Origin of the sequence: Bariatricus sp. HCP28S3_D3 (assembly GCF_052065755.1) — a bacterium.
Classification (GTDB): Bacteria; Bacillota; Clostridia; order Lachnospirales; family Lachnospiraceae; genus Allocoprococcus.
Genome location: NZ_JBQHTK010000004.1, coordinates 1 through 57,671 on the forward strand (window position 1 = coordinate 1; position 57,671 = coordinate 57,671).

The 57,671-nt window shown below is 44.8% G+C and carries 56 protein-coding genes, 1 tRNA gene, 1 other RNA gene, 1 pseudogene, 1 riboswitch and 1 other annotated feature; of the genes and pseudogenes, 54 read left to right on the top strand and 5 right to left on the bottom strand.

Going from position 1 to position 57,671, the window contains the following annotated elements; translation table 11 throughout:
- Positions 1-121 precede the first annotated feature (121 nt).
- Positions 122-3,220: a glycoside hydrolase family 2 TIM barrel-domain containing protein gene (locus tag ACTNB3_RS04585; protein WP_441024628.1), complete on the bottom strand. Its 3,099-nt coding sequence runs from the start codon at positions 3,218-3,220 to the stop codon at positions 122-124.
- A 201-nt stretch (positions 3,221-3,421) separates the two neighbouring features.
- Between ACTNB3_RS04585 and ACTNB3_RS04590 the strand changes: the two genes are divergently transcribed.
- From ACTNB3_RS04590 to ACTNB3_RS04715, 26 genes and pseudogenes are all read left to right on the top strand, one after another.
- The gene (locus ACTNB3_RS04590; protein WP_441024629.1) at positions 3,422-4,249 is read left to right on the top strand and encodes an AraC family transcriptional regulator; all 828 of its coding nucleotides are present in this window, start codon (positions 3,422-3,424) and stop codon (positions 4,247-4,249) included.
- A 23-nt stretch (positions 4,250-4,272) separates the two neighbouring features.
- On the top strand, positions 4,273-5,205 hold the full coding sequence (locus tag ACTNB3_RS04595) for an AraC family transcriptional regulator (RefSeq protein WP_441024630.1): 933 nt from the start codon (positions 4,273-4,275) through the stop codon (positions 5,203-5,205).
- Positions 5,206-5,209: 4 nt separating this feature from the next.
- Complete coding sequence (locus ACTNB3_RS04600; RefSeq protein ID WP_441024632.1) at positions 5,210-5,719, top strand: hypothetical protein; 510 nt, start codon at positions 5,210-5,212, stop codon at positions 5,717-5,719.
- A gap of 217 nt (positions 5,720-5,936) precedes the next feature.
- Positions 5,937-7,244 (top strand): ABC transporter substrate-binding protein, encoded by a 1,308-nt coding sequence (locus ACTNB3_RS04605; protein ID WP_441024634.1) that lies wholly within the window; start codon positions 5,937-5,939, stop codon positions 7,242-7,244.
- A gap of 85 nt (positions 7,245-7,329) precedes the next feature.
- Positions 7,330-8,229 (top strand): carbohydrate ABC transporter permease, encoded by a 900-nt coding sequence (locus ACTNB3_RS04610; protein ID WP_427808600.1) that lies wholly within the window; start codon positions 7,330-7,332, stop codon positions 8,227-8,229.
- Positions 8,230-8,245: 16 nt separating this feature from the next.
- Complete coding sequence (locus tag ACTNB3_RS04615; RefSeq protein WP_427808612.1) at positions 8,246-9,052, top strand: carbohydrate ABC transporter permease; 807 nt, start codon at positions 8,246-8,248, stop codon at positions 9,050-9,052.
- 58 nt (positions 9,053-9,110) lie between these two features.
- Positions 9,111-10,943, top strand: a complete 1,833-nt coding sequence (locus tag ACTNB3_RS04620; protein WP_441024636.1) for a hypothetical protein — start codon at positions 9,111-9,113, stop codon at positions 10,941-10,943.
- A complete protein-coding gene (locus ACTNB3_RS04625; protein WP_441016838.1) occupies positions 10,916-11,134 on the top strand; it encodes a hypothetical protein in 219 nt (72 codons plus the stop codon). The genes ACTNB3_RS04620 and ACTNB3_RS04625 overlap by 28 nt, the downstream gene beginning before the upstream one ends.
- A gap of 32 nt (positions 11,135-11,166) precedes the next feature.
- Positions 11,167-12,177, top strand: coding sequence for a glycosyl hydrolase 53 family protein (locus ACTNB3_RS04630; protein WP_441024637.1), 1,011 nt, complete (start codon positions 11,167-11,169; stop codon positions 12,175-12,177).
- Between the two features lie 214 nt (positions 12,178-12,391).
- Positions 12,392-12,586, top strand: coding sequence for a hypothetical protein (locus tag ACTNB3_RS04635; protein WP_441016833.1), 195 nt, complete (start codon positions 12,392-12,394; stop codon positions 12,584-12,586).
- A gap of 88 nt (positions 12,587-12,674) precedes the next feature.
- Positions 12,675-13,124: a hypothetical protein gene (locus tag ACTNB3_RS04640; protein ID WP_441016830.1), complete on the top strand. Its 450-nt coding sequence runs from the start codon at positions 12,675-12,677 to the stop codon at positions 13,122-13,124.
- A gap of 1 nt (position 13,125) precedes the next feature.
- Positions 13,126-13,434 carry a hypothetical protein gene (locus tag ACTNB3_RS04645; protein WP_441016827.1) on the top strand — a complete coding sequence of 103 codons (309 nt, stop codon included), beginning with the start codon at positions 13,126-13,128 and terminating at the stop codon, positions 13,432-13,434.
- A pseudogene (locus tag ACTNB3_RS04650) lies at positions 13,413-13,958 on the top strand (group II intron maturase-specific domain-containing protein); the annotation flags it as partial. The gene ACTNB3_RS04645 and the pseudogene ACTNB3_RS04650, both read left to right, overlap by 22 nt.
- A gap of 343 nt (positions 13,959-14,301) precedes the next feature.
- Positions 14,302-14,697, top strand: coding sequence for a helix-turn-helix domain-containing protein (locus ACTNB3_RS04655; protein WP_291818013.1), 396 nt, complete (start codon positions 14,302-14,304; stop codon positions 14,695-14,697).
- A gap of 143 nt (positions 14,698-14,840) precedes the next feature.
- Entirely contained in the window at positions 14,841-16,214 is a 1,374-nt protein-coding gene (locus ACTNB3_RS04660) for an AfsR/SARP family transcriptional regulator (protein ID WP_291818011.1), read from the top strand.
- A gap of 156 nt (positions 16,215-16,370) precedes the next feature.
- Positions 16,371-16,607, top strand: coding sequence for a hypothetical protein (locus tag ACTNB3_RS04665; RefSeq protein ID WP_291818010.1), 237 nt, complete (start codon positions 16,371-16,373; stop codon positions 16,605-16,607).
- Positions 16,608-17,237: 630 nt separating this feature from the next.
- A complete protein-coding gene (locus tag ACTNB3_RS04670; protein WP_291818008.1) occupies positions 17,238-17,519 on the top strand; it encodes a hypothetical protein in 282 nt (93 codons plus the stop codon).
- 72 nt (positions 17,520-17,591) lie between these two features.
- Positions 17,592-18,020 carry a hypothetical protein gene (locus ACTNB3_RS04675; protein ID WP_441024639.1) on the top strand — a complete coding sequence of 143 codons (429 nt, stop codon included), beginning with the start codon at positions 17,592-17,594 and terminating at the stop codon, positions 18,018-18,020.
- Positions 18,021-18,345: 325 nt separating this feature from the next.
- Complete coding sequence (locus tag ACTNB3_RS04680; RefSeq protein ID WP_441024641.1) at positions 18,346-19,182, top strand: tocopherol cyclase family protein; 837 nt, start codon at positions 18,346-18,348, stop codon at positions 19,180-19,182.
- Between the two features lie 38 nt (positions 19,183-19,220).
- On the top strand, positions 19,221-19,388 hold the full coding sequence (locus tag ACTNB3_RS04685) for a hypothetical protein (protein WP_427808586.1): 168 nt from the start codon (positions 19,221-19,223) through the stop codon (positions 19,386-19,388).
- 160 nt (positions 19,389-19,548) lie between these two features.
- Positions 19,549-19,619 (top strand) — tRNA-Gly (locus ACTNB3_RS04690).
- 250 nt (positions 19,620-19,869) lie between these two features.
- Entirely contained in the window at positions 19,870-20,634 is a 765-nt protein-coding gene (locus ACTNB3_RS04695) for a hypothetical protein (RefSeq protein ID WP_427820200.1), read from the top strand.
- 4 nt (positions 20,635-20,638) lie between these two features.
- Positions 20,639-21,310 (top strand): response regulator transcription factor, encoded by a 672-nt coding sequence (locus tag ACTNB3_RS04700; RefSeq protein ID WP_427808582.1) that lies wholly within the window; start codon positions 20,639-20,641, stop codon positions 21,308-21,310.
- Between the two features lie 31 nt (positions 21,311-21,341).
- A complete protein-coding gene (locus ACTNB3_RS04705) occupies positions 21,342-22,355 on the top strand; it encodes an ATP-binding protein (protein ID WP_427808580.1) in 1,014 nt (337 codons plus the stop codon).
- 101 nt (positions 22,356-22,456) lie between these two features.
- Positions 22,457-23,224 (top strand): ABC transporter ATP-binding protein, encoded by a 768-nt coding sequence (locus ACTNB3_RS04710; protein WP_427808578.1) that lies wholly within the window; start codon positions 22,457-22,459, stop codon positions 23,222-23,224.
- Positions 23,214-25,286, top strand: coding sequence for an ABC transporter permease (locus ACTNB3_RS04715; RefSeq protein ID WP_441024642.1), 2,073 nt, complete (start codon positions 23,214-23,216; stop codon positions 25,284-25,286). The genes ACTNB3_RS04710 and ACTNB3_RS04715 overlap by 11 nt, the downstream gene beginning before the upstream one ends.
- A gap of 33 nt (positions 25,287-25,319) precedes the next feature.
- Here ACTNB3_RS04715 and ACTNB3_RS04720 read toward each other — a convergent pair whose 3' ends face one another.
- Together ACTNB3_RS04720 and ACTNB3_RS04725 are read right to left on the bottom strand one after the other, a co-directional pair.
- Positions 25,320-25,673 (bottom strand): sporulation initiation factor Spo0A C-terminal domain-containing protein, encoded by a 354-nt coding sequence (locus ACTNB3_RS04720; RefSeq protein WP_427808574.1) that lies wholly within the window; start codon positions 25,671-25,673, stop codon positions 25,320-25,322.
- A 114-nt stretch (positions 25,674-25,787) separates the two neighbouring features.
- The gene (locus ACTNB3_RS04725; RefSeq protein WP_441024643.1) at positions 25,788-26,300 is read right to left on the bottom strand and encodes a DUF6512 family protein; all 513 of its coding nucleotides are present in this window, start codon (positions 26,298-26,300) and stop codon (positions 25,788-25,790) included.
- Between the two features lie 215 nt (positions 26,301-26,515).
- Here ACTNB3_RS04725 and thrC point away from each other — a divergent pair, with 215 nt between their 5' ends.
- The 9 genes from thrC to ACTNB3_RS04770 all read left to right on the top strand — a co-directional run bounded on the left by thrC (position 26,516) and on the right by ACTNB3_RS04770 (position 36,885).
- A complete protein-coding gene (thrC, locus tag ACTNB3_RS04730; RefSeq protein WP_441024645.1) occupies positions 26,516-28,006 on the top strand; it encodes a threonine synthase in 1,491 nt (496 codons plus the stop codon).
- A gap of 22 nt (positions 28,007-28,028) precedes the next feature.
- Positions 28,029-28,382 carry a hypothetical protein gene (locus tag ACTNB3_RS04735; protein WP_427808568.1) on the top strand — a complete coding sequence of 118 codons (354 nt, stop codon included), beginning with the start codon at positions 28,029-28,031 and terminating at the stop codon, positions 28,380-28,382.
- Between the two features lie 13 nt (positions 28,383-28,395).
- Positions 28,396-28,908 carry a cyclic pyranopterin monophosphate synthase MoaC gene (gene moaC / locus ACTNB3_RS04740; RefSeq protein WP_427808566.1) on the top strand — a complete coding sequence of 171 codons (513 nt, stop codon included), beginning with the start codon at positions 28,396-28,398 and terminating at the stop codon, positions 28,906-28,908.
- Positions 28,909-28,980: 72 nt separating this feature from the next.
- A non-coding RNA gene (ssrS, locus tag ACTNB3_RS04745) (6S RNA) lies at positions 28,981-29,160 on the top strand.
- A gap of 67 nt (positions 29,161-29,227) precedes the next feature.
- A complete protein-coding gene (locus ACTNB3_RS04750) occupies positions 29,228-30,061 on the top strand; it encodes a YihY/virulence factor BrkB family protein (RefSeq protein ID WP_427820197.1) in 834 nt (277 codons plus the stop codon).
- 39 nt (positions 30,062-30,100) lie between these two features.
- Positions 30,101-30,319 (top strand) — a binding site (T-box leader).
- 78 nt (positions 30,320-30,397) lie between these two features.
- Positions 30,398-31,417 (top strand): phenylalanine--tRNA ligase subunit alpha, encoded by a 1,020-nt coding sequence (pheS, locus tag ACTNB3_RS04755; RefSeq protein WP_427808562.1) that lies wholly within the window; start codon positions 30,398-30,400, stop codon positions 31,415-31,417.
- A 558-nt stretch (positions 31,418-31,975) separates the two neighbouring features.
- Positions 31,976-34,396: a phenylalanine--tRNA ligase subunit beta gene (gene pheT, locus ACTNB3_RS04760; protein ID WP_441016800.1), complete on the top strand. Its 2,421-nt coding sequence runs from the start codon at positions 31,976-31,978 to the stop codon at positions 34,394-34,396.
- An 82-nt stretch (positions 34,397-34,478) separates the two neighbouring features.
- The gene (queA, locus tag ACTNB3_RS04765) at positions 34,479-35,504 is read left to right on the top strand and encodes a tRNA preQ1(34) S-adenosylmethionine ribosyltransferase-isomerase QueA (protein WP_427807192.1); all 1,026 of its coding nucleotides are present in this window, start codon (positions 34,479-34,481) and stop codon (positions 35,502-35,504) included.
- Between the two features lie 25 nt (positions 35,505-35,529).
- Positions 35,530-36,885, top strand: coding sequence for an MATE family efflux transporter (locus tag ACTNB3_RS04770; RefSeq protein ID WP_427820830.1), 1,356 nt, complete (start codon positions 35,530-35,532; stop codon positions 36,883-36,885).
- Here the strand turns inward: ACTNB3_RS04770 and ACTNB3_RS04775 are convergent.
- Positions 36,882-37,502, bottom strand: a complete 621-nt coding sequence (locus ACTNB3_RS04775) for an HAD family hydrolase (protein ID WP_427820831.1) — start codon at positions 37,500-37,502, stop codon at positions 36,882-36,884. The genes ACTNB3_RS04770 and ACTNB3_RS04775 overlap by 4 nt on opposite strands.
- Positions 37,503-37,767: 265 nt before the next feature.
- On the opposite strand from ACTNB3_RS04775, the gene ACTNB3_RS04780 reads away from it, so the two are divergent.
- The 14 genes from ACTNB3_RS04780 (at position 37,768) to cobK (ending at position 50,661) form a co-directional block, all read left to right on the top strand.
- Positions 37,768-38,946: an ABC transporter substrate-binding protein gene (locus tag ACTNB3_RS04780; protein ID WP_427807195.1), complete on the top strand. Its 1,179-nt coding sequence runs from the start codon at positions 37,768-37,770 to the stop codon at positions 38,944-38,946.
- A gap of 91 nt (positions 38,947-39,037) precedes the next feature.
- Positions 39,038-39,922, top strand: a complete 885-nt coding sequence (locus ACTNB3_RS04785) for a branched-chain amino acid ABC transporter permease (protein ID WP_427807196.1) — start codon at positions 39,038-39,040, stop codon at positions 39,920-39,922.
- A 9-nt stretch (positions 39,923-39,931) separates the two neighbouring features.
- Positions 39,932-41,011, top strand: a complete 1,080-nt coding sequence (locus tag ACTNB3_RS04790) for a branched-chain amino acid ABC transporter permease (protein ID WP_427807267.1) — start codon at positions 39,932-39,934, stop codon at positions 41,009-41,011.
- 2 nt (positions 41,012-41,013) lie between these two features.
- Positions 41,014-41,772: an ABC transporter ATP-binding protein gene (locus tag ACTNB3_RS04795; protein ID WP_427820833.1), complete on the top strand. Its 759-nt coding sequence runs from the start codon at positions 41,014-41,016 to the stop codon at positions 41,770-41,772.
- Positions 41,773-41,786: 14 nt separating this feature from the next.
- Positions 41,787-42,497 (top strand): ABC transporter ATP-binding protein, encoded by a 711-nt coding sequence (locus ACTNB3_RS04800; RefSeq protein ID WP_427807198.1) that lies wholly within the window; start codon positions 41,787-41,789, stop codon positions 42,495-42,497.
- Positions 42,498-42,508: 11 nt separating this feature from the next.
- Positions 42,509-43,129, top strand: a complete 621-nt coding sequence (locus tag ACTNB3_RS04805; RefSeq protein WP_427807199.1) for an AAA family ATPase — start codon at positions 42,509-42,511, stop codon at positions 43,127-43,129.
- Positions 43,130-43,276: 147 nt separating this feature from the next.
- Positions 43,277-43,582, top strand: coding sequence for a metal-sensing transcriptional repressor (locus ACTNB3_RS04810; RefSeq protein WP_427820834.1), 306 nt, complete (start codon positions 43,277-43,279; stop codon positions 43,580-43,582).
- A 76-nt stretch (positions 43,583-43,658) separates the two neighbouring features.
- Positions 43,659-46,184 (top strand): heavy metal translocating P-type ATPase, encoded by a 2,526-nt coding sequence (locus ACTNB3_RS04815; protein ID WP_441024647.1) that lies wholly within the window; start codon positions 43,659-43,661, stop codon positions 46,182-46,184.
- 221 nt (positions 46,185-46,405) lie between these two features.
- Entirely contained in the window at positions 46,406-46,852 is a 447-nt protein-coding gene (locus ACTNB3_RS04820) for a metalloregulator ArsR/SmtB family transcription factor (RefSeq protein ID WP_441024648.1), read from the top strand.
- Positions 46,853-46,869: 17 nt separating this feature from the next.
- Positions 46,870-47,208 carry a hypothetical protein gene (locus tag ACTNB3_RS04825; RefSeq protein WP_441024649.1) on the top strand — a complete coding sequence of 113 codons (339 nt, stop codon included), beginning with the start codon at positions 46,870-46,872 and terminating at the stop codon, positions 47,206-47,208.
- 563 nt (positions 47,209-47,771) lie between these two features.
- Positions 47,772-48,110 carry a cyclic-di-AMP receptor gene (locus ACTNB3_RS04830; RefSeq protein ID WP_427807205.1) on the top strand — a complete coding sequence of 113 codons (339 nt, stop codon included), beginning with the start codon at positions 47,772-47,774 and terminating at the stop codon, positions 48,108-48,110.
- Positions 48,110-49,189, top strand: a complete 1,080-nt coding sequence (locus ACTNB3_RS04835; protein ID WP_441024651.1) for a cobalt-precorrin 5A hydrolase — start codon at positions 48,110-48,112, stop codon at positions 49,187-49,189. Before ACTNB3_RS04830 ends, ACTNB3_RS04835 begins: the two co-directional genes overlap by 1 nt.
- A gap of 216 nt (positions 49,190-49,405) precedes the next feature.
- Positions 49,406-49,843 carry a zinc ribbon domain-containing protein gene (locus ACTNB3_RS04840; RefSeq protein WP_427820594.1) on the top strand — a complete coding sequence of 146 codons (438 nt, stop codon included), beginning with the start codon at positions 49,406-49,408 and terminating at the stop codon, positions 49,841-49,843.
- A gap of 35 nt (positions 49,844-49,878) precedes the next feature.
- The gene (cobK, locus tag ACTNB3_RS04845) at positions 49,879-50,661 is read left to right on the top strand and encodes a precorrin-6A reductase (RefSeq protein ID WP_427807209.1); all 783 of its coding nucleotides are present in this window, start codon (positions 49,879-49,881) and stop codon (positions 50,659-50,661) included.
- Positions 50,662-50,713: 52 nt separating this feature from the next.
- Here cobK and ACTNB3_RS04850 read toward each other — a convergent pair whose 3' ends face one another.
- Complete coding sequence (locus ACTNB3_RS04850; protein WP_441024653.1) at positions 50,714-52,270, bottom strand: ABC-F family ATP-binding cassette domain-containing protein; 1,557 nt, start codon at positions 52,268-52,270, stop codon at positions 50,714-50,716.
- 147 nt (positions 52,271-52,417) lie between these two features.
- A riboswitch (cobalamin riboswitch) is annotated at positions 52,418-52,616 on the top strand.
- 128 nt (positions 52,617-52,744) lie between these two features.
- Here ACTNB3_RS04850 and ACTNB3_RS04855 point away from each other — a divergent pair.
- From ACTNB3_RS04855 to yfcE, 5 genes are read left to right on the top strand one after another with little or no spacing between them, the layout of a single operon-like run.
- Complete coding sequence (locus tag ACTNB3_RS04855) at positions 52,745-53,953, top strand: ABC transporter substrate-binding protein (protein ID WP_441024655.1); 1,209 nt, start codon at positions 52,745-52,747, stop codon at positions 53,951-53,953.
- Between the two features lie 30 nt (positions 53,954-53,983).
- Positions 53,984-55,036 (top strand): FecCD family ABC transporter permease, encoded by a 1,053-nt coding sequence (locus tag ACTNB3_RS04860; protein ID WP_441024656.1) that lies wholly within the window; start codon positions 53,984-53,986, stop codon positions 55,034-55,036.
- A complete protein-coding gene (locus ACTNB3_RS04865) occupies positions 55,036-56,166 on the top strand; it encodes an ABC transporter ATP-binding protein (protein WP_427820618.1) in 1,131 nt (376 codons plus the stop codon). Before ACTNB3_RS04860 ends, ACTNB3_RS04865 begins: the two co-directional genes overlap by 1 nt.
- Positions 56,151-56,678: a cob(I)yrinic acid a,c-diamide adenosyltransferase gene (locus ACTNB3_RS04870; protein WP_427820598.1), complete on the top strand. Its 528-nt coding sequence runs from the start codon at positions 56,151-56,153 to the stop codon at positions 56,676-56,678. Before ACTNB3_RS04865 ends, ACTNB3_RS04870 begins: the two co-directional genes overlap by 16 nt.
- Before the next feature lie 59 nt (positions 56,679-56,737).
- Positions 56,738-57,292, top strand: coding sequence for a phosphodiesterase (gene yfcE / locus ACTNB3_RS04875; RefSeq protein ID WP_441024657.1), 555 nt, complete (start codon positions 56,738-56,740; stop codon positions 57,290-57,292).
- Positions 57,293-57,671: the final 379 nt, after the last annotated feature.

Consider the following 57,671-nt stretch of genomic DNA (forward strand, 5'->3'; position numbering starts at 1 on the left):
GGTGGGTGCGCGGATTCCGCACGATTAAAAAATATTATAAAAAAACCCCTCTTCACTGGGGTTGTTTTAAGTGCAACTAGTTGTTGTACTGTTCCCGGGCCCCCATGTCTCTCTCTCTTAATTAAATTCCTCTAAACCGGAAGGTAAATTCCATATGTCCGTCTGCCGGAAGCAGGTATTCCGGGTGTGTTTTCGCACCCCAGCTGTCGTCTCCGGCAATTCCCATCTGTGCCAGGGAAGTACGGATCACCGTGTAATGTACAGCCGGCAGTTCGTATGGATGGCGGGCATTTTCCATCTCATGCGGTGTCCATGGAAGGGCGGAGAAATTCATACCGTCACCGGTGAATAACAGTCCGCGGCCGCGTTTGTCGGTTACTTTTGCCCAGCGGACACCGGTCTTATTTCCGGTCTCCTGCGGAACGATATAGTGTGCGACGTTATCGGCAACCTGATTTTTGTAGATGCCGAGTTTGCCGCCTTTACACCGGTCTGCGTAAGTTTCTTCCGGTCCCATTCCGTACCATTCCAGCTGATTGTAATCGGCATTGATCTTCATGATCATTCCGAATTCCGGCATGGAGCCCAGACCTTCCGGGATATCGCAGGATAAGGTTGTCTCGATGGTTCCGTCTCCATATACGGTGTAGGCTACCTTGCAGTCTGCGACCGGTTTCGTCGGCAGTACATAGGTAAATGTGATGGTTGCACTGTTCTCGTTTTCCTGAAGCACCGGGTCATAGGATTTCACAGGTCCGGAAGCAGAAGAAAGGAAATCTTTGTGCGACAGATAAAGGCTTGCGAGCTTCCACTGGCCGTAGAACATCGGCATTCCGTTTCCTTCGTCGTTATCTACCGGGGCGCGCCAGAAGTTCGGTTTTGGAATGCTCTCGATCATTTCCACACCTGCATACCGGTAGGATACCAGTCCACCGGTCAGATAGGAGAAGAGTGCATCAAAGTTTTCGCCTTTTACGCCGATGTTGACTTTTCCTCTGATGATTTTGACCGGTTTTTCACAGGAATAAGAAAGCGCACGGTCAAATTCTGAAACGGTGTATACATATTGTCCGAATGCAACTTCATGACCGGCCGGAGCCCATAGGGTATCCTCTATTAAATGGAAGGATACGGTTACGGTATACTCACCGGCTTTTGTTTGTTCAGGGATCGGCAGATCGTATTCCCGGCTGGATAACGGTGCAACGTCTGTTGCAAGTGTGGCTTTGCGGATCTGCTTTCCGTCTTTGGCCAGTGTGACGATGCAGCGGAAGGTGTCGGTGTTGGTGAACAGGTTTTTGTTGATGACAAGAACCTTATCACGGCTTACTTCTGCGGTAATGTTCTGATAATTGAATTTGACTTCCTGCATCTTCGGAGACGGAGTACGGTCGCCGCCGTATACGATTCCGTTGGCGCTGAAGTTGTAGTCGGTCGGACGTTCGCCGAAGTCACCGCCGTATGCCTGGAATTCTTGTCCGTAACGGTCTTTTTTGGTAATCGTCTGGTCTACATAATCCCAGATGAATCCTCCCTGATAGAGTGGTTCTGTGTCCGTCAGATCTGTGTATTTATGCATGGCTCCGCAGGAATTTCCCATGGCGTGCGTGTATTCACAGCAGATGAACGGTTTGTCCCTGTGCTCGTTTAAGAAGGCCTGAATTCTGGCAGCCGAAGGATACATCTGGCTTTCCATATCGCTTGTATCGTTGTAGCGGCGATCCTGGAAGACTCCTTCGTAGTGCACAAGGCGGGTCGAATCCAGTTCTCGGAATTTATCGGACATTTTTTTGATCACGCTTCCTCCGTAGGACTCATTTCCGCAGGACCAGATCAGAACAGACGGATGGTTCTTGTCTCTTTGGTAAATGGAATTGACACGGTCAAGAAGTGGTGCTTCCCAGTGCGGTTTATCCCCCGGAATCGCATATTCATAATCGCCTCCGCGGATCACAACATCCCAGGAACCGTGGGTTTCCATATTGTTTTCGTCGATCAGGTAGAGACCGTATACGTCACACAACTTATAAAGTCTGGAATCGTTCGGATAGTGGCAGGTACGGATCGCGTTGATGTTGTGGCATTTCATGGTAACCACATCCTGAACAAGCTCTTCCGGCTGCGGAACGCGGCCTGCAAATGTGCTGAATTCATGGCGGTTGGCGCCTTTGAATACGATTCTCTTTCCATTCAGGAGCATGAGGCTGTCCTTCAGTTCAAAACGGCGGAAACCGACGCCTTCTGCGATCACTTCTGTAATCTTTCCTGCTTCATCCTCAACGGTCAGAAGAAGTTCATACAGGTTCGGCACTTCGGCGCTCCAGAGCCGGAAGCCTTGGAGAGAAAGGCTGAGATGGCCTTCACCGTCAGAGAGGGTAAATTCGGCTTCGGCAAATTTGTCCGCCGCTTCATCGCCCGGATCGTCAGCTGTGCTGCCCGGAAAATGGTATAAAGGCAGTCTGGTCAGTCTGGCTTTCACGGTTCCATTTCCAAGAGACCGGACATCGATCAAAAGTTCGCCTGTGGAACAGGTGTCATCCAGCAGGGTACGGATTTTCAGATCATCAATATGTACAGCCGGTTTGGTGTAGAGAAAAACATCCCGGAAAATGCCGGAGAAACGGTAGAAGTCCTGATCCTCCGCCCAGCTTCCGCTGGTCCATTTGTATACCTGGACGGCTAATTTATTTTCGCCTTCCGTCAGATAAGGCGTCAGCTCGAAATCAGAAGGAGTGAAGCTGTCTTCACTGTATCCGACATAGTGTCCGTTCAGCCAGAGCGCCATTCCACTTTCCACACCCTGGAAGGAAATGAATAACGGCTGGCCCTTCATGTGCTCCGGTACACGGAAGTATTTCACATAGCTTGCAGTCGGATTAAATTCGGTCGGGATCTCCCCGTCCCAGATGTCTTCACGACCGTCCCATGGATACTGGGTGTTAACGTATGCAGGAATATCGTAGCCTTCCATCTGAATATGGGCAGGTACACGGATATCACTCCAGTTTCTGCAGTCATGTTCTAAAGATTCAAAATCTTTGACTGTATCAGAAAGATTCCGGCCGTAGGAAAATTTCCAGATACCATTCAGTGAAAAGCGAAATGGATTTTCTTTGTTTCTTAAATGTTCTTCATCCGGAAAATATTCATGGTCGGAGTGAGCCGGGAGAACATTTTCTTTGAAAAAGGTGCTGTCTTTTAATTTGTTGTAATCAAACATGGTAAACCTCCTGTAGAATCTCGCATCGGATTGATTCTTGTTCGTTGATATTACTTTCATTATGAGCAACAGAGTCGAATTGTGCAATATAAATTCGGTTCCAGTATATGGAAAAATGTTGTATTTCGACTTTATATACATTATACTGAAGAAAAGAAACAATCGTATCGTCAGATGGCTGCGAAAACAGAGGAGGGGAATATGGCAGATACATACAAATATGAATATTACGCTACCGACAAACTACTGAATTCGTTGTCTGTATACAATACCGGTTATGAAAAATGCCATCCGGGTTATCAGTGGGGCCCCGGAATCCGGGATCACTATCTGATCCATCATGTTATTCGCGGAAAGGGGAGTTATGTGCTTGAGGGAAGAATGTATCATCTGAATGCCGGTGATACGTTCCTTTTGTTTCCAAATGTAGAAGCCAGTTATCGCGCGGATGAGGAGGAACCGTGGGAGTATGCGTGGGTAGGATTTGCGGGCACGGATGCCTATTCTATGATTGCAAATACCGATTTTTCAAAGAAGAATCCGGTTCTGGATCAGAGACTGATCAGCGACGAGCTGTTCCGGAAGATCCAGGCAGTGTACAATGCGAATGGAAATACATTTCGTGACGCGGTTGCCATGACGGGGGCACTCTACTCGCTGATGGGATTTCTGATGCAGCATTCGAAGGGAGAAGAAAAAGCAGACAATCTTCAGCAGCATTATGTGGAGCGGGCCAGACAGTATATCGCGGAACAGTATTCATATCCGATCACGGTGGAAGATGTCGCAGTTTATACGGGAATCAGCAGAAGTTATCTTTTTCGTCTGTTTCGCACGATGATGAAGCAGTCTCCGAAAGAATATCTTCTGGAGTACCGGATCAGGCAGGCGTGCCAGCTACTGAATCAAACAGAACTTCCGGTGGGAAGCATTGCACATTCAGTGGGGTTTGAGGATAATCTGTATTTTTCGAAGGTGTTTAAGAAATATAAGAACTGTACACCGTCGGAATACAGATGCATGAAATGAGTTCGTGACAGGGAGAAATGGTGATGAAAAAGAAAGATAAAATGCAGTTCCGGTTTTATGAGATGGGACCAAATACACAGGTTCTCGCACTGCTTGGGGAAGACTGGATCCGTCCTTACGGGCAGGATATCGTGGATCTTCATTTCCATAATTATATGGAGATCGGAGTATGCTACAACGGACATGGGGAATGTACGCTGCGTGACAAGAACTGTACATTTCAGAAGGACAGTATTCTGATCATTCCCCCGAATTATCCACACAATAATACAAGTGATAAAGGAACCGTTGCCTACTGGGAGTGGATGTATTTTGACATGGACAATGTGATAAAGGATATGAATGAAATGTCGCACAATAAGCTTGATACGGAAAAGCTGTTGAATATGATTTATTCGGAACCACTGTTCTACCAGAAAGAAGAATATCAGACATTATCCAATATTATTATGGAGATCCGCGAGGAGAATTACCGAAAAGAATATATGTATCATGAGAAGGTTCGTGGACTTCTTCAGTCTTTTACAGTAGAATTGATCCGGATCCATAATGTAAACAGTAAGATGTCCAGAAAGAATCCGCGGAATATTCAGATCGTGCCGGCACTGAATTATGTGAAAGCTCATTATAATGATGAAAACATCCGTATACAGGACCTTGCGGATGTGTGCAATATCAGTGAAAGTCATTTCCGAAGGATTTTTCAGGAGTGCATGAATATGACGCCCAATGATTATGTCAATGTCATACGGATTCACGAGGCATGCAATCTTCTTCTTAAGAAACATGCAACGATGGACGAAATTGCTTACCGGGTCGGTTATGGCAATGTGTCTACTTTTAACCGTAATTTTAAGCGAATCATAGGCATGTCACCGTATCAGTGGAAAAAATCGCCGGAAAATTATGCCGGACAGATGATGGATTTTAATATCAGTGCATTGAAAGGATGGTAGCAACATGGATTACAGAATGGTGAAACAGGTGCATAAGAGGATCAAGACTTCCACAAAAGTATTGAAGAATGTGATGATCGTCCTCTGTGTGCTTTTTGTGCTTATAGGCATCATATTTGACAGAGGGATGCTGTTTCTGGCACTTTTGACAGCGGGGATGTATTTTTTATATGATACATATGCCGTGAAAGATTATGAATATGTGATGGAAGGCAATCAATTTACAATTTCTGTTATACAGGCAAAACGGCATCGGAGGGAAGTACATGTGCTGAATCTGAAAGATATGGAAGTGCTCGCGCCGAACTGGCATGATGCGGTGGCAAAATACCGGAAAAACGGGGGGACAGAAATACTTCCGAAATTCGACTATACTTCCTATGAGCCGGAAATACCTTATTATACTATGATTATTATGGAAAACAGAAAGAAAATCAAATTACTCCTGGACCTGGAAGATGATATGATTGCTGCTATAAAACGTATGTATCCACAAAAAGTTTTCCTTTCATGACGGTAAAATGACCAGTTATCCTTTGGGATGCTGGTCTTTTTTGTGTAAAACGTCGAATGAAAGGCGAAAAAATGATTGAAAATGCCTCTTTTTTAATTGAATATATCCGCAATTAAATGATATGGGCAAGTATAATTATGCCTAGAGAAACACAAAAAGAAATGCGGAAATTAAGCGATGTGCACAAATGCATTTCAAAGAAAAAGGAGGATTCAGTATGAAAAAAAAGAAATTGATGGCATTGTTTCTCGCCGGTACCATGGTGCTTTCTCTGGCAGCATGCGGAGGCGGCAAAAGCTCTGAAGAGTCTTCAGAGGCAACAAGCAGTGATGAAAACACTTTGACGGTTGCAGCATGGGATCCGTCATTCAACATCCCTGCTCTTCAGGCTGCAGCCGAGGATTACAAGGCGAATGTGAATCCGGATTTCGTTCTTGAAATCAAAGAACAGTCCGGCTCAGCTGACATTGAGACGGCGATCACAACCGCTGCATCAGCAGGCAATTATGAGACATTGCCGGACATTGTTCTGTTCCAGGATCACTGGTTTGCAAACTACTATGCAAACTACCCGGATGCATGGCAGGACATCAACGATGCAGATGTAAAATGGGATGATTTCTCACAGGAAAAGCTGGGGTATTCTACAATTGATGGCAAGCATTTCGGTATGCCGGTAGACAACGGTGCAGTTATCACTGCTTATCGTGTTGACCTTCTGGAAGAATGTGGATATACCATCGATGACATGACCGGAATTACATGGGATGAATTCATTGAGATCGGTAAAGTAGTAAAAGAAAAGACAGGAAAATATCTGATGTGTATGGACGGTGACGGCAATGACCTTGTATATCTGATGCTTCAGGCAGAGGGTGTATCTCAGTTCAAAGACGGAAAACCGTACATTGTTGGAAATGATACTCTGAAGGAAGTTGTTCAGACAATCGTGAAAATGGCTCAGGAAGGCGTGCTCCTTCTTTCCAACAGCTGGTCAGATTACACAGACCAGGCAATCCAGGGCGATCAGGTTGCAGGCGTTATGAACGGTAACTGGATCATTCCGACCATGGAAAAGGTTGAAGCTAACAGCGGTAAATGGGAGATCACAACGATGCCGACTCTGACAGGTGCAGAGGGATATGCTTCTAACGGTGGCGCTTCTCTTTACATTACAGCAAACTGCAAGAAGACAGACCTTGCAAAAGACTTCCTTGCATACACATTTGGTGGAAGCACAGCTACATATGACAAGGCTCTTACAGACGGCGGCGTAATTTCTTGTTATGCTCCGGCAGGTGAGTCTGATGTATACAATCAGGGTGTTGTGTTCTTCAACGACCAGCCAATCTATACAAAGATCGTAGAAATGGGAACTCATGTTCAGACCATTGAACAGAGTGATTATCACTATACCTGCCGTACACAGATTGCAGCTGCAATCATCAACATTATCAACGGCGGAAATATTGATGATGAACTTCAGCTTGCTGAGGATCAGTTGAATCACGAAATGGGCAACTAATTCAAAGATATTAGGATTGAGCTAAGGCAAACGGGGAAAACGATTTCCGTTTTCCCCTCTTTTCTTACCGATAGGGGGACATAAAGTGGAAAAGAAGAGAGGATTAACTTTACTTCAGAAACAGTCCAGAGCAGGATGGATTTTCCTTACTCCTGCAACTGTATTGATTGCAGTGATGAGTTTCTGGCCAATGATCAGTGCATTTCTGATGTCACTGAAGACCGGTTCCAGTGCGAACATGCAGTGGAATCAGCCGATATTTAACAACTATGTGAGAATGTTTTCGGATAAACTGTTTCTTCGTTCTGTAGGAAACACATTTTTATATCTGATCATCCAGGTTCCGATCATGCTGGTACTTGCGATTCTTCTGGCACAGCTTTTGAACAACAGAGATCTGAAATTCAAAGGATTCTTCCGTACATGCGTTTTCCTGCCATGTGCAACAGCGCTGGTATCTTACTCTTTGATTTTTAAATCTTTATTTGCTACAGAAGGTCTTATCAATACGATTCTCGTGAATCTGGGAATCCTGTCACAGAACTACAATTTCCTGGGAAATCCGACCAGCGCCAAGGCGGTTATCATTATCGCGTTGATCTGGAGATGGACCGGTTACAATATGGTGTTCTATCTGGCAGGCCTGCAGAACATTGAATATTCGGTATATGAAGCGGCAAAGATCGACGGCGCAAACGGCTGGAAGACATTCTGGGGAATTACGGTTCCGCTTCTGAAACCGACAATCATCATGACATTCATTATGTCAATCAACGGTACACTGCAGCTCTTCGATGAGTCTGTAAACCTTACAAACGGTGGCCCTGCAAATTCGACCATCACAATGTCACATTATATTTACAATAATACGTTCGGTACCGGTGTTGCCAACTTCGGTTATGCAACAGCTATGGCATTCTTCGTATTTATTATGGTAGGTATTCTGGCATTAATTAACATGAAAGTAGGTGATACACGTGACTGAGAAAAAGAACAGAAGTATGATCCAGCGCCGGTTGATTCCGACCTATGTTTTCCTCATAATTGTATCATTTATTTCGGTGTTCCCGTTCTACTGGATGATTTCCGCAGCAACAAATACATCCTTCGATGTAGCGCAGGGACGCCTGCTTCCGGGAACCTATCTTGCAACAAACTTTGCAAATCTTACAGCCGGGCGTGACCTTTGGGGAACGATGTGGAACTCCTTTATTTATGCATTCGTGCAGACGATTCTGGCGCTTCTCATCTGCTCACTGGCAGGATTTGGTTTTGAATTATATCATGACAAGAAGAAAGATATTGTATTTACGATCCTTCTGCTTGCCATGATGATTCCGGGTGTGGCAACGATGATTCCATTATTCCGGATGGTTTCAAAAATGGGACTGTTGAACTCTGTATGGGGCTTCATCCTTCCGGCCATATCGACTCCGTTTTTGATCATGATGTTCCGAAATAACTCGCGTAACTTCCCGGTCGATGTTATGGAGGCGGCCAGAATCGACGGCCTTAGAGAAATTCAGATTTTCTTCCGCATGTATATGCCGATGATGAAGTCAACCTACGCTGCAGCAGCAGTAGTAACATTCATGAATGCATGGAACTCCTACCTGTGGCCGAAGGTAATCATGACAGACACAAATGCGCAGACGATGCCGATGCTGATTGCAAACCTGGCATCCGGATACACGACCGATTACGGCGTATTGATGCTCGGCGTATTGTTCTGTTCAGTTCCTACGATGGTAATCTTCTTCATTCTGCAGAAACAGTTCGCTGAAGGTTTGACCGGAGCGGTAAAATAAACCATGAAAAAATTCTTATTTCAACATTTCGATATAACTAGATTAGGAGGGAATAAAAATGGGTGAATTCATTCTGAATGTAATCCACAGGCCTGAGATGGTTCCGGAGTATTCCGCTACGGTGACCGGTCATGGAAAAGAAGAAGATATTGGGGATAAAAAGCTTCTGACAGAATCTCTGGACATCTTCAAGACACAGCAAAGACTGGCACATGAAAATGGCCTGAAGGTCACGATCCACATGACCTATGCATCGCTTTTCAATGATGAAGCAGTTCAGATTGCAAAAGACGATCATGAGAAATATGGAGACGAGATCGCACTCTCGCTGCTCGGACTTCCGTGTGAACAGTTCCGAGAAAAATATAAAACAAAAGATTTCTGTATCTGGATGTTTTCAATGGAAGACAAGAAGAAGATCGTGGATGATGTCTTTGAAAAATTCCACGAAAGATTCGGCTTCTATCCGGAATCAACAGGATCTTATTATATGGATGCGGATCTTACAAACTACATTAAGGAAGCATATCCTTCTGTAAAATGTGCGATCGCTACCTGCTGGGAAGAAGGTCCGAAAGCATACCATACCTGTAACAATTCCTGGTACACACTGTTTGACGGTGGTCCGTGGGCGCCATGGATTCCTTCCAAACAGAACACACATGCACCGGCGGCCAATGAGGCGGAGGACAGTGGAATCGTTGCGATCCCGCATCTTTCCAGAGACCTTCTGGCATGCTACGACGGTAACGGATCCAACTTCGGTACACATCCGCAGAACGTGCTGCGCGGTATGATCTATGATTCCAAGACATGGGAATATCCATATCTGTATAATCTGATCGATCAGTATCGTGCACAGGAAAAGTATAACAACGGTTATGCGTATAACATGATGTTCGTCGGACCGGGCTGGATGAATAAGATGGGAAGATGGGAAGCACCGTATAAACTGCTTCTGAAATCTTATTCCGACGGCTGCAAATATTACGGCGAGCTGAAAAAACAGGGCAAACTGATCGATATGACCATGTCCGAATTTGCCGACTATTACCGCGAGAAGAAGACCTACACCGAACCGGAATGTGCTCTTTGGAGAGATATCCTTTATGGTTCTGACAAGCAGCTGTTCTGGTATACGGATCCATATATGCGCGTTGGTGTCAATATGGACCAGGGCGGAGCGATCGTGGACCTCAGACCATATGCGGCGAAACTGAAATGGGAAGTCGGCATCGGAACCAGACATGTGCAGGATGCTTCTTATCCATTCTTGATTCAGGAAAAGTACCGTGCAGGTTACTTTACACACTATGCGGGAGAAGGAACGATCCGAAGCGCAAAGATCTGCTATCAGGGTGAAGAAGTAGACTTGTGTCTGTGCCGTACGAAAGCACATTTCTCACAGGAAGGAAATACCAGAATCCTGACACTGGATCCGGTCGATATCGAATTCTACGATCTGACACTGAAGCTTCAGAGCAGACTGTATTTCGAAGAAGGAACCGGAACGGTACGGATCGAACGGGAGATTCTTGAAATGAGTCATCCGGAAGCACAGGTAGAAATCAACGAATATATGGTAGCATGCTATGGAACGACCGAGTATCCGGAGGATATGAATGGAATCGTACTTCGCTGTGAAGGAGAAGAACCAAAAGAAATCATCTATGCATATAAATGCAGAGAAGAAAGCCTTGCGGATGCAGATGCGGTATCCGCAGTGATTCCTGCAATCGAGACGAAAGTATCTATGGAGGCATCAAAAGGCGGAGAAGGTTATGTTCGTGAAGGATATGCTTTTTCTCCAATGTTTACTCTTGGTTATAAGAAGAAAGTTGCAGATAAGGAGGTCTTTACAACATGGCTCAAGCTGGAAAAGGCAAATTAAATTACAGATGTCCGTCTTGTTTCATGAGAGATCTGGATATTGATATGTTCTACGATAAAGAGAAGGACGAATATTACTGTCTGCGGTGCCAGTTTACCGGAACAGAAGAAGAGGTTCTCGCAGGAAATGAGATGGTCAGAACCAAATATAAAGCAATGCATAAAAGATTTACGAAATATGATTTCGATTAGTCATCTGCTGACATAAGGAGGAAAGCTTTATTATGAAGAAAATGGTCTATGGAGTGGATCTCGGCTGGGCATCACAGTTGGAATCCATGGGATACCGATGGCTGAATGAAAACGGAGAAGAAACCGATATTCTTGCAGCCTCAAAAGAACTGGGAGTCAATGCCGTGCGCTTACGCGTATTTGTGAACCCGCCGGAATCGGCATACTGGCAGAAAAGAGAAAATGAAACCTGTATGCTGGGATTCTGTGATGCAAAAAACACGCTTGATATGGCAAAGCGCGTAAAAGCTCAGGGCATGAAGCTCATGATCGATTTCCACTACAGCGACCATTTCGCAGATCCGGAAATTCAGGATCCGCCGAAGGCGTGGGAACACGATACAGACGAACAGCTCATCGAACGCGTTGCAGCACATACGAGAGAAGTACTTTCCTTATTTAAAGAGAGTGGCGTGTATCCGGAATGGGTCGAAGTCGGCAATGAGATCAACAATGGAATCATGTGGCCCCACGGAAACCTGAAAAAGGCCCCGGAACAACTGGTACGTTTCCTGAACGCAGGATATGATGCTGTAAAAGAAGTATGTCCGGACAGCCAGGTTGTCACACATCTTGCCGCTGTCGTCGAAGAAGAACAATGCGTTCCCTTCCTGGATAATTTCTTCGCTCAAAACGGGAAGACCGATATCCTGGGATTTTCCTACTATCCTTACTGGCAAAAAATAGAAAGCAGCAAGGAAAAACTCGCAGGATGGCTGAAAATGTATTCTGAGAAATACCACAAACCGGTTCTGATCGCCGAAGTCGGCGGTCCGGATCAGGATGAAGAAGAAAGTTACAAAATTGTGAAAGATGCCATCGAAGCGATGAAGGAGATGGAAGACCAGGAGGAGTTATGCATCTTCTACTGGGAACCGGAAGCGACATCTGCGATCCTGCCGGATCACTATCCTCTGAGCGCAGCAAAGCTTGTCGGGGATAAGAAGCTGAAATATAATAAAGCATTGACGGCCTGTCGGGATGATAAGCAGGCGGCTGAATGAGAGACAGGGGGACAGGTTCCGTGACTCACTTGTGAGCCACGGAACCTGTCCCTCTGTCTCTCCCTCTTCCCCCAGTCATTTCCAATGAATAAAGGATAGAAACGCTTCATATACTTAGATTATAGGGTTTCCTAACTTGATGAAGCAGGGAGATTGTGATATGACTTAAGGAGTTAAGATGAGGTGCAGTAGCAAATTGCTGGAGGTTGTTCTTATGGCAAAAGCGAAAAGATTGGAAGATATTATAAATGTATTTAATCCTCTTCCTTTAGGAAAGAATACGTTTGATGAATTGTATGTGGATACCTATGAGGCGAGAGGAACAAATGCAATTGAGAAAATCAAATTAAATCTGTGCTATAGCAATAACCCATATATGAAGATTCTATGTTTGTTCGTTAAAGGTTAACATGATATTAACCTTCCCGATTTTTTTGCTTTATGACAGACAATTTAGTTTGATAAAATACGATTTTGACAATTATCAGCTATTGAGTATGATTAAAATCATGGGACCGGATAAACAAATCTATCAAGAAGGAATCAATACGATTGTAGAGATCGTGAAAAAAAGAATGGAATTAGATCTAATTGAAGAAGATGCACTGACATTTATGATCGAGAAATCCGGAGGAGCACTGAGAGATCTGTTTCAGATGATTCGTGAGTCTGCATTTGAGGCATTGGTGCAAAGAAAAAACAGAATTACGGTTGAACATGCCCAGAAGGCCTATATTATGCTGAACAGTGAATATGAAAGGGCTATACGAATAGAAAGTGATTTGAAAAAGATCAAACAAATATATGAGGATCCTAAACCGACAGAAACAGATGAAGTATTGATGGGACTTCTGCTGCGAGGTGTTGTGATTGAGTATAATGGGACGAGATGGTGTGGAATTCATCCGGCGGTAATGGATTTTCTGCGCGAAAAAGGGGAGATTTGATGTGGGTGAAGAGTGGGAGAAGAATCTGGAGAAGCTACATATATATGTAAAAAATATCGATAAGGGATTCATACTTTACACAGTGAATAACCACAGTGTTTTACAAGAAGTTATTCGGAATATGCGCATTGACAAGCGGGTGCATGTTAATTCAATACGATCCGTGGAGGAAGTGGACCGCGTGTTTCAGATTCTTCGCGGCAAAGAGGGTGAATGGAAAGGGAGTATTATTGTATTTGATATGTTTCTTTGCGTAGAGGAAGTGATGTATCAATGTTGCGATAAAATCAATTTATTGAAGAGAAACTAGGTCTCAAGGTCAATGTAACCAAAAGTAAAGTAGATAAACCACAAGGACTCAAATATCTTGGATTTGGCTTCTACTACGACAAAACCGCACAGCAATACAAGGCAAAGCCACATGCAAAATCAGTTGCGAAGTTCAAGAAGAGAATGAAAGAACTCACCCGCCGTAGTTGGGGCGTTAGCAACAGTTACAAAGTGGATAAACTTAATCAGCTTATCAGAGGATGGATTAACTACTTTGAGATAGGTCGTATGAAATCGCTCTGCGCTGAACTTGACCGAAACATCAGATATCGTCTGCGCATGTGTATATGGAAACACTGGAAAACTCCACAGAATAGAGCAAAGAACCTTGTTAAACTTGGTATACCTAAATGGGCAGCATATAGAACTGCCTATAATGGTAAAGCGATAGCAAGAGTGTGCTCTAAAACAGACATACAAAGAGCAATAAGCCCGAAAAGACTAAAGCAATTCGGACTTATCTCAATGTTAGATTACTACACCGAAAGGTGTGTTACTTGTTAAGTTGATTGAACCGCCGTGTACCGAACGGTACGCACGGTGGTGTGAGAGGTCGGAATTTCTCATCTAGGAGAAATTCCTCCTACTCGATTTCCCGGTTCAGATTTGCGTTTTTTTATCCGCAACGCAATCTGCTTCGAGGTTTTTCGGCTGCAGAGATCCACCGGATTCTCTCTTGATCTCTGGCAAATAACTGATGTCAAACATAAATAATTATGTCTGAACACAAATTTTTCGACAAAATCTGATTTCATACATCAATATATGAGTTATCACATAATTCAAAAGAAAGAGGGAATTCAGTATAATGAATATGCAAATGGAATGGATAGGAGGTGGGGTGTCAATGCTGACTACGGCTGAAATTGAGCAATGCTCATTAGATACAGCGTTAATCGGAAAGCGGATCAAGAAGGCGAGGAAAGAAAAGCGTCAAACGCAGGAATACCTGGCTGGTCTTTGCGATTGCACACCAACCCATATCTGTAATATTGAAAATGGGAAAATCGGGATTTCTCTGGAGTTGCTGTTCAAGATCAGTGTTATACTTGAGAAAAGTATGGATTACTTCGTGATGGATAATCCGAATGCGAACCCCGAAGTCAAAATAAATACAGAGATTGCCCCAAAATTGACACAGTGTGATCCGCAGATGCTGGATATGGTCGTTAGCTTTTTGGATAGATTGATTTCCTACCGGGATAATTTGGGCAGGAAGCTTACGGAGACGAACAATACATAACATGGATTTATGGATTGCCGGGAAAATATACCGACAGCCATAGGATGAAAGTATCAGATTGGAAAGAGATAGACAGAGTTGTCAAGGGGGACTTGATGGCTCTGTCTTTTATATAGATTAGCAAACGAGGAGGATTGGCGGAAATGGCGCTATTTAACAGATGGAAGAACACCGTTGAAAAACTGACCCACCCCGTGGTACAGGAAGAACAGAATACGGAGGTTGCGACAGAGGACGAGGCAAGTATATTTGCAAAGGCATTTCTGGAATGCCTGACAAATCTGGAACACAGATTGCATGGAATGAAAGAACCGAAGGAGATCGGGCTGAGTGCATTAGCTGCCGCCTGTGATTTTTATGACGCAGACTGGTGCGGAGTGCTGGATGTGGATGTAAAGCTGAAGCTGTGGATGCCGTTCTGGTGGTTTGACAGGAAAACCGGCGGTATGAGCGCAACCAAAATTGACGAAATCGGAGTTGTAGGGATATATGAAAGATGGATGGATGCGCTGGAAAATAACCATCCGATCATCATTGATTGTGCTGAGAATATCAGGAATGAGAACCCCGGCGAATATAATCTTTTCTCCCAGCACAATACGGAAACCCTTCTGGCAGTGCCTTACAATAAAAAGGAGAAAGGCTTCCTGATGGTACGCAATCCAAAGCGGTATCTCCACCGTCCGGAATTGCTGCAGATACTTTCGTATGCGTTGGTTTCGGAGGTCAATGAACAGAAGCTGTTAGACCGGATGAAGATGAGCGTTGCGCCGAAGATGATACAGACGGATAACGAAGTCATCATCAACCTGTTTGGCGGTTTGGAGATATATACTTCCAAAGGTAAGCTGACCGAAGCGGAGTTTAAATCCCCGCTGTGCTGCAAAGTCCTTCTGCTTTTGATGATAAACCGGAACAGAGGTGTGTCTGCCAGAGAGCTTTCCGAGCAACTCTGGCCGGATAAGGAATATGACAATCCTACCGGGAACATCCGCACATTGCTGTATCGCTTCCGGTCTGCATTTCGGCTTATCTCCGATACCGATCTGATTGTTACAACGCCGAATGGGTACAGGATCAATACCAACCTGAAGATCGAAACCGATTTTGAGAGGTTTGAGCAAGGCTATCATATGGCGAAGAAGATGCAGGGTAAGCAGGAGAAAATAGATACGCTGAAAGAAATCGTGAAATTGTACCGTGGGAAGATGTTTCTGACGGGAAGTGCAGAACATTGGCAGATTGCGTATATCTCCAAGTTTCACCTGATGTATCTGGCGGCAATCGAAATGCTGATGGAGCTGCTGTATGAAAAGCAGGCTTATGGTGTCATGCACGAATACGCAACCAGGGCCATCTCGGTAGAACCGGATAATCCGTCCATCATCTACTGGCTGATCGTTGCGCTGAGAAAATATGGTGCCGCAGATATGGCAAAGGAACATCTGGAGTCTGCGAAGATCAGGCTGCTGGCAGAAGAATATCAGGAACTGGAAGGCAGATTGATGGCTGTGTAACTCTTTATGTCATTTTTATATGGATGTTACGGGTCATATCACCCCTTATAACACCCCTGGTAAGTATAATTGGACTTACTTTCGTAGGAACAAAAATACTTATCGGGGGGTTTCTGTTTTCTGCGGAAGAAAAACAGAAATGGAGGATGATGTACAATGGTGTATGCAAATAGTCTGGAGATTCGCACAGATGACAACCGGCTGATCTGTAGGGCAAGGCTGATTGAAGGGGATATTCTTTTGACTCTGAAATCTGCTGGGAAAGAGGTTCATGTTCCCTATACAGATATTCCAAGGCTGGTAGCTAAGGCGAGGGAACGGGCAAAGGGTCACAAACAAAAGTTTCAGGCGGAGATAACAACGAAGCGTATGTTATCCCCAAGGATTCAATAATCATCTGCTGATGAGCAGTACCACTGCGGTGAGTGTGTGCCGGGGCGGATATGGTAGTTACGGATTTATTCTGTGCTGCTGTGTCTGCTCCGGCTTTTTTGTTTCCGGGAAACAGGCTCTTTGCAGGCAGAACCTAAAATCAGAAAATTTGAAATTACAAAAATAATATCTACACTCCGAGTTGCAATAGGAGCAAAGGATACGCATGAGCCACCTGACTTGTGGAGCTTGCAAATACATATTTGTATCAGGCAAAGATTTGATACAATGTCCGGACTGCGGGAAAACGGAGAACGGAACTCACAAAACCACTTGGTGCTGCCCGCGTTGAAAAATGGGTGAGACAGTATGCAACGGATGAGCGCAGCATGATTTAAGCCTGTGTTTTTTAGAGAATGATAATTGAAAACAGTTATTGTCTATGCTAAGATAATAACAAAGCATGCGAATTTCATAAAGGATTATCTTTGCGGTATTACCGCTGTCTATGGACTCAGTTCCGTCTACTTCTTTTCTTAAAATCCTGCTTGAAACTACCATAATTAATATGCAGGATCTCATATTGAAGAAGAGACAATTTCCGGAAGTGATATGTTTTCCTGTAAGACAATTGCAGAAGGAGGAAAACATATGCAAGGACAAAATATTACTGCACCGGCAGAGGTAAAGACAAAACTGGACGCAATGAATTTGACAGACCGGTTTTTGTTTGATGAGACCGTAGAGGAATTAGATATTTTCAATCTGATTGTGGATATTATTCTGAATGGCAAGATCATATTGGTCGGAGAATCGGAGACTGAGAAGGAACTGCGCATTTCGCCGGAATTACGCTCCATTCGCCTTGATGTAATAGCTACGGATGAGGCGGGGAATGTTTTTCGGATGGAAATGCAGAAGAAGAATACCTAAATACTGATATCGCCGTTTGACCTATTCGGGTATAAATTGTACCGCTATACGTTTGAAGAGAGGTGCGTGGAAGTGCCGGAACTGAGGCTGGATGATGGCGCGAGACGCATTTTCATAAATACGAAAGGAAAGAATCCGGAAGGCTTTACAGAAGAATTTCTGGAATTGATGGAATACATCAATCATACGACAGATGAAGTAGCCGAAAAGGTAAAGAGTGAGAAAATAAAGAAGATTCATGACAGAGTCCGAACAGTTAAGGGATCGGAAAAGGTAGGAGTGAAGCTTATGCAGAAGTGGGAAGAACTGGCTTATGCGAGAGAAGAGGGAGAATTAGAAGGCGAGAAAAAAGGCGAAAGAAAGGGTGAACTGGTTCTTTTAGTAAGCCAAGTATGCAGGAAGATGAAAAGGGGACTCACTCCGGAGACAATAGCTGATCAGCTGGAGAGGGAACTTCCTGAAATAAAGAGAATATGTGATAGAAGATACTGCCGATTATGACGAGAAGAAGATTGTTGAGAAGTTAATGGAAGAAAGGATGTGTAGCTGTTAAGTGACTATGAACCCGTCCCCCAGCCACCCCTTTTGTATATTTCTAAAAAAAATGTTCAAACTATCCTTTGAGGTGATTATTTTGAACACAAATAAAAAAGAGAAGGAAAGACAAAACCGACAAAAGAACCTGAACGAGTTCAACAGTATAACCCACAAAAAGGAACCGGAGAACCAGAACCAGACGCATAACATCAGGTCGGAGGCTGTGGAGCCGAAGAACAGGCAGGTGTGACCGGACAGAAGTATGCTGGGATCTTTTTATGGTTGGTATATGAAATGTCAGTCGGACAATCAGACGTTAGCGGTCATACCGGCATTACACCAGTGTGGAGGAAAAGTTACGTGTTCTATTCAGCTTATAACGGACAGTCAGGTATGGATTGAGACATTTCCCGCTGAGAAATTCAGTAGAAAAAATAAGTGCATTGATATTGGTCGGAATCATTTTAGCCTTTATGGTATGGAACTCTCGATTCATACTGAGGAACTGGCTGTGGAGGGCAGGCTGAGTTATGGTGCTTTGACTCCGCTGAAATATGATATTATGGGGCCGTTTTCTTTGGTTCCGTTTATGGAGTGCCGCCACAGTGTCTGGAGTATGCAGCATTCGGTTTTTGGAAGGATCATGCTGAATGGTGAGAGCTATGAATTTGAACATGCCTTGGGGTACTGGGAGGGAGACCGCGGCTATTCATTTCCGAAGAAATATGTCTGGACCCATTGCTTCTTTCGGGGAGGTTCGTTGATGCTGTCTGTGGCGGAAATTTCGGTACTGGGATTTCCTTTCATAGGGAAAAGCATTTCTTTTACTGGTGTTATAGGAATTGTTTGGTGGCGTGGAAAAGAATTTCGATTTGCGACGTATCTGGGTGCGAGAGTGGTTGAAAATGCAGATGGCAGACTTCGGGTTGTACAAAAAGGGATGGAGCTGGAAGTAAGACTTCTGGAAACCGGTGGTTATCCTTTGAAAGCGCCGGAGCTGGGAAATATGGTGCGGACTATTCATGAAAGCGCATCTTGTCGTGCATTTTACCGATTACACATTCAGGGGGAATCTGTATTTGCTTTCGAGACGGAACGGGCATCCTTTGAATATGAATATTCATAATCCTATTCGGCATATACTTTATACCGGAGGTGAATGGTTTGGATTATTGTGTATGTTGTGGAGAGTATGTGCCGGAGGGAACGATGGTATGCCGGGCCTGCTGGAAGCGGTATATGGAAAATGCTGAGGAAGAGGAGCCGGAAGATGAACGCAAATCTATGGCATTTCACAATATAATATGCTACGACAGGAGAAAAGAAAAATGAGGGACTGTGCAAGGAATGTTTGAGTGGGACGATATGGTTCATGATGGGCTCGGATGTGTGGTAGGGTGTTAAGTATGAGCTTTATGACAACATGTATTATTTTCTAATCATTTTAAAAGAATGCTTGAAATTTTTCCTCAAAATGCTATACTAATAGCATGCAGATATTGTTCATCGGTAGAACGCCAGCTTCCCAAGCTGGAAAGGCGGGTTCGACTCCCGTTATCTGCTTATTATGATGACGTAAGAACTTCTATTTTAAGAAGTCCTTACGTTTTTTTATTCTGATTCTTAATTATCTTTAACAAGATATAGCAGGAAATCTCCTATCTCTATAGGTGGCGGGATGAGTAGATAAGAGTGTTCACAAAGAACCGGTTGCCACAGGCTACAGTTCTGTTATAGAATAAATTCAAAGACAAAATCTTTATCAAGATCAAATTGGCAAGGAACAAATTCATCTCAGAAAGGAACAAATGAAATGAAAAATACGACGACAAAAATTTTAAAATTCGTGATTCCGCTTTTAATCGCCTGCATTTCGATCTTTGTGTTAGCAAAATATGCAGCTTCCCCGGAGTTACATGCGAATACGATCCGGTCATTGGATGAGAAGAAAACGACGGTCATGGAGCTCACTGCGGCTTCAACGGCAACTTCGGCGGCGATTACTCTGATTCCGGGCGATACAGCGACGCCGATCGCGGAGAAGCTTGCCGATCTCAGCGGCTATTTCCTCATCGTTCTCTGTGCGATTTATCTGGAAAAGTATCTGGTCACTATTACGGGATATGCGGCGTTCGTGGTTTTGATTCCCGCCGCGTGTGTGCTGTATTCGTCCAGCGTTTTTGTGAAAGGAAGGGCATGCAGGAGGATGGCAAATAAACTGCTGGCTTTTGCGTGTGCGATCGTTCTGATTATCCCTGCAAGTGTCAAGGTGTCAAATCTGATTGAAGCAACATACCAGTCTTCCATCAACGAGACCATTGATTCGGCGAGAGAAACGGCGGAAGAATTGGAGGAGAGTGCGGAAGAAGAGGAAAGCTCAACGGGGATTTTCTCGAAGATCAAAGACGGGGTGTCCGGAATTACCGAACAGGCTGAGCAGATGTTGAATCAGTTCCTGGAATCGCTTGCGATCATGCTGGTAACTTCCTGCATTATCCCGATACTTGTGATTCTGTTTTTTGTATGGATTATCAAAATGCTGTTCGGGGCGAATCTGAATCTGACAAAATTGGAGTGATGTTATGCAGAAAATATTGATTGTTGAAGATGATGAAAAATTAAGACATGAGCTGGAGATATTCCTACAGCGAAATGGGTATGAGGCATTTGGACTGGAGAATTTCGAACGGACGCTGGAGGAGATTCTCGGCGCGGATGCGAATCTGATCCTGCTGGATATCAACCTTCCGAATGTTGACGGGGAGTATCTGCTGAAAGAGGTCAGGAAGGCGTCGGATGTTCCGGTCATTATGATCACCAGCCGAAACAGTGAGATGGATGAACTTTTATCCCTGCATTATGGGGCGGACCATTATGTGACGAAGCCATTTAACACGCAGATCCTTCTTGCGAAGATCAGGGGTATCTTGAAAAGAACCGGAAATCTGGCTATGCAGGATCGGATTAGCTGTGGAAGTTTTGTACTGAATCTGTCGAAGAGTCAGGTGGAGAAAGATGGGAAGGCAGTAGAGCTCACTGCAAATGAACTGAAGATCATGAAATGTCTGATCCGGTCCAAGGGCAGTATCGTGTCCAGAGAAGATATCATGAATGAACTGTGGGACAATGAGGCATTTATCGATGACAATACCCTGACCGTAAATATGACGAGAATACGCAAGAAGATGGAAGAAATCGGAATGAAGGATGTCATTGTGACAAAGAGAGGGCAGGGATATCTTTTATCCGTATAAGAAAATATAGAAAACGGGAGGCGGCGATAACATGAGCTTTGGAAGATATTTAAAAGATAGGTGGAAGACGCTTGTGCTCTTGATCTTCGCGGTGGCAACCGGAGAGATTTTCCTTCTGATTTATCCGGTGCACTGGGTGATACGACTGTATCTGGGAGTGAGTATCCTGCTTTTATTTTTGTTGGGTACATATCTGGAATTCCGTTCCAAAAAGGAATTTTATCTGGAAACTGCAGAGAAAATGGAGAAACTTCGGGAAAAATATCTGATCATGGAGATGCTTCCCGAGACATCCTGTGTGGAGGAGGAGCAGCTTCGGGAGATCCTGCAGGATGTGGGGAAGTCGATGGCGGAAAATGTGAATGTTTACAAGCAGATCCAGGAAGAGTACAAGGAGTATATTGAACTGTGGATCCATGAGATTAAGCTTCCGATCGCGACTTCGAAGATGATTATCGAGAACAACCGCAGTGAGGTGACGAGAAGTATCGAGGAAGAACTGACGGAGATTGAACAGTATGTGGAACAGGCACTTTATTATGCAAGGAGCAGTCACGCGAATAAAGACTATTTTGTGGCAGAATGTAAGCTGAAGCAGATTGTAAATGAAGCGGTGAAGCAGAATCGGCAGAGTCTGATCCGGCAAAAGATCCGGATTGAGATCGATATTTCCGATCAAACCGTGTTCACAGATGCAAAATGGTGTCAGTTTATCCTGAATCAGATCATTTCAAACAGTATGAAATACCGGAAAGAGGAAGGTGCTGTGATACGCTTCTCGGCAGAAGAGCGAAAAGAGCAGACCATTCTCGGCATTTGGGATAACGGCATTGGAATCCGACCGGAGGAGATCGGAAGAGTATTTGAAAAAGGATTTACCGGGAGCAACGGGCGGAGCCGAAAGAAATCGACCGGAATAGGACTGTATCTTTGCAAGAAACTTTGCGATAAGCTGGGGCTTGGAATTACGCTTACATCGGAAGAAGGAAACGGATGTCTGGTGAAACTGATTTTCCCGAAGAGCAGCTTTTCATTGACCGAATAAGAAGAAAGCTTACGATTTCGTAAGGTTTTCGTAAGCTGTATCGATGGCTGGTAAGAGAGAAAAAGCTTATGATGGAGTTACGAAAAGGAGGAACACATCATATGAAACACATATTAGAAGTAAAGGAAATCGAAAAATATTATGGAAATAAATCCAATCTTACAAAGGCCATTGATCAGATCAGTTTTTCGGTGGATAAGGGTGAATTTGTGGGGATCATGGGAGCCAGCGGAAGCGGAAAGACGACGCTGCTTAACTGCATTTCCACGATCGACAGGGTGACGGCAGGGCACATTTTCATCAATGGGATGGATATCACCCGTTTAAAGGGAAATGGACTGAACAAATTCCGCAGAGAAGAGCTGGGATTTATTTTCCAGGATTTTAATCTTCTCGACACGCTCACGGCTTATGAGAATATTGCGCTGGCGCTAACGATTCAGAGAGTGAAACCTGTGGAGATCGAAGAACGGGTGAATCAGATAGCCATGCAGCTTGGAATCACGGATATCCTGAAGAAATATCCCTATCAGGTGTCCGGTGGACAGAAACAACGGATCGCGGCGGCGAGAGCGATCGTCACAAATCCGCAGCTGATCCTGGCGGATGAGCCGACCGGCGCGCTGGACTCCAAGGCGGCGAGACAGCTTCTGGAAAATATGGAGCTTTTGAACCGCTCGATGGATGCGACAATCCTGATGGTCACGCATGATGCATTTACTGCAAGTTATGCGGATCGGATCCTTTTTATCAAGGACGGCAGGATTTTCAATGAGATCATGAAAGGAACAGGAGGACGTAAAGAGTTTTTTGAAAAGATCATTGAGGTTGTCACGCTTCTGGGAGGTGAATTGAACGATGTTATTTAAGATGTCGGTAAAAAACATCCGGAAGAGTATCAAAGATTATACCATTTATTTTCTGACCCTGATCCTGGGCGTGGCGATCTTCTATATGTTCAATTCACTGGACAGCCAGGAGGCCATGCTTGTGGTCAACAGCTCAACGCGCCAGATCGTGAAACTGATGGTGGGGATGATCAATTATGTGTCTGTATTTGTGGCGGTAATCCTGGGATTTCTGATCGTGTATGCCAATAATTTCCTGATTAAGAGAAGAAAACGGGAATTCGGACTTTACATGACGCTTGGAATGGGGAAAAGGCAGATTTCGGGGATCCTTCTCGGGGAAACGTTTCTGATCGGTCTGATCTCGCTTGTGGTGGGGCTGGTGATCGGCGTGTTCGGATCTCAGCTGATGTCAATTCTGGTTGCGAAACTGTTCCAGGCGGATATGAGTGAATATCAGTTTGTATTTTCCGAGGCGGCCTGCTGGAAGACTTGTGCATATTTTGGCGTGATGTATGCGGCTTCGATGGTTTTGAATATCGTTATCATTTCTCGATACAAACTGATCGATCTGATCAGTGCGGAGAAGAAGAACGAAAAGGTTCGGATGAAGAATCCGGTGATCTGTGTGCTGGTGTTTCTGGCGGCGGCTGTCACACTGGGAACTGCATATTATATGGTGACGGGCGGACTTACACAGCTGGATCTTATGAATCAGCTGGTTATTCCGATTCTCATGGGAATCGTATCGACCTTCCTGATTTTCTGGTCGGTATCGGGACTTGCCCTGAAGGTGGTACAGATGAGAAAAGGGCTGTATCTGAAGGATTCGAATATTTTCGTGCTGAGGCAGATTCACAACCGGATCAATACGACGGTCGTCAGCATGACGATCATCTGTCTTTTGCTGTTTATGACGATTACGGTCCTCTCAACTGCGCTTTCGCTGAACCGGGTTTTGACGCAGGATCTGGAGGAGATGACACCGGTAGACCTTAATCTGTATAAAACAGCGAATCTTCCGGACAATGGAGATTACACACAGCTACAGATCGAGGATTCCCAAAAACCGATCAGTGACACACTGAAGGAAAACGGGCTGGATATGAAGGTACTGAAGGATGTGACGGAAGTTGCTACTTACACGTCGACGGAGTGGACATGGGAGACTTCACTTCAGAGCGTGATAGAAAGTGCAAAAGAGAACTATCCGATGCTTATGTATGACACGGCGGAGGAAATCATAAAATTGTCCGATTATAACAAGATCGCACGGCTCTATGGCAACAGGGAATATGAACTGGCGGAAGATGAATATCTCGTGCTGTGTGATTTTGATAATATGAAGAATCTGAGAGACATGGCGCTGAAAAACGGCAGTGAAGTTGCGATTGGCGGAAAGGTATATCATTCCAGATATCCGGAATGCCAGGAAGGCTATCTTGTGATCTCCACTAGTCATACTAATACCGGCCTGATGGTTGTACCGGACAGCTGTCCCCTCAGTGAAGATATGAAGGAAAGATATTATCTCATGGCAGATTACAATGCGGATACAAAAGAAGAGAAATATCAGACCGAAGCGATGTTCACAAATTACGGCGACGGGGATCATGAGCTTATGGAAAATCTGGAAGAGAAACAGATCCGGCTGGACGGGGTATCCAAAATTTCGATCATCGAATCCAGCAAAGGGCTATCGACCATCATCAGTTTTATCGCTATTTATCTGGGGATCATTTTCCTGATCGCAAGCTCTGCGATACTGGCACTCAAGGAACTTACAGAGAACTCCGATAATCGCCACCGTTATACGATTCTGAGAAAAATCGGAATGGATGAAAAGATGATTCATCAGACGCTGTTTCGGCAGATCGGTATTTTCTTTATGGCACCTTTGATCCTGGCAGTCGTTCATTCCATATTCGGGATCCAGTTTGCGTTAAAGATTGTAGCTGTTCAGGTGGAAACGAGGGAAATGCTCCCGTCGGTTATTGCAACTGCAGTATTTCTGATCCTGGTTTATGGGGGATATTTCCTTGCAACCTATATGGAGAGCAAAAACATTATAAGAGAAGCATAAGGAAAGGCAGAGCGGGTCTCTGCCTTTCTGTTGTTAATATGTTTTTGCCTGCTCACCGAAATCGGGATGGTCACGTAGAAAGTCGGCTAATATGGAGATGAATTCACTGGAAGTTGGTTTTTCAAACAGAGGATATCCCAGAATGGGTGCCAGTATTTTATCTTCATTCTGGTTCCAGTAACTGGTGATTAAAGTGCGGATAGCTGCTTCTACACAGACATTGGAAACGCCATATTCTTTACCGACCATAACATAAAGGTTCTTGGTAACTTTTCTCAGATATTCCTGGTGCTCGAAAACAAGAGCTACTGCACATGCAAGATAGTTAAAACCGGCATAGCTGGAGCGCATTCCAATTTTTCTTAACAGTAGTAAAGCTGTTTCCATAAAATTCCTCCTCCGTGCACCTCCCGACTAAATGAACTATTTATACAATACTTTAAAATTATTACAAAATACAATTTTCGATAAAAATAGATAAATTTCGATAAATATTTTTTCTTATTTGGCACGAAACGTGTCGAAAATTGCAATTTCAGGGGGAGAAAAGGTGAAACTAAAGAAACAGATCATGAAAAGAACGACCAGAAAGATCAATAAGGGCAGAGGAAGCAGATGACAGTTTTGAATGACAAGCTGATAGCTCAGAGAGAAGGTAATGATCACGCTGGCAAGGAAAGTAAGGATATCCAGAATCAGACAATGGTTCCCCCAGATTCCCGTGTAGGTATAGAAAATGATGACCATGGATATTGTACCGGTAAAGAGGCCGGTCATATATGCCTGAAAATAGGAAGGATAGGAGCGCATGAAGAATGGCCATCCTGCAATCATATAGAGAAAAGAAGGAAAAAACACAAGCTTCATATGTTCCCATGTGGATTCATTTACCGGAGCAAACATAGCAACGAGTGGATTTTCCATACTGTATTCATATGCAAAATGAAGGAGTGTTCCGGCAATCGCCGTAAAAAGAATCCCGGCAATGGTGTAGTGGTAAAGATGTCTGTTCATAATAGTCCCCCAAGGCTTCTTTGATATTTGCAAATATTATATGAGAAAAATGAAAAATAATACACGAAAATGATGTCGTCCGATAAGATGTCGATTATAGAGTGTGTGTACAGAAAAGACAAATGTTTGTAAAAGATGAATTTGAATTTGCTAAAATGGTTTTGGTATGATATAATTGTGCGATAATAAAGAAAACATAAGAAGGGTGAAGAATCATGAATCTACTTTATAAGAGCACCAGAAATTCTGAAAAGACAGTAACAGCTTCCCAGGCAATCCTGAAAGGGCTTGCAGAAGACGGAGGATTATTCGTCCCGGTTTCGATTCCAAAACTTCCGGTGAGCCTTGGGGAACTTAAGAATATGAACTATCAGGAAACAGCATATGCAGTCATGAAAGAGTTCCTGACCGATTTTACAGAGGAAGAGCTTAGGAACTGTATTACAAAAGCATATGACAGTAAATTCGATACAGAGGATATTGCGCCGCTTGCAAAGGCACATGACGCGTATTTCCTGGAATTGTATCATGGGGCAACGATTGCGTTTAAAGATATGGCACTCTCCATTCTTCCGCATCTTCTTACAACTTCTGCAAAGAAGAATCAGGTGAAAAATGAGATCGTGATTCTGACTGCTACTTCCGGAGATACAGGGAAGGCAGCGCTGGCCGGTTTCGCGAATGTGGAAGGAACGAAGATCATCGTGTTCTATCCGAAGAATGGCGTGAGCAAGGTTCAGGAGCTTCAGATGGTCACACAGAAAGGTGACAATACATCTGTCATTGCGATCCATGGAAATTTTGATAATGCGCAAAGCGGTGTGAAAGCGATGTTTGAGAACAAAAAGCTGGCGAAAGAGCTGGATCAGGCGGGATATCAGTTTTCTTCCGCTAATTCGATCAATATCGGACGTCTGGTGCCGCAGATCGTTTATTATGTGTACGCATATGGTAAACTGCTGCAGAATGGAGAAATTGAGGAAGGTGAAGAAATCAATGTTGTCGTACCGACCGGTAATTTCGGAAATATTCTTGCTGCATATTATGCGAAGAATATGGGACTTCCGATTGCGAAACTGATCTGTGCATCGAATGAGAATAAAGTACTCTATGATTTCTTCCAAACCGGTACTTATGATAAAAACAGAGAGTTTATTCTGACGACTTCACCGTCCATGGATATTCTGATTTCAAGCAATCTGGAGCGCCTGATTTACCAGATCGCGGGTGGAGACGCAAAGAAGGATCAGGAGCTGATGAACGACCTCAAATCAAAAGGAGTGTATGCGATTACGGAAGAGATGAAAAAGAATCTGGCGGATTTTGAGGCAGGGTATGCTACTGAAGAACAGGTAAAACAGACGATTCATGATCTTTACACGGATACGGGGTATGTGATTGATACCCATACAGCAGTTGCTGCATCCGTATACAATGAATACAGAAAGAATACCGGAGATACGGCAAAGACGGTGATTGCTTCTACGGCAAGTCCTTATAAATTTGCAAGAAGTGTTATGACTGCAATTGACGCGTCCTATGATGCCATGGAGGAATTTGAACTGATCGATGAACTTCATAAAGTTTCACAGATGGATATACCGAATGCGATTGAAGAAATAAGAAATGCAGAGATTCGTCACACTACGGAATGTGATATCGATCAGATGGAAGCATCCGTAAAAGCTGTACTCGGTGTAGTTTAATTAAAAGGAGTGACGAAGAACGATGAGTGATATCAATGTGGTTTTCGGAGTAATCGGGCTGGCTTGCGGAATCTATGTTTTCTATGCCTGCTTTCAATTGAAGGTAAAAGGGCTGATTAATACAAGCATTCTGCTTCCGAAATCAATCGACCCGGACAAGTGCCGTGACAAGGTGGGGTATATTAAGGAAGTATTTCCGAAGATGCTGCTGTTTGGAACCGTCATCACCGCATATGGTGTGATTGAGCTTGTAAATACATATGTCGTGGAAGTCGGCGCTTTACTTGCAGTGTTTATGATACTTCCTTTTGTCGTTCTGATCTGGTTTGGAGTTACGATTTCCCGTCTGAATAAGAAATATTTCCAGGATTCGTAAGAGGAGAATAAAAATGGCGGAATTTACACATTTTAACACTCACGGTGATGCCATTATGGTTGATGTGAGTGAAAAAAAGGATACCTTACGAGAAGCAACTGCCCGGGGAAGGATTCTGATGAACAAGGAATGCTTTCAAAAAGTGCGGGATGGTCAGATGAAGAAAGGGGATGTGCTTCAGGTTGCCCGTGTTGCCGGCATCATGGGAACGAAGAAAACATCGGATCTGATACCGCTTTGCCATATTCTTAATCTGAGTAAGGTGGAAATTGATTTTGAACTCCATGAGGATACTTGCTCGATTATTGCAGCCTGTACGGCACGCACTGTCGGAAAGACCGGTGTGGAAATGGAGGCCTTGACCGGAGTAAGCGTTGCCCTGCTGACAATTTATGACATGTGTAAAGCTGTGGATAAATCGATGGAAATCGGGGAAATCTATCTATGTCGTAAAAGCGGTGGTAAGAGCGGGCTGTTCGTTTCACCAAGAGAGGATAAACCTGACGGAAACGAAGATGTCATATAAAAAATAAAAGGAAAAGATAGATTTACAGTATTAGAGTTGAAAAAAAATAAATAATACGCTATAATTGTTTTTAGAAACCTGGGATGTTCGATATATCCGTATTTTTGAACCTACAAAACTTTAAACGGGATTCCTATATCTCTGTAATATGTCAAGCCCTCATCGCGCAGGGGAAGGCAGAAAAGCAGATGCGGTCGCCCACCTAGCTATGGCTAGGAGTCAAAAAACGGTCAACGGCATTTCGGGGGAAACAAAAGAGAAAAAGGCAGCTGCTAAGGCGGCTGCCTTTTAAATATGTGCGTGATAACGGAGTGGTTATATGAAAAAATATATAAAACGGGCAATGGCACTATCAAATCGAATCGGCAGGAATCATACCGGTGCATATGCAGCTCAGTCAGCTTATTTCTTTATTTTAAGTCTGATTCCGATCATTCTGCTTCTACTTACGATCGTACAGTATACTCCGGTTACGAAAGCGGACGTAATGACGGCAATGGTAATGGTCTTCCCGGAAAAGAATATGCAGGATTTTATTATAGGCATTGTGAATCAGGTTTATAATCAATCACGGACTGTTATTCCGGTCACTGCAGTTGTTGCACTCTGGTCGGCAGGAAAAGGCGTACTTGCGATGAGCAACGGATTGAACTATAGTTATGAGATTCGAGAAACAAGAAATTATGTGTTTATGAGGATCCGGGCATCTTTTTATACCATATTGTTTATTATTGCGATCGTACTTGGACTGGTACTGTCTGTGTTTGGAAATAGCATAAGCCTGTTTATCAATACCCGGTTTCCATTTATGAAAGAGACAACGGAGTCGATTCTTGAGATGCGTACATTTATAACGTTTGCAATCCTGCTGGGATTTTCTCTTATGATCTATCGGTTTCTTCCGAACCACAAGGTCCGGGTTAGAGAACAGATTCCCGGTGCAGTCTTTACCGCAGTGGGATGGCAGGTGATTTCGTTCATCTTTTCGATGTACCTGACTATATTCCAGGGGTTCAGCGGATTATACGGAAGTATGACGGCAATCATTCTTGTTATGCTGTGGCTGTATTTCTGCATGTATGCGATACTTCTTGGTGGCTTGCTTAATTGTATATGGCAGGAAAATAAGAAAAAGAGTGGGGAAACAGCTTGACATAAAAAAAACATATGTTACAATAATTAGGTATATGTTGAAAAGGCTTAGACCGTGTAAGTAGAGCACTGTTTTCCAACAGAGAGAGGGGATCTCCGGCTGTAAGTTCCCTCGGGTTCAGACAGGAATCGAATTTCCCACGCGAGCTGCGTTTTTGAAAGTATCAGTAGAGAACGACGTCCCTGCACGTTACGCAGTCCGAGTGCCTGTTCATTTGAGCAGGAAACAGGGTGGTACCGCGAGTTTCTCGTCCCTATCAGGGGACGAGTTTTTTTTGCCATGCAAATGTCAAAAAGGTCCGGCTGACCTTTATTTAGTTGTCAAAAGGAGGAAATTATGAAAGAAAGACTTGAGAGCATCAAACAAGAGGCGATCAGACAGATTCAGGCTTCTGATGTACCGGAAAAACTGAATGATGTACGTGTGAGATTTCTTGGAAAAAAGGGAGAACTCACCGCAGTTTTAAAAGGAATGAAGGATGTAGCACCGGAGGAGCGTCCGAAGGTAGGACAGCTTGTCAATGAGACCCGAGCAGCAATCGAAGAGCTCCTTGAAGAAACCAAGAAGAAGATGGATGCTGCGATCCGTGAAGAAAAATTAAAACAGGAAGTAATCGATGTCACACTTCCTTCCAAAAAGAATATGGTAGGACATCGCCATCCGAATACGATCGCCTTAGAAGAAGTAGAACGTATCTTTATCGGAATGGGATACGAAGTGATCGAAGGACCGGAGATCGAATATGACGAATACAATTTCGAAAAATTAAACATTCCGGCAGATCATCCGGCAAAAGACGAACAAGATACCTTCTATATCAATAAAGAAATCGTACTGCGTACCCAGACCTCCCCGGTTCAGGCACGTGTAATGGAACAGGGCAAACTTCCGATCCGTATGATTTCCCCGGGACGCGTTTTCCGTTCCGACGAAGTAGATGCAACCCATTCACCATCCTTCCATCAGATCGAAGGACTTGTCATTGATAAGAACATTTCCTTCGCTGACCTGAAAGGGACATTGGAAGTATTCGCAAAAGAACTTTTCGGACCCGAAACCAAGACTAAGTTCCGCCCGCACCACTTCCCATTCACCGAACCAAGCGCCGAAGTAGACGTTTCCTGCTTCAAATGCGGCGGCAAAGGATGCCGTTTCTGCAAAGGCTCCGGTTGGATCGAAATCCTCGGATGCGGAATGGTACACCCACATGTCCTCGAAATGTGCGGCATTGACCCCGAAGAATACACCGGCTTCGCATTCGGCGTAGGTCTCGAACGTATCGCACTGCTGAAATACGAAATCGATGATATGCGGCTGCTGTATGAAAATGATATTAGATTTTTGAGACAATTTTAGCGCTGGCAATGAGCAGTGCGAAAAAAGACTGATAAGCATACGCGGGTGCTTGCACACAAGCGAATGCTTATCCGGCTTTTTTCATAGGGCGAAGCCCGTAAAGCGAGAAGGAGCGAAGCGGATTCGAGCTTAGCACTGCGGAGAAAAACATTCAGCGAGAGAGCGAAGCGAATCGAGCTTAGCACTGCGGAGAAAAACATTCAGCGAGAGAGCGAAGCGGAATCGAGCTTAGCACTGCAGAGAAAAACATTCAGCGAGAGAGCGAAGCGAATCGAGCTTAGCACTGCGGAGAAAAACATTCAGCGAGAGAGCGAAGCGAATCGAGCTTAGCACTGCGGAGAAAAACATTCAGCGAGAGAGCGAAGCGGAATCGAGCTTAGCACTGCGGAGAAAAACATTCAGCGAGAGAGCGAAGCGAATCGAGCTTAGCACTGCAGAGAAAAACATTCAGCGAGAGAGCGAAGCGAATCGAGCTTAGCACTGCGGAGAAAAACATTCAGCGAGAGAGCGAAGCGAATCGAGCTTACCAGACACAAACAAATAAAGAGGAGAAAAAGTATGAATACTTCATTATCATGGATTAAAGCGTATGTTCCTGACCTCGATGTGACCGCCCAGGAATATACAGATGCAATGACGCTTTCAGGAACCAAAGTAGAAGGTTATGAAAAGCTGGATGCAGATTTAGATAAAATTGTAATCGGTCAGATTGAAAAAATTGAAAAACATCCGGATGCCGACAAACTGATTATCTGTCAGGTCAATGTGGGAACAGAGACAGTACAGATCGTTACCGGAGCACCGAACGTAAAAGAAGGAGACAAAGTTCCGGTCGTTCTGGACGGCGGACGCGTTGCCGGTGGACATGAGCCGGGACAGAGAGTTGCCGGAGGAATCAAGATCAAGAAAGGAAAACTCCGCGGAGTAGAGAGCTGCGGTATGATGTGCTCGATCGAAGAACTCGGCTCTGACAGAAATATGTATCCGGAAGCACCGGAATATGGAATCTATATCTTCGGTGACGATGCGGTTGTAGGAGAGAGCGCAATCAAGGCACTGGGACTGGACGATGTAGTATTTGAATATGAAATCACATCCAACCGTGTAGATTGTTTCAGTGTGGTGGGAATTGCAAGAGAAGCGGCAGCGACATTTGGCAAAGAATTTCACCCGCCGGTAGTGACTCCGACCGGAAACGATGAGGACGTTAACGATTATATCAAAGTGCGTGTGGAAAATACAGATCTTTGCCCGCGTTACTGCGCAAGAGTTGTTAAGAATATTAAGATTGGCCCGTCTCCGAAATGGATGCAGAGAAGACTGGCTTCCGTCGGAATCCGCCCGATCAACAACCTGGTTGATATCACCAACTATGTTATGGAAGAATATGGACAGCCGATGCATGCATACGATCTGGATACGATTGCCGGACATCAGATTGTAGTTCGTAATGCTGAAAAGGGAGAGAAATTTGTCACACTGGATGGACAGGAACGTGAAATGGACGATTCCGTCCTGATGATCTGTGACGGGGAAAAGGCAGTAGGTATTGCCGGTATCATGGGTGGCGAGAACTCCATGATCACCGATCATGTTCAGACCATGTTATTTGAAGCAGCCTGCTTTGACGGAACCAATATCCGTAAATCAAGCAAAAAAGTCGGACTTCGTACCGATGCTTCCGGAAAATTCGAAAAAGGTCTGGATCCGAACAATGCTCAGGCAGCCATCGACCGCGCATGCCAGTTGGTTGAAGAAATGGGAGCAGGTGAGGTTGTCGGAGGAATGGTAGATGTTTATGGCAAGAAGAAAGAGCCGGTAAGAGTACCGTTTGACGCAGATGCAATCAATGCACTTCTGGGAACCGATATTCCGGAAGCGGATATGCTCGGATATTTTGAAAAAATCGGACTGGAATATGACGCTGACGCGAAGGAAGTGATTGCACCGACATTCCGTCATGACTTATTCCGCCTTGCCGATCTTGCAGAAGAGGTTGCAAGATTCTACGGATATGATAACATTCCGACTACCCTCCCAAGCGGCGAAGCTACTACCGGTAAGCTTTCCTTCAAGAATCGAGTGGAAGACGTTGCAAAGGATATTGCTGAATTCTGTGGTTTCAGTCAGGGAATGACCTATTCCTTTGAAAGCCCGAAGGTATTTGATAAATTACTCCTTGATGAGGATGATGTGCTTCGTCAGGCAATTCCGATCATGAATCCGCTTGGGGAAGATTACAGTATTATGAGAACGATTTCTCTCAATGGTATGCTGACTTCTCTGGCAACTAATTATAACAGAAGAAATAAAAATGTACGCCTGTACGAAATGGGAAATATTTATCTTCCGAAAAGCCTTCCGCTTACGGAACTTCCGGACGAGCGTATGCAGTTTACACTTGGAATGTACGGAGAAGGCGATTTCTTCAGTATGAAGGGAATCGTAGAAGAGTTCTTCGAAAAAGTAGGTCTTCATAAGAAAGAGACCTACGATCCGAATGCCGGAAAGAACTTCCTGCACCCGGGACGTCAGGCTAACATCATTTACGAAGGAAGAGTTGTAGGATATCTGGGCGAGGTTCATCCGCAGGTGGCAGATAATTACGGAATCGGAGAACGTGCCTATGTTGCAGTGATTGATATGCCTGAAATCGTGGAACTCGCTACATTTGACAGAAAATACGAAGGCATTGCAAAATATCCGGCGGTAAGTCGTGATATCAGTATGGTTGTTCCAAAGGAGATTCTTGTCGGACAGATTGAAGAGGTGATCGAGAAGAAGGGCGGCGCTTATCTGGAAAGCTACAAACTCTTCGACCTCTATGAGGGAGCACAGATCAAACCGGGATTTAAATCTGTTGCATACTCAATTACCTTCCGTGCAAAAGACAGAACCCTGGAGGAAGCCGATGTATCTGCAGCTATGAAGAAGATCCTGAAAGCTTTGGAAGAAATGGGAATTGAATTGAGACAATAATAAGAGTAATAATCAGAGAAATGAGGAGACCGTATCTTGTATACGGTCTCTTTAATGACGTATATGCAGAAAGGAAAACAGAATGAAGAAAGAGGATTTTTATTTTGATCTGCCGGAGGAACTGATCGCACAGGATCCGCTTGAAGATCGTTCCGGTTCACGGCTTCTGGTTCTGGATAAGGAAACCGGTGAGACGGAGCACCATATTTTCCGTGAAATCGTAAACTACCTGAACCCGGGAGACTGCCTTGTGATCAATGATACAAAGGTTATTCCGGCGCGTCTGATCGGAGAGAAGGAAGGAACCGGTGCAAAGGTGGAAGTACTTCTTCTGAAACGGAAAGAGAATGATATCTGGGAAACATTGGTGAAGCCGGGAAGAAAGATGAAACCGGGAGCACGTCTGGTTTTTGGAAACGGGCTTCTGAAAGCGGAAGTGATCGGGGTGGTAGAAGAAGGAAACCGTCTGATCCGATTCGAATATGAGGGGATTTTTGAAGAAATCCTGGATCAGCTGGGACAGATGCCACTTCCGCCGTATATCACGCACCAGTTGGAGGATAAAAACCGCTATCAGACCGTATACGCAAAGCATTCCGGTTCTGCGGCAGCGCCGACAGCGGGGCTGCATTTTACACCGGAGCTATTGGATGAGATCAAGGAGAAAGGCGTGGAGATTGCCCATGTGACCCTGCATGTGGGACTTGGCACATTTCGCCCGGTAAAAGTCGAGAATATTCAGGAGCATCATATGCATTCCGAATTTTACCGGATCGAGCAGAGCGAAGCAGATAAGATCAATCGGGCAAAAGAGGAAGGACACCGGGTTATCTGCGTGGGAACAACGAGCTGCAGGACAGTGGAATCCGCAGCAGACGAAAATGGACGATTGCGAGAATGCAGTGGATGGACAGAAATCTTTATTTATCCGGGATACAAATTCAAAGTTCTGGATGCGCTGATCACGAATTTCCATCTGCCGGAATCGACCCTGATCATGCTGGTTTCTGCACTGGCAGGAAGAGAACACGTTCTGGCTGCATATGAGGAAGCAATTCGGGAAAGATACCGTTTCTTCAGTTTCGGGGATGCGATGTTCATAAGATAATGTAGTAAGGAAAAGGAAAGGGAAAATGGTAAAGGATTTGACGGTCGGAAGACCGGAGAGTGTGCTTTGGAGGTTTTGCCTGCCATTGTTCGGAAGTGTTGTTTTTCAACAGCTTTATAATATTGCGGACAGTCTTGTAGCAGGAAAATTTGTCGGAGAGAATGCGTTGGCGGCAGTGGGGAACAGTTATGAGATCACTTTGATATTCATCGCGTTTGCATTCGGATGTAACATTGGGTGCTCGGTGATCGCCTCTCAGCTTTTTGGGGCGAAAAAATACAATGATATGAAAACGGCAATCTATACGGCGCTGATTTCAAGTGGTGTATTATGTGCAATGCTGATGCTTGGAGGACTCCTGTTAGGAGGGCAATTGTTGCAGCTTATCCATACACCGGAGAATATACTTGCAGATTCCAAACTCTATCTGGACATTTATATCTGGGGATTGCCATTTATGTTTTTCTATAATATTGCAAATGGTATTTTTTCGGCTTTGGGAGATTCGAAGACACCGTTTGTGTTTCTGGCTTTATCATCTACGTCAAATATTGCGGTTGATATTCTGTTTGTCACAGTGTTGAAGATGGGAATTGCCGGAGTGGCATGGGCGACTTTTCTGTGCCAGGGGGTGAGCTGTGTGCTTGCAATGATCGTGGTGTTCCGGAGACTTGCCGGTATTCATACGGAAGGGAATCTGGATGTGTTTTCCTGGAAACTTTTTAAGAAAATTGCGGTTATCGCCGTGCCGAGTATTCTACAGCAAAGCTTTGTTTCTGTAGGGAATATTATCATACAGAGTGTGATCAACAGTTTCGGAGCGGGAGTGATTGCCGGTTATTCTGCGGCAATCAAGCTCAACAATCTGGTTATCACATCGTTTACGACTCTGGGAAATGGAATTTCCAATTACACAGCCCAAAATCTCGGGGCAAAGAAACCGGACAGAATCCGGGAGGGAATGCGTGCCGGGATCAAGATGGTATGGGGCCTGTGTGTACCGCTGGTGTTATTATACCTTCTGGCGGGCAAAATGCTTCTGCTCCTTTTTATGAATCAGGATTCGGTGACGGCACTGGCGACCGGGAATCAGTTCCTGAGGATCGTGGCACCGTTCTATTTTGTGGTATCAGTGAAACTGGTTGCTGACGGTATTCTGCGAGGAGCAGGAATGATGAAACAATTTATGATTGCCACTTTTGCGGATCTGATTCTCAGAGTAGCACTTTCGATCGTATTTTCAAAGGTGATCGGCCTTGGTCCCGTCGGAATCTGGCTGTCGTGGCCGGTGGGATGGACTTCGGGAATGCTGCTTTCAGTCTTGTTTTACAGAAAGAGTCCGTGGATGAAGAAAATGAATAAAGAAAAGAACAGCTTCTAAAGGAGAAGCTGTTCCAATTCCCGTATATTCTGAATCCGTACTTCGGCTTCCGGAACCTCGCCAAAACCGTATTCCGCAAAGATGAACGGAACACCGGCTTTTTGGCAGGCATCATAATCTCCCATGGTGTCACCGATATAGCAGACGTCTTTTAAATGGTTTTTTTCCATTAAAATGCGGATGCTCTCATTCTTGGGCCGTCCTGTCTGGCCGAAGCAGAGTGTATCTTTTACAAAAGGACCCAGGTTCGTTCCTTCAAGAAAAACTTCAATGTATCCACATTGACAATTGCTGACGATATAGAGATCAAATTTCTCGGACAGTGCCTGGAAAGCTTCCCGCACACCGGGATAAAGGGTTCCTGGCTCTGTGGCGAGCAGCCGGTTTTCGTATGCAAAGCAGAGATCTCCAAGGCGGCTGCGATCTTCCTCTGAGAAGGAAGGGAAGAGTGCGGCTGTGATTTCGTTCATGGTTTTGCCGAATAAAGATTTGATCTTTGCGGCAGTCAGATCGGCGGGAAGATCTGAATTTTCATTTATGGCCTGGTTCCAGGAACGGGCGACGACTTTAGTCGAATCCCAAAGTGTTCCGTCTACATCAAAAATAATTCCATCCATTTTTAATATCCTCCGGAAATAGTTTGTAAAATTTGTACTATTATAACATAGAAGAAAACATGCGTCAAAATTTGAATCAGGATTGTTTCTGTAAAAATGTAAAAAATAAAGACGCATTATAGAAAAAAATGAAGTTGAATTTGTGCATATTTCCTAATGCATCAAAATATGGTGTTTTTTCTATTGACAAACAGGAGGATTTGGTGTAAGATTTCAAACATAATTTTAAACAGAGTGCGCTCTGTTTGTTGGGAGGAAAAAGAATATGAGAAATGTGAAAAAATGGTTAGCCGTTGCTATGGTTGCCGCGATGACCGTATCGATGGCAGCAGGCTGTGGCTCAAAAAGTGAAGGAGAAAAAAGCAGCGGCTCAGACAGTGAAGTAATCAAGATCGGTGCAATCGGACCGGTTACCGGTGCAGCAGCTGTTTATGGACAGGCTGTTAAGAATGGTGCTGAACTGGCAGTTGAAGAGATCAATGCAGCCGGCGGTATCAACGGAGCACAGGTTGAATTCAAATTCGAAGATGATGAGCATGATGCAGAGAAAGCAGTTAATGCATACAATAACCTGAAAGACTGGGGAATGCAGGCACTCCTCGGAACCGTAACTTCAGCACCGTGTGTTGCTGTAGGTGAGGTTGCAAATCAGGACAATATGTTCCTTCTTACACCGTCAGGAACAGCAGTAGAATGTGTACAGTATGACAATGCATTCCGTGTATGTTTCTCTGACCCGATGCAGGGACTTGAATCAGCAAAATATATCGGAGAAAACGGCCTTGCTTCAAAAGTAGCTGTGATCTATGACAGCTCTGATGTTTATTCAACCGGTATCTACGAAGCATTCGTAAAAGAAGCAGCTAATCAGGATTTCGAAGTAGTTGCTGCAGAAGCATTTACATCAGAAAGCAAGACAGACTTCTCTGTTCAGCTTCAGAAAGCAAAAGACTCCGGAGCAGAACTTGTATTCCTGCCATTCTACTACTCAGAGGCTTCTCTGGTATTGAAACAGGCAGCAGGAATGAACTACAACCCGATCTTCTTTGGATGTGACGGTATGGACGGAATTCTTGCAGTAGAAGGATTTGATGCGAACCTGGCTAATAACCTGATGTTCTTAAGTCCGTTTACACCAACTTCTACAGATGAAGCAATTCAGAAATTTGTAACAGCTTTCAAAGATAAATACGGCGATACTCCGAACCAGTTTGCAGCAGATGCTTACGACGGAATTTATGCAATGAAGGCTGCAATGGAAAAAGCAGATGTGAAACCGGGAATGGCTTCATCCGATGTGTGTGATGGCCTGAAATCTGCAATGGTTGAAATCGAAATTGATGGTGTTACTGCAAAAGGTCTTACATGGGAAGCAAGCGGAGAACCGAGCAAGGAACCAATGGTTGTTAAGATTGAAAATGGTGACTACGCTGTTGTAGAATAGGATTCATTTTATGGAAGGCTATCTTATGGTAGCCTTCTGTTTTTGTACATGTTATAATATATTTCAAAAAGGAAAGGAATGTGAGAATTATATGAGTTTTATATCTTATCTCATTAATGGCATAAGTCTGGGCAGTGTTTATGCTATTATAGCGCTTGGCTATACAATGGTTTATGGTATTGCTAAAATGCTGAACTTTGCTCACGGGGATGTCATAATGATCGGTGCTTATGTGGTGCTGACTGTGATTACGGGGGCAGGGCTTCCTCCGGCAGCGGCAGTTCTCATTGGAATTGTTTTTTGTACAGTACTTGGTATATTGATCGAGACAATTGCATACCGACCGCTTTTAAATGCATCTTCTTCACTTGCTGTGCTGATTACGGCAATTGGTGTCAGCTACCTGCTTCAGAATCTGGCACTCTTGATTTTCGGAGCTAACACAAAGTCTTTTACATCTGTAGTCAAGGTACCTTCATTGGTGCTTGCAGGTGGTAAACTGACAATTTCAGGAGAAACGATCGTTACGATTCTTTCTTGTGTTGTGATTATGACCGGTATGCAGCTTTTTATCAAGAAGACAAAAGCAGGACAGGCAATGAGAGCAGTTTCGGAGGATAAGGGGGCTGCACAGCTGATGGGTGTGAATGTAAATGGAACGATTGCGCTGACATTTGCAATCGGATCTGCACTCGCGGCAATCGCAGGTGTTCTTCTTTGCTCTGCATATCCGACTCTTACTCCGTATACCGGATCTATGCCCGGTATCAAGGCTTTCGTTGCGGCGGTATTCGGCGGAATCGGATCGATTCCGGGTGCTATGATCGGCGGGATCCTTCTTGGTGTGATTGAAATATTCGGTAAAGCATATATTTCTTCACAGATGGCAGATGCAATCGTGTTTGCAGTGCTGATCGTGGTTCTGATCGTGAAACCTACAGGGCTTCTTGGCAAGAATATTCAGGAGAAAGTGTAGGTGGCAATGATGAAAAATATAAAGAAAATGAACAAAACGACAAAGAGCAATTTGCTTACATACCTGATGGTCATTGCGATTTATGCGGTTGTACAGATTTTAGTGGCTACAGGAAATGTGTCCAGTCTTCTTCAGGGACTTCTGGTGCCGCTCTGTGCATACATTATTCTGGCTGTCTCTCTTAACCTTACGGTTGGTATTCTGGGTGAACTGAGCCTGGGACATGCCGGATTTATGTGTGTGGGAGCATTTACCAGTGCATTCTTTTCAAAATGCATGGTGGATGTGATTCCATCTTCCGGAATCAGATTTTTTCTGGCACTTTTGATCGGAGCGGCTACAGCGGGAATTTGTGGAATCTTAATCGGTATTCCGGTGCTTCGGCTGAAGGGCGACTATCTTGCGATTGTAACGCTGGCGTTTGGTGAGATTATTAAAAATATTGCCAATATCCTTTTCATCGGAAAAGATTCGAACGGACTTCATTTTTCTACGAAGGATTCCATATCCCTTGGACTGGAAGAAGGCGGCAAGGTTATCATCAACGGACCGCAGGGAATTACAGGAACACCTAAGGATTCTACATTCACGATCGGTGTACTTCTGATTCTTCTGACGCTGTTCATTGTTCTGAATCTGATTCATTCACGCAGCGGCCGTGCAATCATGGCGATCCGTGATAACCGTATTGCGGCAGAATCAGTCGGAATCAATATTACAAAATACAAGTTGATGGCATTTGCGATTTCTGCCGCACTTGCGGGAGTTGCAGGAGTTATGTATTCCCACAACCTTGCGACGCTGACAGCTACAAGCAAAAACTTCGGTTACAACATGTCAATCATGATTCTTGTATTCGTTGTTCTTGGCGGTATCGGTAATATCAGAGGTTCGATCATTGCGGCAATCGTTCTGACGCTTCTGCCGGAGCTTCTGAGAGGTCTGCAGGACTATCGTATGTTGATCTATGCAATCGTTATGATCGTGATGATGTTATTCAACTGGGCGCCGAAAGCGATTGAAATGAGAGAAAAATTAGCGGCTAAACTTAAAGCCGGCAGGAAGAAAAATACAAAGGAGGCTGCATAGTTATGGCATTATTGGAAGTGAAGAATCTCGGAATCTCCTTTGGCGGTCTTCACGCGGTAAATGAATTTCATATGGAAATTGAAAAAGGGTGCCTGTATGGGCTGATCGGACCGAATGGGGCCGGAAAAACGACGGTATTTAACCTTCTTACCGGAGTATATAAACCGACAGAAGGAATCATTACACTGGATGGAGAGAATATCGTAGGAAAGAAAACGATTGATATCAACAAGGCCGGAATTGCCAGAACGTTCCAGAATATTCGTCTGTTCAAGGGACTGTCTGTACTGGACAATGTCAAGGTAGGGCTTCATAATCATCATAAATATTCGACAATTGAAGGAATCCTCCGTCTGCCGAAATATTATAAAGTGGAAAAAGAAATGGATGAAAAAGCGCTGGAGCTTCTTAGCGTGTTCGGACTTGATAAATATGCCGATACGCTTGCCGCAAACCTCCCATACGGCAAGCAGAGAGAGCTTGAGATCACAAGAGCACTGGCAACAGAACCGAAGCTGCTTCTTCTGGATGAGCCGGCGGCAGGTATGAACCCGAACGAGACACAGGATCTGATGAACACGATCCGTTTTGTAAGAGACAAATTTGACATGACGATCCTTCTCATCGAACACGACATGAAGCTGGTATCCGGAATCTGTGAAAAACTGACTGTGCTGAACTTTGGACAGGTGCTTGCTGAGGGTGAAACCAGTGAAGTGCTGAATAATCCGGAAGTAATCAAGGCATATCTGGGCGAATAGGAGGGATGACGGACATGGCAATGCTTGAAATTAAGGATATTGAAGTATATTACGGCATGATTCAGGCAATCAAGGGCATTTCCTTCGAGGTCAATGAAGGGGAAGTCATCGCTCTGATCGGTGCCAACGGTGCGGGAAAGACGACGACCCTGCACACGATCACAGGTCTTCTGTCACCAAAGAAAGGCTCTGTAATCTTCGAAGGAAAAGACATTACAAAGGTTCCGGCACATAAGATCGTGTCTCTGGGAATTGCGCATGTACCGGAAGGACGAAGAGTCTTTGCGGAACTGACCGTATATGAGAACCTGAAGATGGGCGCTTATACAAGAAAAGATAAGGACGAGATCGAGAAGACGCTGGAAATGGTCTACAAACGTTTCCCGCGTCTGGAAGAGAGAAAGAATCAGCTCGCAGGAACCCTAAGCGGCGGCGAGCAGCAGATGCTGGCGATGGGACGTGCACTGATGTCTCATCCGAAGATCATTGTAATGGATGAACCTTCCATGGGACTTTCTCCGATTCTGGTTAATGAGATCTTTGATATTATTCAGGAAGTAAGCAAGGGCGGAACGACGGTACTTCTTGTAGAACAGAATGCAAAAAAAGCACTTTCTATTGCGGACAGGGCATATGTACTTGAGACAGGTAGAATTGTTCTGGAGGGCGATGCAAAAGTATTGATGAACGATGATTCTATTAAAAAAGCATATCTTGGTGAATAGGAGGAGTGCAAATGGAAAACATTGTAATTACGGTTGCGAGACAGTATGGAAGCGGCGGAAAGACGATCGGAGAGATGTTTGCAAAGGAAATGGGGATTCCCTGCTACGGAAGCAATCTGCTTGAGATGGCATCTGAAGAAAGCGGAATTGCTGAGCATCTGTTCCGGCAGTTGGATGAAAAGCTGCAGAACAGTCCGATCCTCCGCATGACGACGGACGTCTACACAGGCGATGTGATCCCGCCGTCCAGCAGTGATTTCGTTTCGGCGAAGAACCTGTTTAATTATCAGGCGAAAATCATGAAACGGCTGGCGGAAACCGAAAGCTGTGTGATCATCGGGCGTGCGGCGGATTTTGTCCTGAAGGACTATCCGAATGTAGTCAGTGTGTTCGTCCATGCATCGGAAGAATTCAATCTTGCGAGAGCGATGGAACGCAACAGCATGACAGAAAGTGAGATGCAGAAGTTCATTGCAAAGACCGATAAATATCGTGCGGATTACTACAGGCACTATACCGGACGTGAGTGGACCGATGCGAGAAACTATGATCTCTGTCTGAACAGCGGAAAGCTGGGATTTGAGAAATGTGTGGAAGAAATCAAGGCATACATTAAAGTCAGATTTGAATAAGAATCGGGAAAAGAACCCGGAAAGAATGATGAGTGTGTCATTCTTTCCGGGTTTTTACTATTTAGAAATTTTGAAATTTTGTGAAATAATAGTTGAAATATACCCATATGGGGTATATAATAAGCGAAAAAGGAGGTGTAAAAGAAGATGGAGGAGCGAGTAGAATGTGCGTGCCATAAGACAAAGGAACGTTCTGAAAAAGAGTATAAAGATCTGCTCAATCGCCTGAACCGGATCGAAGGACAGGTACGCGGAATCAAAGGAATGGTAGAGCGGAATGCATATTGTACGGATATCCTGATCCAGGTATCGGCAGTCAATGCCGCACTGAACAGTTTTAATAAAGTGCTTCTTGCGAATCATATAAAGACCTGTGTGACAGACGACATCCGGGCAGGTAAGGAAGAGACGGTGGATGAACTGGTCGCGGTACTTCAGAAGCTGATGAAGTAGGAAAGCATACTTGAATTTCTAAGAATGATTCGTTTTTATGTAGTAAAGAATAAGAGAAAACGAAAAGGAGACATAAATGGAACAATATACAGTTACGGGAATGAGCTGTGCGGCGTGCAGTGCCCGTGTGGAAAAGGCAGTATCGAAAGTGGAGGGAGTCACGTCCTGTTCGGTGAGCCTTTTGACGAATTCAATGGGCGTGGAAGGAACTGCTTCCTCTGCCGCTATCATAAAGGCGGTGGAAGAAGCCGGTTATGGGGCGTCCAGAAAAGGAGAGACTGTGCAATCCGGAAAGAGCAGGAGTATGGAAGCGGAGGAGATGCTGAGAGATCATGAGACACCGATTTTGAAAAAAAGGCTGGTCGCATCCCTTGGATTTCTCATTGTACTTATGTATTTTTCTATGGGGCACATGATGTGGAACTGGCCGCTTTCCCCGTTTTTCGAGGGAAACCATGTTGCAATGGGGCTTTTTCAGATGCTGCTTACGATCAGCATTATGGTGATCAATCAAAAGTTTTTCATCAGTGGATTTAAAAGTCTCTGGCATAAGGCACCCAATATGGATACACTGGTGGCTCTTGGATCGGCAGCATCTTTTATTTACAGTGTGTATGCGCTGTTTGCGATGACGGATGCGCAGGTCAGAGGAGATATGGAAGCAGTCATGTACTATATGGATGAGTTTTATTTCGAATCGGCGGCGATGATCTTAACATTGATCACAGTTGGCAAAATGCTGGAGGCCCGCTCGAAAGGGAAGACGACGGATGCGCTGAAAAGCCTGATGAAGCTGGCACCGAAGACGGCTGTTGTGGAAAGAAATGGAAAAGAAATGGAGGTTTCCATCGAACAGGTCAAAAAGGGAGACATTTTCGTGGTCAGGCCGGGTGAGAATATTCCGGTTGACGGCATCGTGCTGGAAGGAATGAGTGCAGTCAATGAGGCGGCGCTCACAGGAGAGAGTATTCCGGTCGACAAGGCTGCCGGGGATATGGTGTCGGCGGCGACATTGAATCAGTCCGGTTTTATGAAATGCGAAGCTACGCGGGTAGGAGAAGATACGACATTGTCGCAGATCATTCAGATGGTAAGTGATGCGGCTGCGACGAAAGCACCGATCGCCAAAGTGGCAGATAAGGTTTCCGGTGTGTTTGTACCGGCGGTCATCACCATTGCTGTGATTACAACTATTGTCTGGCTGCTCGCAGGTGAAAGCATTGGATTTGCCCTTGCAAGAGGAATCTCAGTGCTGGTAATCAGTTGTCCGTGTGCGCTGGGACTTGCCACTCCAGTTGCAATCATGGTCGGAAACGGTATGGGGGCGAAACACGGAATCATGTTTAAGACCGCTGTGTCGCTGGAGGAGACCGGGAAAATGGAGATCGTCGCACTGGATAAGACCGGCACGATCACGAATGGAGACCCGAGGGTAACGGACATTATACCGGCAGAGGGTATTACAGCAGATGAGCTTCTTCGGATGGCATATGCGTTGGAGAAACCAAGTGAGCATCCGCTGGCAAAAGCGATCATAGCATATGCTTCCCAGAAGGAAATGAAAGCGGTGGAAGTCAAAGAGTTTCAGGCACTTCCGGGAAATGGGCTCACAGCTTTATGCGGAGAAAACAGGTTGAATGGCGGAAACTATGAATTTATCCGGAGCAGGGCAGAAATTTCCGCAGAAATGAAAAAGCGGTCTGAGGTTCTGGCAGAGGAAGGAAAGACTCCGCTGTTCTTTGCAAAGGATGAAAAGCTTGCCGGTATCATCGCCGTGGCAGATGTGATGAAAGAAGAGAGCCGGCAGGCGGTAAAAGAACTGCAGAATATGGGAATTCATGTGGTTATGCTGACCGGAGACAACGAGCGTACGGCGAAGGCGATCGGAAGGCAGGCCGGTGTGGATGAAGTGATCGCGGGGGTACGTCCGGAAGGAAAAGAAGCTGTGATCCGCAGACTTAAGAAGCAGGGAAAAGTTGCCATGGTCGGTGACGGAATCAACGATGCACCGGCGCTGACCCGTGCAGACATGGGAATTGCCATCGGAGCAGGTACGGATATTGCGATTGATGCGGCGGATGTGGTTCTGATGAAGAGCCGTCTTACCGATGTACCGGCAGCGATCCGGTTAAGCCGTGCGACTCTGAAAAATATCCATGAAAATTTGTTCTGGGCATTCTTTTATAATACAGTCGGGATTCCGCTTGCGGCGGGGGTATGGATTCCGGTCTTTGGCCTGAAACTGAATCCGATGTTCGGCGCTGCGGCGATGAGCCTTTCCAGCTTCTGCGTCGTGACAAATGCATTGCGGCTGAACTTATTCCGTATGTATGATGCGGGAAAAGATAAGAAAATCAAAAAGAAAAAAACGAAAAAAGTGGAGGAAAAATCAATGGAAAAAACAATGAAAATTGAAGGCATGATGTGCGGACACTGTGAGGCGAGAGTGAAAAAATGTCTGGAGAAACTTCCGGAAGTAGATGTGGCAGAAGTCAGCCATGAGGCAGGGACGGCAGTGGTGAAGCTGAATGCAGAGATTTCTGATGACGTACTGAGAAAGACGGTGGAAGATCAGGACTATCAGGTGATCTCTGTGGAGTAAAATGTAAGATTTGATTTCTTTGAAACGGATGAGCGGGAAAACGTTCATCCGTTTTTTCTTTGGAAAATTATGAATCGTATGTTGTTTTTGATTCTGCAATTATTTCTTGACAACTCAGCCAAATCTCTCTATAATAGCCCCACTTCGAAGGATTATTGTTTTGATTAACCGAAAAGTTAATTAATCAGGTGTACACCAACAATGGCAGGAGATGAGGAAAAGTGGTATTGAATGAATTTAATACGGAAGGGGTAAAGGTCAGCTTTGTATATATGCCTTCCTGGGAAATGTTCATGTCGATGCATGTTTTGGCTGTTCCGGAACACCACCTGGAGCGTCGGCGGTGGTATCAGCGGATTGAAAAAGAGCATGGGAACCTGGTTGAACACAAAGACGAAGGAATTCCGCAGGATTTTCTGAATGTGTTCCGTGCATTAGGAGATGAGACACGACTGAAAATTATACGTGAAATACTAAATGGAACACGGACAACGAAGGCTTTGGCAGGAAAGGTCGAAGTGACGGAGGCGGCAGTTTCAAAACATCTTAAGATACTCTGGGAAGCGGGGCTTCTGGAGAAAAAGCGGTGCGGTAACTATGTAGAGTATTATGTCTGCAGAGATGTGATTGATTTTATTCCCTATCGTTTTTATGAACTGATGCAGTAAGAAAAGAGGGAAGAAAAATGTTTCAGGTAGTTGTATCAACATATCAAAAAAACCGAATTGGAATCCGGCGGGCTATGCCATGGTCTTTTATTGTTTCAAGGATCATAACCGGCGTGACTCAGATCGTATTTCCGTTTTTTATTTACCATTATTTCCTGAAAGGGAATTTGAACGCTCAGTATTATCAGTATACAGGAGGAGCGGATTACATGACCTATGTGGTTCTTGGATCGGCAATAAATGTTCTGGCGGTATCGACACTTAGGAATGTCGGAAGAGCACTGATCACGGAATTGCATTTCCGATCCAGTACCTGCCGGAATGGATGCAGAGATTTGCACAGATTTTTCCACTAACACCGGCTGTGGAGCTGTTCAGGAATGTGGTGATACATCAGAAAAGCTTTATAGATAATAGATACCTTATATGGAGAATCCTTCTGCTGGGAGGAATTTATGCCGGACTTGGAAGTCTGTGGCTATGGAAAAAGGAACAGACAGTTGTGGAAAATATTTTCGGAAAAGAGGAATAGGTATGGAAAAAAAGTATGAGAACAAGATCGTAGCAGAACACTTAACAAAAGCTGAAAATAATATTTGAAGAATTACGTGGGCAAAGTCAGGAAGATTTGAAGCTCGAAGATATTCTGATGTACCTGATTCAGAATTCCCGGGAGGCGGTGGTGATATGAGAAAGATTTGGATTGTTTTTGCAGCAGAAATCCGAAAGCAGCAACAGCACAATTAAATGCCAGATAATTATAGAAATTATTTCGAATGCTTTGAAAAATAATTTTATATATCTTAACATGTTTAGCTTACGATGACAAGTCTCTTTTTTTGTGGTAATATACTAGATATTACTATGGAGTACCATTTATACTCCGATATCCAACAAAACCGTCAGGGGGTATGAGTCTATGAAGATGATTATGGCAATTTTACAGAAAAATGATGAGTTACAGACGATAGATGAGCTGAATACAGCAGGATATTTTGTGACGAAGCTGGCAACTTCGGGCGGATTTCTGAAAGGTAAAAATACGACGATCATGACCGTTGTAGAGGATGAAAAGGTTCCGGAAGTTCTGGAAATAATCCGCGCGAACTCCGGAGAACGTAAGACGATTACTTATGCGAATCCGGCATTGGTTTCCGGACAGGGAAGTCTGGGTGCAGCGCCGACAGTACCAATCAATATCCAGGTAGGAGGAAGTACGGTGTTTGTACTGAATGTGGAACAGATGGAGAAGTTCTGATGAGACTGTTGGTGTTGAGTTTTACAGAAAAAGGGAGCCATCTGAACAGGCAGCTCTGTCTGCAAATGTCGCAAATGGGATATTTTTGTGAGGGTTATGCACCATCAAAATATGCCAAGTGTGCAGATTTGAAGACATTAGATAAGGATATATCGGAATGGATCGGAGAAAACTGGGGGAATGCTGCGTTTTTATTTATCGGCGCGGCGGGCATTGCTGTGCGGATGATTGCACCGTGGGTGAAGGATAAATTTACAGATTCTCCGGTACTTGTGATGGATGAGAAAGGGACATATATCATACCATTGCTTTCAGGACATGTGGGAGGAGCGGTACAAATCGCACATGATATTGCAGAAGTGACAGGAGCAATACCTGTGATCACAACAGCGACGGATGTGCAGAAGAAATTCGCAGTCGATGTATTTGCGGTAAAGAACCATCTTTTGATCTCGGACCGGGAGAAGGCAAAGCAGATCTCAGCGTCCGTGCTTCGAGGGGAGAAAATTGAATTTGAATGTGATTTTCCTATAGAAGGAGATGTACCGGAGGAATTGTCGCTTTCAAGTGGTGAAAAGATGGAGACAGAGGATCGGAAGGATAAGAGAGCCGCAAATTTCCGGATCGCTGTCAGACAGTTTTATGATTCTTGTGATGAGAAAAATGAGAATACGCTGTTCCTTTATCCGAAGAATGTAATCATCGGAATAGGGTGCCGGAAAGGTGTGCCTGCAGAGCAACTGAAGGAAGGTATGGATAAGATTTTGCAAGATCTGAGGCTGAAACGGGAGCAGGTAGAAGCCGTTGTGAGTATTGACCTGAAGAAAGAAGAAGCTGGCATTCTGGAAATGACCGATGAATGGAAGATACCATTTTACACATTTTTAGCGGAGGAGCTAAAGACAGTAAAATCGGTAAGCACAAGTTCTGAATTCGTGAGTCGTATTACCGGTGTAGATAATGTGTGTGAGAGGGCTGTGAAATATTATTGCCCGGACGGAGAACTGATCCTTCCGAAGACGAGTCTGGAACAGATGACATTTGCAGTTGTTTGTCGGAAAATGAAATTGTCATATTAGTGTACTGATATTTGATTGGAGCCATTGAACTTAAACTGAATGGTCATGCGGGATTTGTCTATCATCACACTTGTGATGAAGTTCCGGTACCGCTGATGAATGATATAAGAATTGCAGATTCCATTTCCCAGAACAGATCAATTTATCTGCAGCAACAGCGGGTTGCTTGCATGAAAAATAAAAAATTGTTATATTTTTCTTATGGAGGATAAAACAATGGAGACAAAAGATATTATTTTAGAACTCCGCAGAAAAAGCGGACTATCGCAGGAAGAACTTGCACAAAAAGTAATGGTTACAAGACAGGCTGTGTCTCGTTGGGAAAACGGTGAGACTGTACCTAATACTGACACATTAAAACTGTTATCCAGGGTATTTGATGTTTCAATTAATACCCTCTTGGGTGCACCGAGACAGTTGATATGCCAATGCTGTGGAATGCCGCTTGACGATTCCACAATCAGCAAAGAGCCGAATGGCGATTTCAATGAAGAATACTGTAAGTGGTGCTATTCGGATGGCGAATTCAAGTATACGAGTAAAGAACAGCTGATCGATTTTTGTGTAGAACATTTGGCAAATGAGAATTGGCCTGCAGAACAGGTGCGAGCGCATATGGAAGCAGTGGTGCCGAAACTGAATTATTGGAAATAACTGGGAAGAACCGTCCCCAACGACAGGGAGAAAAAATGGAGAAGATTTTGATTTTTGCAGGAACGACGGAGGGCAGGGAACTGGCAGAATTTGCTGGGGGATTAAAGGTTCAGGCTCTCGTAAGTGTGGCAACGGAATATGGTAAAACGTGTCTGGATGATTGTGATAATATACAGACTTTTGTTGGAAGAATGGATGAGGGGCAGATTGAAGCGTTTATTAGGAAAGAAAAGGTTGAGCTTGTGATTGATGCGACTCATCCGTTTGCGGTTCTTGTGACACGGAATATTCGTAAAGCATGTGAGAATACGGGGACGGAGTATTTGAGGTGTCTGCGGAGGGAGTGTGAAGAGGCATTCACGGTAGAGACCGGAGAGATCGTTTGGACGAGTACTGTGAAGCAGGCGGTGGAATATCTGGAGAAAACGGAGGGGAATATTCTGATTGCGACGGGAAGTAAGGAACTGGAAAAGTATGCTTCCATCCCCAATTATAAAGAGCGATGTTTTGCTAGGGTTCTGTCGACGGGGAAAGCGGTGGAGGACAGTATCCGGCTTGGGTTTGAGGGGAAACATCTGATTGCTATGCAGGGACCGTTTTCGGAGGAAATGAATCTGGCAATGCTCCGGCATGTGGATGCAAAATATTTTGTCACGAAAGAGTCCGGCAAAGCGGGGGGATTCCCGGAAAAAGTTAAGGCTGCAAAGGAGGCCGGGACTGTGCTGGTTGTGGTGGGAAGACCGGAGGAAGAAGGACTTGCGCTGGAAGAGGTATTTGATGAATTAAAGAGAAGATACGGGGATAAGAACAGGGGGTGATTGATAACATAATATCAGTCAACCCCTGAAATTGTTTTTGTGTGAATAACAATTACACAATCTTTGTCGTCCATTTGGAGCAGTCCCACACCGCATTTACAATATCCTGGTAGAATTCCGGCTCATGGCAGATGAGGAGCAGGGTCCCGCGGTATTCCTGAAGTGCCTTTTTCAGTGAATCCTTGGCATCTACATCCAGATGATTGGTAGGTTCGTCCAGCATCAGCACATTGGTTTCTTTGTTCAGGATCTTGCACAGGCGCACTTTTGCCTGTTCCCCGCCGCTCAAGACGCGAATCTGGCTTTCGATGTGTTTGGTCGTAAGTCCGCATTTGGCGAGCGCGGAGCGTACTTCATACTGAGTGTAGGAAGGGAATTCTTCCCAGATCTCATCGATGCAGGTGGTTCGGTTGTTGTGGTCTGCCTCCTGTTCAAAATAGCCGGTCAGCAGATTCTCGCCCAGCTCACATTTACCGGAAAGCGGAGGAACCAGACCGAGAATACTCTTGATCAGCGTAGTCTTTCCGATTCCGTTTGCACCGGTCAGCGCAATTTTCTGGCCACGCTCCAGCGTGAGGTTCAGAGGCCGTGAAAGGGGTTCGTCGTAACCGATGACGAAATCTTTGGTCTCAAAGATGTATTTACCCGGTGTCCGGCCGAGGCGGAAATGGAATTCCGGCTTCGGACGCTCGGCGGCGAGCTCTATGACATCCATCTTATCCAGCTTTTTCTGACGGGACATGGCCATGTTGCGGGTGGAGACGCGCGCTTTATTGCGTGCCACAAAATCCTTGAGTTGGCTGATTTCCTGCTGCTGCTTCTTGTAGGCAGCCTCAAGCTGGGCTTTCTTCACTTCGTAGATTTTCTGGAAATTGTCATAATCTCCGACGTAGCGGTTCAGTTCCTGATTTTCCATATGATAAATGATGTTCACCACTTCATTCAGAAACGGAATGTCATGGGAAATCAGGACGAACGCATTTTCATATTCGGTGAGATAACGTTTCAGCCAGTTGATATGCTCTTCGTCCAGATAGTTGGTTGGCTCGTCCAGAAGCAGGATGTCCGGCTTTTCCAGAAGGAGTTTGCCGAGCAGGATACGGGTGCGCTGGCCGCCGCTTAAGTCGGTGACATCCTTGTCCAGTCCAAGATCCAGAAGCCCCAGCGCGCGTGCGACTTCTTCGACCTTTGCATCGATCACATAGAAATCGTGCATGGTCAGTGTGTCCTGGATGGTCCCAAGCTCTTCCATAAGTGTCATCATAGTATCTTCATCCACGTCCCCGAGGCGGTCACAGATCTCGTTCATCTTCGTTTCCAGTTCAAAAAGCCAGGAAAAGGCGGATTTCAGCACTTCGCGGATCGTCATGCCCTTTTCAAGTACAGTGTGCTGATCGAGATAACCGACACGGACATTTTTTGCCCATTCGATTTTCCCTTCGTCCGGCTGGAGTTTTCCTGTAACAATATTAAAAAAAGTAGATTTCCCTTCTCCGTTGGCTCCGACAAGTCCAATGTGTTCGCCTTTCAGAAGACGGAAGGACACATCATGAAAAATGGCGCGGTCACCGAAGCCGTGGGAAAGATGTTCAACATTTAAAATGCTCATTTTCGATTCTCCTTTGTTATGTGGTAACAAGTGACAGTGTCCTGCTTATTATATTATATCTACCGGATAAAAGGCAATGGATTTCGAAAGGATTTCAAAGGAAAAATGCGGTTGCCATACAGGCGGGGATATGTTATAGTGAGGGTGTTCTATATTGGGCTTTTCAGTGCCGGGCAGATGATTCAGATCTGCCGGGTTAAAAGGGAATCAGGTGCAAATCCTGAGCGGTCCGGCCACTGTAAACAGGGAGCGAGGTTATAGATAAGTCATTGCGTATCCAGCGCGAGAAGGCATAACCGGGCGATGAGCTGTAAGTCAGGAGACCTGCTGAGAAGAATGTGAATAGCTTCCGATGAAAGCATAGATTTGCAGAATATTTCAGGGGGAAGTCTGCTTTCGTACAGGAAAAGCGGGCTTTTTTGAATGGGAAATTTGTGCTTTGCGGATCGGATCGAAAGTGGAAAGAGGGATACGATGAAAAAGAGAGCAGCACGGTTCCTGTGTATGATACTGATTGCGGTACTGATTTTCGGAATTCCGGGATGTGGTTCGGAAGAGAAAACGATGCCGGAAACGGAAGAAAATAAGATGACATCTGAACCACAGCGGGAAGAGGCGAAAGAAACGCCGGGACCAATGGAAATCAAGGGACTTACTTATGAATCTGCGATGGAACTTGATTATGCAAAAGGGTTCGGGGTATATTATTATCAGGATGGATATAAGCTGATCCGGATCCGGGACGGGGAAGACTATCTTCTTGTTCCGGAGGGCAGGAATATTCCGTCGGATCTGGAAGAAGACATCGTGATTTTACATCAGCCGCTGGACCGTATTTATCTTGCGGCAACATCGGTGATGGCATTATTTGATTCGCTTGATGCATTGGATGCGATTCGCCTGAGCGGGACACAAAAATCCGGCTGGTACATTGAAAATGCGGTGCAGGCTATGGAAGATGGCGCCATCCTTTATGCCGGAAAATACAGTGAGCCGGATTATGAACTCCTGATCGATGAGGAATGTGATCTGGCTATTGAATCCACGATGATCCTGCATACTCCGAAGGTGCAGGAGATGCTTGAGATGCTTGAGATTCCGGTATTTATCGACCGGTCCAGTTATGAGACGCATCCGCTTGGAAGAACGGAGTGGATCAAGGTCTATGCCGCGATGCTGGACAAAGAAGAACAGGCAGAGACATTTTTCAAGGAACAGTCCAAAGTAATCGAAGAACTGAAGGACTTTGAAAATACAGAGCAGACGGTTGCCTTTTTCTATGTGAGTACCGATGGAACCGTCGTGGTCAGAAAGTCCGAAGATTACATTCCGAAAATGATCGAGATTGCGGGTGGACGTTATGTTTTCGATGATCTTGAAAATACGGAAAATAACAGTGCGTCGATCAGCATTTCTATGGAAGAATTCTTTGCATCTGCAGCCGACGCGGACTATCTGATCTACAATTCATCGATCGATAATCCGGTGGAATCGATGGAGGATCTTCTGGCGAAAAGTGAGCTGTTTGCAGATTTTAAAGCGGTGCAGGAAGGAAATGTGTGGTGTACCGGAAAGTACCTGTATCAGGCGACAGACATTGTCGGAAATCTGATTACAGACATTCATCTGATGCTTACCGATGGAAAAACGGAGGAGATGACATTTTTATATAAAGTGTCATGACGATATCAGGATATGAGAAAGTGAGGAACAATGGAGAAAAGGAAGAATAAGCCGGTACGAATGGAAGAGATGAGAAGACGGATCCGGTATTTGCTGGTGTTTGCCGGACTTCTGGCTGCATTTTGTGTGATTATTGTGCTGAATATTAATACGGGAAACGTACATATTTCTGTTTCTGAGATTTTGAATATTCTATTCGGACAGGCAAAGCAGGATGCGAATTACAGAATCATCTGGAAAATTCGTCTGCCAAGAGTTCTGATGGCAGCCCTTCTCGGAGGTGCCCTTTCTCTGTCCGGGTTCCTGCTTCAGACTTTTTTTGCCAATCCGATTGCAGGCCCCTTTGTGCTTGGCATTTCCTCGGGCGCGAAAATGGTGGTCGCCCTGACGATGATCGTATTTCTGAAGTACTTCAGCAGAGTCTCTTCGTATACGCTCATTATAGCGGCATTTATAGGTTCACTGATTGCGACCGGATTCATCCTTCTGATGTCAAGAAAGATCAATCATATGGCAACCCTTCTGGTGGCCGGAATCATGATCGGCTATATCTGTTCGGCGGTTACGGATTTTGTGGTTACATTTGCGGAGGACTCGGATATCGTGAATTTGCACGGCTGGTCTCAGGGAAGCTTTTCCGGGATGAGCTGGAGCAACGTGAAGGTTGCTTTTGTATTGATTGCTGTCACCGTTGTGATTACCTTCCTCTATTCCAAGCCAATCGGTGCGTACCAGCTTGGCGAAGCCTATGCGAGAAGCGCAGGAGTCAATATCCGAGTTTTTCGTGTGCTTCTGATCCTGCTCTCCAGTATGCTGTCGGGCTGTGTGACCGCATTTGCCGGACCGGTTTCTTTTGTTGGGATCGCGGTTCCGTTTCTGGTAAAGAGGATGCTGAATACGGCGAAACCGCTGATCGTGATCCCGGGAACATTTCTGGGAGGAGCGGTGTTCTGTATGGGGTGTGATCTTATTGCACGGATGGCATTTGCACCGCTGGAACTCAATATCAGTACGGTCACTTCCATTTTCGGAGCACCGGTCGTCATCTTTATGATGCTGCACAGACAGAAGGGAAGAGAATGATGGAAAATGCATATGTAAAGCTGCAGGATCTGACGGTAGGCTATCATGGGAAACCCCTGATCCGCGATATTTGCACGGAGATTCAAAAAGGGGAGATCGTAACACTGATCGGTCCAAATGGTGCTGGAAAATCGACCATTTTAAAAAGTATCACCCGACAGATCAAAACGCTTGGAGGAAATGTCTCCATTGCGGATGAGAGGATCGATGCTATGGAAAATGCTATTCTTGCCAGGAAAATGGCGGTGGTGCTGACGGAGCGGATGAAGACGGAACTGATGACCTGCCGCGATGTGGTGGAAACCGGTCGGTATCCGTATACCGGAAGGCTGGGGATCCTCACGAAGAAAGATAAAGAAATCGTAGATGAGGCAATGGAAGCGGTGCATGTCCGTGAGCTTGAAAATCAAAGCTTTCAGGCGATCAGTGACGGGCAGAGACAGCGGATCATGCTTGCGCGTGCGATCTGCCAGGAGCCGGAGGTTCTGATCCTGGATGAACCGACTTCCTATCTGGATATTCATTATAAACTCGAACTTCTGTCGATGCTCCGGAAACTGGCAAAGGAGAAAAAAATCACGGTCGTCATGTCGCTTCACGAGATCGATCTGGCACAGAAAATATCGGATAGGATTCTCTGCGTCAGGGGTGACCGGATTTTCTGCTATGGGAAACCGGAAGAAGTATTCAAAGAAGAAGTAATCCGGGAACTCTACGGACTCGACAACGGATCCTATGACCCGTGCTTTGGAAGTGTCGAGCTTCCGAGACCGGAGGGAGAGCCGCGTGTTTTTGTAATCTCCGCCTGCGGAACAGGCATTCCGGTATACAGGAAACTGCAGAAAGAAAATATTCCGTTTGCTGCCGGAATACTATACCGCAATGACGTGGACTATCATGTGGCGAAAAGGCTTGCGGCAAAGGTGATCGAAGAAGAACCATTTTGCAGTATCCGTGATGAGGCATATCAGGAGGCAAAAGCAACGATCGATTCCTGCCAGTACGTTATCAACGCAGGCGTTACGATCGGAGAGGGAAACCAGCGGATAGCAGAACTTCTGCATGCTGCCAAAAAGAGTGGCAAAATCTGTGAATGGAAGGAAGGGAGCGGTGGATGGAAAGTGGAATGATTCATATTTATTGCGGAGACGGAAAAGGGAAAACGACAGCGGCAACAGGACTTGCCGTCCGTGCGGCTGGCTGTGGACTTAAGGTGCTGTTCGTACGTTTTCTGAAAAATGAGAATTCTGGAGAACTGCGGATTCTGGATCTCATACCGGAAATCGAAGTGATGCATATGACAAAAAGCTTCGGTTTCTTTAAGACGCTTGACGCAAAAGAGCAGGAAGAGGCACGAAGCGCCTATGCGAAGCTGTGGGATGACGCAATTCGGAAAATACAGGAAGAGCCTTATGATATGCTGGTCATGGATGAGTTTATGGCGGCTTATCAATACGGAATGATCGACCACGAAGCGGCTGTAACGTTTCTGAAAGAACGGCCGAAAGGCTTGGAGGTCGTTCTGACCGGAAGAAATCCGGAACCGGAGCTTCTGGAACTGGCGGATTATATCTCTGAGATTACAAAAAGAAAGCACCCATTCGATCAGGGAATTTATGCCCGGCGCGGGATCGAGTATTAAAACAGGATTCTGTTGGAATTGGTTTAGTGGAAAAAAGACAGAAAGATGAGGAAAGAAAAATGAAATGGATGATCGCATCCGACATTCACGGGTCGGAATATTATTGTAAAAAAATGCTGGAGGCATATGACAGAGAAAAGGCGGGGAAGTTATTGCTTCTCGGCGATGTCCTGTATCATGGGCCGCGAAATGATCTGCCGAGAGATTATGCACCGAAGGCAGTTATAGAACTGTTGAACGCGCGGAAGAATCAGATTCTCTGCGTGAGAGGAAACTGTGATACAGAAGTAGATCAGATGGTGCTGAAGTTCCCGGTTCTGGCGGATTATTGTATTGTATGCGATGGAAAAACGACGATCTATGCGACACATGGACACGTTTATAACGAAAAGAATTTGCCTCCGATTCAGAAAGGAGATATCCTTCTGAATGGACACACTCATGTGCCGAAATGCACGCAGCATGAGGAGTATGTTTATATGAATCCGGGTTCCGTTTCCATTCCGAAAGAGGAAAGCCATCATGGATATATGATTCTGGAGCAGGATGAATTTGTTTGGAAAGATCTGGATGGAACTGAAATAATGCGGTGGAAAAATGAACATGTAAAATGAACATGTAAAATTAAACTACAACTTCAATGACAGGGAACGAAACATCTGTTATAATAATACTTGTCCGAAAGAGGTGGCGGAAGACGAGGAGTTATTATCTGAAACCGACACTTCTGCATGACAAGAGGATTGGAGCATGAATATGATTTATGGAAATGTGATATGCTCACGGAACGTCAGATTTATACGAAGGAGGGTGATCGTCATGGATATTTAAGGAATTGACCTAATCAGACAGTTGTTATATCTTTCAAGGACAAAAATCTATTATTACTATCAATTTATTATCATGGATACATGTGCTTATCATGTATTTTGTTTTCAAAAGCGTTCTGGCTCTTTTTTAAGAGCTTCAAAATTTACCAGTTTTGAAACAATA

What these genes read in the sequence shown, in the direction of transcription:
- ACTNB3_RS04625 (WP_441016838.1), top strand. Translation starts at nt 10,916, where the DNA reads ATGGCTCAAGCTGGAAAAGGCAAATTAAATTACAGATGTCCGTCTTGT.
- ACTNB3_RS04665 (WP_291818010.1), top strand. Translation starts at nt 16,371, where the DNA reads ATGGTGTATGCAAATAGTCTGGAGATTCGCACAGATGACAACCGGCTG.
- ACTNB3_RS04810 (WP_427820834.1), top strand. Translation starts at nt 43,277, where the DNA reads ATGGAGGAGCGAGTAGAATGTGCGTGCCATAAGACAAAGGAACGTTCT.
- ACTNB3_RS04655 (WP_291818013.1), top strand. Translation starts at nt 14,302, where the DNA reads ATGCTGACTACGGCTGAAATTGAGCAATGCTCATTAGATACAGCGTTA.
- ACTNB3_RS04640 (WP_441016830.1), top strand. Translation starts at nt 12,675, where the DNA reads ATGATTAAAATCATGGGACCGGATAAACAAATCTATCAAGAAGGAATC.
- ACTNB3_RS04855 (WP_441024655.1), top strand. Translation starts at nt 52,745, where the DNA reads ATGAAAAAGAGAGCAGCACGGTTCCTGTGTATGATACTGATTGCGGTA.
- ACTNB3_RS04710 (WP_427808578.1), top strand. Translation starts at nt 22,457, where the DNA reads ATGAAACACATATTAGAAGTAAAGGAAATCGAAAAATATTATGGAAAT.
- ACTNB3_RS04780 (WP_427807195.1), top strand. Translation starts at nt 37,768, where the DNA reads ATGAGAAATGTGAAAAAATGGTTAGCCGTTGCTATGGTTGCCGCGATG.
- ACTNB3_RS04815 (WP_441024647.1), top strand. Translation starts at nt 43,659, where the DNA reads ATGGAACAATATACAGTTACGGGAATGAGCTGTGCGGCGTGCAGTGCC.
- ACTNB3_RS04630 (WP_441024637.1), top strand. Translation starts at nt 11,167, where the DNA reads ATGAAGAAAATGGTCTATGGAGTGGATCTCGGCTGGGCATCACAGTTG.
- pheT (WP_441016800.1), top strand. Translation starts at nt 31,976, where the DNA reads ATGAATACTTCATTATCATGGATTAAAGCGTATGTTCCTGACCTCGAT.
- pheS (WP_427808562.1), top strand. Translation starts at nt 30,398, where the DNA reads ATGAAAGAAAGACTTGAGAGCATCAAACAAGAGGCGATCAGACAGATT.
- ACTNB3_RS04700 (WP_427808582.1), top strand. Translation starts at nt 20,639, where the DNA reads ATGCAGAAAATATTGATTGTTGAAGATGATGAAAAATTAAGACATGAG.
- ACTNB3_RS04635 (WP_441016833.1), top strand. Translation starts at nt 12,392, where the DNA reads ATGGCAAAAGCGAAAAGATTGGAAGATATTATAAATGTATTTAATCCT.
- ACTNB3_RS04660 (WP_291818011.1), top strand. Translation starts at nt 14,841, where the DNA reads ATGGCGCTATTTAACAGATGGAAGAACACCGTTGAAAAACTGACCCAC.
- ACTNB3_RS04595 (WP_441024630.1), top strand. Translation starts at nt 4,273, where the DNA reads ATGAAAAAGAAAGATAAAATGCAGTTCCGGTTTTATGAGATGGGACCA.
- ACTNB3_RS04800 (WP_427807198.1), top strand. Translation starts at nt 41,787, where the DNA reads ATGGCAATGCTTGAAATTAAGGATATTGAAGTATATTACGGCATGATT.
- ACTNB3_RS04790 (WP_427807267.1), top strand. Translation starts at nt 39,932, where the DNA reads ATGAAAAATATAAAGAAAATGAACAAAACGACAAAGAGCAATTTGCTT.
- ACTNB3_RS04805 (WP_427807199.1), top strand. Translation starts at nt 42,509, where the DNA reads ATGGAAAACATTGTAATTACGGTTGCGAGACAGTATGGAAGCGGCGGA.
- ACTNB3_RS04830 (WP_427807205.1), top strand. Translation starts at nt 47,772, where the DNA reads ATGAAGATGATTATGGCAATTTTACAGAAAAATGATGAGTTACAGACG.
- ACTNB3_RS04770 (WP_427820830.1), top strand. Translation starts at nt 35,530, where the DNA reads ATGGTAAAGGATTTGACGGTCGGAAGACCGGAGAGTGTGCTTTGGAGG.
- ACTNB3_RS04825 (WP_441024649.1), top strand. Translation starts at nt 46,870, where the DNA reads ATGTTTCAGGTAGTTGTATCAACATATCAAAAAAACCGAATTGGAATC.
- ACTNB3_RS04590 (WP_441024629.1), top strand. Translation starts at nt 3,422, where the DNA reads ATGGCAGATACATACAAATATGAATATTACGCTACCGACAAACTACTG.
- ACTNB3_RS04720 (WP_427808574.1), bottom strand. Translation starts at nt 25,673, where the DNA reads ATGGAAACAGCTTTACTACTGTTAAGAAAAATTGGAATGCGCTCCAGC.
- ACTNB3_RS04795 (WP_427820833.1), top strand. Translation starts at nt 41,014, where the DNA reads ATGGCATTATTGGAAGTGAAGAATCTCGGAATCTCCTTTGGCGGTCTT.
- ACTNB3_RS04860 (WP_441024656.1), top strand. Translation starts at nt 53,984, where the DNA reads ATGGAGAAAAGGAAGAATAAGCCGGTACGAATGGAAGAGATGAGAAGA.
- ACTNB3_RS04615 (WP_427808612.1), top strand. Translation starts at nt 8,246, where the DNA reads ATGATCCAGCGCCGGTTGATTCCGACCTATGTTTTCCTCATAATTGTA.
- ACTNB3_RS04695 (WP_427820200.1), top strand. Translation starts at nt 19,870, where the DNA reads ATGAAAAATACGACGACAAAAATTTTAAAATTCGTGATTCCGCTTTTA.
- ACTNB3_RS04865 (WP_427820618.1), top strand. Translation starts at nt 55,036, where the DNA reads ATGGAAAATGCATATGTAAAGCTGCAGGATCTGACGGTAGGCTATCAT.
- yfcE (WP_441024657.1), top strand. Translation starts at nt 56,738, where the DNA reads ATGAAATGGATGATCGCATCCGACATTCACGGGTCGGAATATTATTGT.
- ACTNB3_RS04585 (WP_441024628.1), bottom strand. Translation starts at nt 3,220, where the DNA reads ATGTTTGATTACAACAAATTAAAAGACAGCACCTTTTTCAAAGAAAAT.
- cobK (WP_427807209.1), top strand. Translation starts at nt 49,879, where the DNA reads ATGGAGAAGATTTTGATTTTTGCAGGAACGACGGAGGGCAGGGAACTG.
- ACTNB3_RS04715 (WP_441024642.1), top strand. Translation starts at nt 23,214, where the DNA reads ATGTTATTTAAGATGTCGGTAAAAAACATCCGGAAGAGTATCAAAGAT.
- ACTNB3_RS04600 (WP_441024632.1), top strand. Translation starts at nt 5,210, where the DNA reads ATGGATTACAGAATGGTGAAACAGGTGCATAAGAGGATCAAGACTTCC.
- ACTNB3_RS04835 (WP_441024651.1), top strand. Translation starts at nt 48,110, where the DNA reads ATGAGACTGTTGGTGTTGAGTTTTACAGAAAAAGGGAGCCATCTGAAC.
- ACTNB3_RS04840 (WP_427820594.1), top strand. Translation starts at nt 49,406, where the DNA reads ATGGAGACAAAAGATATTATTTTAGAACTCCGCAGAAAAAGCGGACTA.
- ACTNB3_RS04750 (WP_427820197.1), top strand. Translation starts at nt 29,228, where the DNA reads ATGAAAAAATATATAAAACGGGCAATGGCACTATCAAATCGAATCGGC.
- ACTNB3_RS04680 (WP_441024641.1), top strand. Translation starts at nt 18,346, where the DNA reads ATGAAATGTCAGTCGGACAATCAGACGTTAGCGGTCATACCGGCATTA.
- ACTNB3_RS04605 (WP_441024634.1), top strand. Translation starts at nt 5,937, where the DNA reads ATGAAAAAAAAGAAATTGATGGCATTGTTTCTCGCCGGTACCATGGTG.
- ACTNB3_RS04670 (WP_291818008.1), top strand. Translation starts at nt 17,238, where the DNA reads ATGCAAGGACAAAATATTACTGCACCGGCAGAGGTAAAGACAAAACTG.
- ACTNB3_RS04775 (WP_427820831.1), bottom strand. Translation starts at nt 37,502, where the DNA reads ATGGATGGAATTATTTTTGATGTAGACGGAACACTTTGGGATTCGACT.
- ACTNB3_RS04725 (WP_441024643.1), bottom strand. Translation starts at nt 26,300, where the DNA reads ATGAACAGACATCTTTACCACTACACCATTGCCGGGATTCTTTTTACG.
- thrC (WP_441024645.1), top strand. Translation starts at nt 26,516, where the DNA reads ATGAATCTACTTTATAAGAGCACCAGAAATTCTGAAAAGACAGTAACA.
- ACTNB3_RS04735 (WP_427808568.1), top strand. Translation starts at nt 28,029, where the DNA reads ATGAGTGATATCAATGTGGTTTTCGGAGTAATCGGGCTGGCTTGCGGA.
- moaC (WP_427808566.1), top strand. Translation starts at nt 28,396, where the DNA reads ATGGCGGAATTTACACATTTTAACACTCACGGTGATGCCATTATGGTT.
- ACTNB3_RS04705 (WP_427808580.1), top strand. Translation starts at nt 21,342, where the DNA reads ATGAGCTTTGGAAGATATTTAAAAGATAGGTGGAAGACGCTTGTGCTC.
- ACTNB3_RS04620 (WP_441024636.1), top strand. Translation starts at nt 9,111, where the DNA reads ATGGGTGAATTCATTCTGAATGTAATCCACAGGCCTGAGATGGTTCCG.
- ACTNB3_RS04850 (WP_441024653.1), bottom strand. Translation starts at nt 52,270, where the DNA reads ATGAGCATTTTAAATGTTGAACATCTTTCCCACGGCTTCGGTGACCGC.
- queA (WP_427807192.1), top strand. Translation starts at nt 34,479, where the DNA reads ATGAAGAAAGAGGATTTTTATTTTGATCTGCCGGAGGAACTGATCGCA.
- ACTNB3_RS04870 (WP_427820598.1), top strand. Translation starts at nt 56,151, where the DNA reads ATGGAAAGTGGAATGATTCATATTTATTGCGGAGACGGAAAAGGGAAA.
- ACTNB3_RS04785 (WP_427807196.1), top strand. Translation starts at nt 39,038, where the DNA reads ATGAGTTTTATATCTTATCTCATTAATGGCATAAGTCTGGGCAGTGTT.